Raw genomic sequence first — 41977 nt, forward strand, 5'->3', positions numbered from 1 at the left:
GCCAGCTGCCGGTTGGCCGCTCCCAGCTCCTCCTTGCGCTCCAGGACCTCGGCGGTGCGCCGGCTGATGATCTCCTCCAGCCGCCGGTTGCGGTCCTGGAGTCGCCGAAAGCGCAGCTGGTAAACGCCGGCGCCGAAGCCGAGCACGAGCATCGCCACCGCGCCGTAGAAGGGGACGGTGCGGTAGAACGGCGGCTCGATGCGGAAGCTGAAGACCGCCGGGCGCGGGTTCCAAAGGCCGTCGTTGTTGGCGGCGGTGATCTCCAGTCGGTACTGGCCCGGCGGCAGATTGGTGTAGCGGATCAACCGGCGGCTGTCGGGGACGCTCCATTCTTCCTCGAAGGGTGCCAGGCGATGGCGGAAGCGCACCTGCCGGGCGTCGACCAAGGAGAGGGCGGTATAGCGGAACTCGACGCTGCGGGTGGTCGGGGGCAGCACCGGGGAGGTCAGAGGATCGATGCTCTCGAAGTCCACCACCACCCGCTCGATGATCACCGGCGCCGGTAGCGGGTTGGTGACCAGGCTGTCGGGGCGCACCTCCAACAGCCCGTCGATGGTGGAGAACCACAGCTCGCCTCCGTCGCCCCGCCACCCCGACGGCTGGCTGAATCCGTTGCATTCGTGGGCCCGGCTGCCGGCCAGGGGCTCCGGCGTCAGCTCCTCGACACGGCCTGCCAGCAATTGGCTGACCTGACTCTTGCGCAAGCTGAAGACGCCGCGGTTGGAGCATGCCCAGAGGTTGCCCTGGCGATCCTCCAAGAGCTGGTAGAGCACGTCGTTGAACAGGTTCTCCATGCTCGTGACGCTGCGAAAGACTTCGCCCTCGAGGAGGCTCAAACCGCTGTCGGTACCCACCCACAGCTGGCCCTCGTCGTCCTCCAGCAGGGATAGGACGGTGTTGCTGGCCAGTCCATCGGCGGTGGAGAAGGTGCGGGGAAGGTACTCTCCGGCTACCCTCTGCAGTCGGGTCAGCCCGTCGTCGGTGCCCACCCACAGGCTGCCCTCGCGGTCCTCCAGAAGGGCTCGGACGATGCCGTTGTGGATCCCGTGATGGGGCGGAGCCAGGATCTCCACCACCACGCCGGAGCGCAGGTGGGCGACGCCGCCTCCGAGGGTGCCGATCCACAGGTCGCCGTCGTGATCGACGATCTGGGCGGTGATGATGTCGCTGGGCAGCCCCTCGGTGGTGGTGAGGACGGTGAGGTCGCCGCGCTCCAGACTGGGCTCCTCCGAGCTCGGCCCCTCCGGACTGGCCTCCTCCAGGTAGGCTGCATCCAGACGCGCCAGGCCGCCGCCGGCGGTACCGATCCATAGCTCGCCGCCGCGCCCTTGGGACAGGGAGAGAATGACGTTGTTGGGCAGGCTGTCGGGGCTGCCCACGCGGCTGATGCGGCCGTTCTCCAGCCGGTGCAGGCCGCCACCGTCGGTGCCGATCCAGAGGCTTCCGCGGCGGTCTTCGAAGACCGTGCGGACGGCACCGGAGGCCAGTCCCTCGCGTTGGGAGTAGAGGATGAACTTGCCGTTGCGCAGCCGGCTCAGGGAGCCGTCGGCAGTGCCCACCCAGAGATTGCCCTCGCGGTCCTCCAGCAGGCTGGTGACGTGGTCGTCGGGGAGGCCGGATCTCGAGTCCAGAGCGCTGCGCCCGGACTGGTTGATGCGCAACAGGCCTTGGGTGCGGGTGGCGACCCAGCGGTTGCCGTTGCCGTCCACCAGGGATGTAACGGCGTCCTCGACGCCTTCGATCTCTGGCGTCTCTGGGGCGTTCGGGGAGCCGGTGGGCGACGGGGCTTGATTCCGGCGGGATGGGTTCCGGCGGGATGGGACTCCCACCAGGTTGGTGAAGTGGACGCCGTCAAAGCGCAGGCTTCGGTGTTGGGTGGTCAGGCGCAGGTAACTGTCTGGGGTCTGGGAGAGCTCCAAGATGGCCTGCCCCGGCAGACCGTCCTCCACGCCCCAGGTGTCCAGCTGGTATTGGGTCACCTCCCGGTGGGGGTCGAGGGCCTGGGCGCCGGAAGCGGCGAGCAGCAGGATCGCTCCGCACAAAATACCCCTGCATAGTCGAGGGGGCGGGAAAGCGTTGGGAGGAGGCTGCAAACCAAGCTCCTGAATCTTCCCGGCGATGCGGGCACGCAGCGTTCGGCTGGAGGCCTGGGTTGGCTTGGGAATCCAACTGCACTCGGTGGAGAGCGAGGAATTGAGGACTGTCAGGGGCATTGCCAGGGTGCGCAGAGATTACTCGACTCCGCCGAGGGAGGCAAGGGATGGGGCAGCGGCTGCCAACCCCCTGAAGCGGCGGGATCGAGGCCCGCTGCTGGGTTCCTGGGGTGAAGGGAGAAGAAGGTGGGGGCTGAGGTGTCGGCCTGGGCTCGGATCCCAGCCGTGGAGCCCGGTCGGATGAGGGGACCCGGGCCGGCGCTGCGACCCGGGTCCTCGGAGGCGGGGGCTCAGTGAGGGATGGCGGGGGAGAGGGGGACGACATCTTCGGGACGGTCGTCACCGAAGAGCAGTCGGCCCTCGCGGAACGAGGCATCCCGCAGGGTCAGAGCCAGGACCTCGCCGAGTTCCTCCACCAGCTCCACCCGGATGCTGTTGCGCACGTCTTCGGGCAGATCCTCCAGATCCGCGGAGTTTTCCTTCGGCAGCACGAAGTGGCTGATGCCGGCTCGCACGCCGCCGAGGATCTTCTCCTTGACCCCGCCGATGGGCAGCACCCGGCCGGTGAGGGTGATCTCACCGGTCATGGCGATGTCGTGGCGGGCCGGTCGGGAGGAGAGGGCCGAGACCAACGCCGTGGCCAGGGTGACCCCCGCCGACGGTCCATCCTTGGGAATGGCACCGGCGGGAACGTGGACGTGGACATCGACGTCGAAGAGGTTCTCGCGGTCGATGCGCAGCCCCGCCGAGTGGGCGCGGGCGTAGGTCCAGGCCGCGCGGGCGCTCTCCTTCATCACGTCCCCCAGCTGGCCGGTGAGCACCAGCTCGCCCTTGCCGGGCATGGAGGAAGCTTCCACGAACATGATGTCGCCGCCGGTGGGGGTGTAGTACATCCCCGTGGCGACGCCCACCTGATCCTCGGCGGCGGCGCGCTCCGGATGAATCTTGGGCCGGCCGAGCCAAGTGGAGACCTTCTGCGGCTCCAGGGTCAGGCTCTGGACCTCCTCCTCCGCCACCTTGCGCGCCACCTTGCGGCAGAGCTTGCCCAGGGCGCGCTCCAGCTGGCGCACGCCGGCCTCTCGGGTGTAGCTGGTGATCACCTCGTTGAGGGCATCGTCGGGCACGGCGAGGCGCTGCTCGTCGAGGCCGTTCTCTTCCAGCTGCCGCGGCAGCAAGTACTGGCGGGCGATGCCCACCTTCTCGCGCACCGTGTAGCCGTCGAACTCCACCACCTCCATGCGGTCCAGCAGCGGGGCGGGGATGTTCTGGATGAAGTTGGCGGTGGCGATGAACATCACCTCGCTGAGGTCGAAGGGCACGCCCAGATAGTGGTCCGTGAAGGAGTCGTTCTGGGCCGGATCCAGCACCTCCAGTAGCGCCGCCGCCGGATCGCCCTGGAAGGAGGCGCCCAGCTTGTCCACCTCGTCGAGGAGGAAGACCGGGTTCTTGGTTCCGGCTTGCTTCATGCCCTGGAGGATGCGGCCGGGCATGGCGGCGACGTAGGTGCGGCGGTGGCCGCGGATATCCGCCTCATCCCGAGCGCCGCCCAGGGAGATGCGCACGTATTGGCGCCCCATGGCGCGGGCGATGGACTTGGCCACCGAGGTCTTGCCGACGCCGGGGGGCCCGACGAAGAGCAGGATGGGGCTGCGGGAGCTCTTCTTCTGCTCGCTTTTGTCCCCGTCGTTGGCAGCTCCTTCCCGAGGCTTCTCCCGGTCTTCGTCGCTGGCAGCCTCGGCCTTGGTGGCCTCGGCGCTGGTGGTCTCGGCAGCCTCCGCATCCTTCGCCGGGGCTTGCTCTTCGGCCTGATGCCGCAGCTGGCGGACCGCCAGGAATTCCAGCACCCGATCCTTGACGTCGTCCAGGCCGTAGTGATCCTCGGCCAGGATCTCGGCGGCCCGGTGCAGGCTCAGCTGATCCGCGTCGCGGTGGCTCCAGGGCAGCTCGGCGATGGTCTCCAGATAGGTTCGCACCACCTGGCTCTCCATGGACTCGCGGCCCAGGCGGCTCAGGCGGCTGAGCTCCCGATCCACCTCTTTGCGCACGTCCTCCGGCAGCTCCAGGCTATCCAGCCGCTGGCGCAGCTCGTCGTGGTCGCTGTCGTCGTCGGATTCGCCCAGCTCGCGCTGGATGGCCTTCATCTGCTCGCGCAGGAACATCTCCCGCTGGCGGTCGCCGAGCTCCTCGCGCACCTGGGATTTGATCGACTCCTGAGCGTCGAGGACGGTGACCTGGCGTTCCACGTGCACCAGCACCCGGCGCAGGCGCTCTTCCACCGGCAGGGTTTCCAGCAACTCCTGGCTCTCCTCGGCGGAGATCTGCAGATAGCCCGCCACCAAGTCCGCCAGCGGGCCCGGCTCCTGGACGCCGGAGAGCACTTGCTCCACCGCCTCCCGGGGCAGACCGCTCTTCTGGCCGAGCTCGCCGGAGCGGTCCCGGACTTCGCGGAAGAGAGCCACGAATCCCGGATCCTCGGCGGACGGCGGCATCATGTCCTCGACCTGACGCACCGAAGCCTGGAGGAAATCATCTTCCTCCTTGACCCGGACGGCGAGGCCGCGGTGCAGGCCGTGGAGCAAGAGCTGAACTCCGGAGACGCCGCGCTGCACCTTCTCGATGCGGGCGACGGTGCCCATGGTGTAGACGTCCTCGGCAGCGACCTCGTCGGTATTCCGCCGCTGACAGACGCCGAAGATCAACTTCTCGGGAGTGTTGAGGGCATGCTCGATGGCCCGCATGCTGGCTGGCCGTCCTACTTGGATCGGCGATGCCACGCCCGGAAAGAGCACGGCCTGGCGCAGGGGAAGGACCGGCAGGGTCGAGAGTTCAGACATTCAATTTCCTCGCTTTTCTTGGTTTCGGCTCGCTCATGCGAGCGAAGACGGGCACGAATCTGAGTCGTCACGTCTCAAATCTACCAACATGAGGGCGCGCCCACCTATTCCCGGATTCGGAAATCGCCGGTTAGCGAGCGAGCAAGTCAATATCCTACAATGACTTGTGGGGATATGAGTCTCCGGTTAGCAAGGTGGAGGAGGTGGCTGGGGGTTCTGATGGCAGCTCGGCTCTTCGAGGCGGGTCCCATCTCCAAGGTCCCGACTCGGGGGCGGATTTCGATCGCTGCTTTCCTTCCAGCGCGGATCGAGATAAGATTCCTCGTCCCGTTCCGGGGCCTTTCCGGCAGATATAAAGGGTGAAGCCGCCGTTGGCTACGGCGATGACCGTCAGCCACCGCGAAATATTCGCCAGCATGAAAGACTCCAAAGCCCAGAACGTCGAGATCCCCGGACCGATGGCGTCCATGCCCCACAGGGCTCGGACCGCTTTTGTGGATTCCTGCGGCTCTTCGGGAGGGCGGCGTCCTCGCTTCGATCTCCAAGCCCCCTCTCCCGGTTTGCCAGCTTTTGATGTGCCAATCCTTGGCATGCTTTTCATCCTCTGTTTTGTCATCGCTTGTTAGGTAGGGAGGTCTCGTTCGTGCACGACTCTGAGCTTGGGCAAAGGATCCAAGGGCTTTCGGACACCAAGAAGCAACTCTTGGTCCGGACTCTCGAAGAAAACGACCTGGACGCCTCGTGGCTTTTCCAGGAATTGCCGGTGCCGCCGCGCAATCCTCAGGAGGCCCTGCTGGCGGAAATCTGGGAAGAGGTGCTGAGTCAAGGCGACGTCGGTGTCGAGGACAACTTCTTCGACCTCGGCGGCGATTCCATCCTCAGCGTCCGCATCGTCGCCAAGGCGCGGGAGCGAGGCCTGGTGTTCAGCTCCCGCCAGCTCTTCGAATACCCCACCATCGCCAGCCTGGTGGAAGTTGCCGAAGTAGCCGACTCCCCGCACCAGTCCCCGAGCTCCACCCCATCCCAGCCGTCCCCAACCCAGCAGCTCCCAACCCAACAGCTAGAAGCCCGCCAAGATCCGCACCAGTCCGCGACGCCAGCGACGGTCTGCGAGGCATCCGAGGCCGCCGCTGCAGACTCCGACCTCAGCCCCGAGGCCTTCCCCGAGGCCGATCTGTCGGAGGAAGAGTTGGGACGGGTCCTGGATCTCCTCGCCCAGCGCCAAGCCGACTCCGATGGCCGGATGCGCTTTGCGGCCGACGATTCTTCGTCCGTGGAGCCGGCGGGGGAGCTGCCGCGGCTGCTGGCCTTGCGCTCGGCTCGTTTCTAGCCGCCGGGTCGGCGCGCACGAGTCTTCGGGGTTGCGCATCGTGATCGCGGAGCTCGGTCCCGACCCTCCAAGACGATGAATATCGTCGGCATTTCCGCCTTCTACCATCAAAGCGCCTGTTGCCTGTTGCAGGACGGCCGGCTCGTGGCCGCCGTGGAAGAGGAGCGCTTCAGCCGGGTCAAGCACGATCGCCGGTTGCCGGTGCACGCTTTTCGCTATTGCCTCGAGGCCGGCGGGTTGGACATCACCGATGTCGATGCCGTGGCCTACTACGAGCGGCCGGTGGCCAAGCTGGGACGGCAGCTGTGGTCCGGCACGCCTCTGGAGGCCGCCGGTCAGGGAGCCTGGCTCGATCCCCACGGCGCAGAGCGGTCCATTCGCCGACGGTTGGGGTTCGAAGGGCCGCTGCTGACCTTTCCCCATCACGCTTCCCACGCCGCCAGCGCCTACTATTTTTCCGGCTTCGAGGAGGCGGCGATCCTCACCGTCGACGGGGTGGGGGAGTGGGCTACCACCACCTACGGCCGCGGCCGGCAGGGGGAGCTGGAGGTCTTGGAGCAGGTGTGTTTCCCCCATTCCATGGGCCTGCTCTACTCCGCCGTCACGGCCTTTCTGGGCTTCCGGGTCAACGACGGCGAGCTCAAGGTCATGGGATTGGCACCCTACGGCACGGATCGCCTGGCGGAGCGGCTGGCCCAAGTGGTGCTCACCGCCGACGACCACCGCTTCGCCCTCGACCTGCAATATTTCGACTTTCTCGGCGGTGGCCCGATGTTCTCGCCGCGGCTGGCGGAGCTCCTGGGAGGGCCTCCGCGCCGCCCCGGGGAGCCCATGGAAGACTTCCATCGGGACGTGGCCCGAGCGGTGCAGATCGTCCTCCAGGAGCTGCTGCTGCAAAAGGTGGAAGTCCTCCATGATCGGGTCGGCGGGGAGAATCTTTGTCTCGCTGGCGGCGTCGCCTACAACTGTGTAGCCAACGGCGCGATCCGGCGCCAGGGTCCTTTCCGCCGACTCTTCGTGCCGCCGGCGGCGGGGGACTCGGGGGCGGCGCTGGGGGCTGCGATGCTCGCTCACCGCCACTTGGAGGGGCAGCTGGGGGGAGAGCCACCGCCGGTGCAACGCTTGCTCCACGCTCATTGGGGGCCTGCCTATTCCTCCGACTGCATCGGCGAGCTGTTGGCGGCCACCGGCCTGGAGTTCGAGGACTATCGCCAGAGTCCGGGTTCTCGAGGGCCGGGTCTTCAAGGAGAGAGCGAGCTGCTTCAGCGGGTGGCGGAGGCGCTGGAAGAATATCGGGTGGTGGGCTGGTTTCACGGTGCCTTGGAGTTCGGTCCCCGAGCCCTTGGGGGGCGGAGCATCCTCGCCAACCCTCTGGATCCCCAGGTGCGGGACCGCCTCAACCGGTCCATCAAGCGGCGGGAAGCCTTCCGGCCCTTCGCTCCCGCCGTCCTGGCGGAGAAGCTTGGAGAGCATTTCGAGCTGCCGGAACCGGCAGTGGAGGAGCTGGCTCCCTTCATGCTCGAGACCTGCTCGGTGACCTCGAAGCTCGATCTGCCGGGCATCACCCACGTTGACGGCTCCGCCCGGCCGCAGGCGGTCTTTCATCGGCAGACGCCGCGCTTCGCCGAGCTGCTGCGGGTCTTCGAGCGTCGCACTGGCTGCCCGCTGCTGGTCAACACCTCGTTCAACGTTCGCGGCGAGCCCATCGTCTGTTCGCCGGTGGACGCTCTCTTCTGTTTCGCCGACGCCGGCCTCGACCTGCTGGTGCTGGAGGATTTCGTCCTCGACGCCCGGCGCCTGCCGGCGGGCTGGCGGGAGCTGCTGGAACCCTGGCGCCAGCGCCGCCGCAGCGCCTTTGCCGGCGGTCGTGGGGATGGTGCCGGCCCTCTCTACACCTTTGTTTGATCGTCGTTGAACTGCCGAGCTCCGAGACCCCCATGCCCCGAGACTCCCATCCCCAGACTCCCGAGCCGATGCCGGAGCTGACTCCCCGCCAGGCCCTGGCCCAGGAGCTGGCGGAGCGGCTGGCGGAGCCCGCCGGTGTCCGCACCCTGCGCCTGGCCCAGCTGCACGGCCTCGTCGCCCCGTCCAAGCTCCGCCGCGGGCCGGGCTCCTCTTCCGATAATGACGGCTCTGCCGGTGGGGACGGGCCTGCTGGTGAGGACATCAAGGGACGCGAGGGACCGCGGCCAGTGAGCGTGTGGAGCCCCGTCGGGAAAGCCGCGAGGGGCAGTTCCACGGCTTCTGAGGAGCTGGTTTTCGAACGCCCCGAGCCCCATCCCCTGGGCGATCAATATGCCGTCCGCCGGCGGATCCCCGCCCGCGCCGCCGCCGGCACCCGGCGAGTCTGCTTCTTCGGCGAGTCGGTGGCTGCGGGCTATCTCTTTGCCCCTCACCTGACTCCCGCCGGCGTGCTGGAGGTCCATCTCAACGAGGTGGATGGCGAGAAGGCCTGGGAAGTGGTGGATCTGGCGCGCACCAACGAGACCTTGGCCTCCCTGACGGCGACGGTGGAGGCGTCGATGCAGCTGGCGCCGGATGTGTTGGTGATCTTCGCCGGCAACAATTGGAATCTGCTGGAGACGCCGGAGCTCTCCCTCCACGCTCCGGGGGTGGGGGACCGGCAGCGCTACGCCGCGGCTCTGCGGGAAGGTGGCCTGGGGGGACCGGTGAAGCTGGCCCGCCGCCGCCGCCGGGGGGCGCTGGAAGCGGCGGTGGGACGCATCGCAGCACTGGCGGAGGAGCGTCGCATCCCGGTGGTGTGGCTGGTGCCGGAGGTCAATCTGGGGGATTGGCAGAGCCGCCAGCCGGTTCCCTGGCTGCCCGGCGACGGCGTGGCCCGCTGGCATCGGACTCTCGATGCGGGCCTCGAGGCCGTGGGCGCTGGCCGCGCTGCCGAGGTTCGGCGTTTGGCGGAGGAGCTGCAGCGTCTCGACGGTGGTTGGAATCCCACCGGCCATCGCCTGGAGGCTCTGGGCTGGCAGCTCTCCCGCGGCGACGCTGGCGAGGCTGGAGACGCTGCCCAGGAGGCTCTTCGGGAGGCCGCACGGCGAGAGGTGGATGCCCAGCACTACCCGCTGCTGGCCCATCTGGGAGCCCCCCAGGCGGGCCGCGAAGAGCGGCGATGGATCCATGAGCTGGCGCCGGGACGCTTGCGGGTGGTGGATCTGCCCGAGATTCTGCGCCGTCACGGTGGAGCGGCACTCCCGGGACGGCGGTATTTCCTCGATTATTGCCACCTGACGGCGGAGGGCATGCACGTCGCCATGGCGGCTGTTGCCGCGGAGGTGTTGTCGGTGGCGGCAGAGGGGGCGGGAGATCGGCGCTGGGAGGAGCTGCTGCGCACCCTTCCCGCGCCTTCGCCGTCCTCCGAAGCAGTGGCCCTGGCGAGCTTCAGTGCGGCCATTCACAGCGCCCACCGCCTGCTGCCGGTGGTGGGCAAGGGTGAAGTACTGCGCTTTTGGTGCGCGGAAGCGCTGGCGGCTTCGGAGGGCATCGCCGAGGCCATGGTGGATTTCGTCAGCGCCCGCTGCGCGCCGCTGCCGGCGGTGCTGACGGCGGCCCAGCGGCGCAATCTCATCTCTCCGTACCGCCTCCAGCTGCAGCACGGCTGGCGCTGGGACGGCTCCGACCTGCAGCTACTACTGGCCCTGCGCGCGGTCTTGGGGGAGCGTTTTGGCGCCCAGGGCACCGCCCGTTGGGACGCGGCGGTAGGCTCTTCCGGGACCTCGCGGAGACCGGCCGTGGACTTGCTGGACCCCCGGGGGCAGTGGGAGCCGGTGGAGCGCTTTCTCCCCGATGCCATGGAGCTGGACGACCTGGACGCCCAGGGGCTTTACCGTGCTTCCTGGCCCCGGAGCCGCTTCGGCTGGGTCGGGGGCGGGGACGCCGGTGGAACGGGCGCCCGCCGATGCCAGATCACCGCCCGCCTGCCGGCGGTGTTGGGAGAACCTCGAGAAGGGGAGATCCAGGTGTTTCTGGGAGAGCAGCCCATCGCTCGTCTACAGGCCGGCCCCCGTTGGCGGAGCTGGGCAGTGGAGCTGCCAGCGGCTATGATTCGGTCTGGAATCAATCAGTTGACGGTGCGCTGGCCGGAGATGCCACCGCTTTCCGCGGGGAATCTCCACCAAGATCCGCTGGCCTGGGTGGCCCGAGAGCTGGAAGAAGGAAAGGAGGCCGATCTTCATCCCGTCTTCGGTGAGATTTACCGCCTGGTCCTGGTGGACTGACGGAATTCGATGATTTTTACGTCTTCGGGATGATCTTTGTCTTCGCGGGCATTGTGTTTGCCAAAGAGTTAGCTAAAATGATATCTCTGAAATCGCCGGGCCAAAATCCGGGTATCCGAAGACTTCTTCTTCGAGGGCTGCTCCTCCGAAGACCGGGTACGCTGACCGCTGACTTTCTCGGGCGGCAGAAACTGCGCTGAAATCAACGTGTTCTCTGATCTCTACTCCTTCATCCGTTTCGTCATCCGCTCCCATTGGCGTCGACCCGGGTTCGCCCTGGTCATCATCCTGACCCTGACCCTGGGGTTGGGGGCCACGGTCGCCAGCTCCAGCCTGGTGGTCAACACCCTGTTCAATCCGCTGCCGTTCAAGGACTCGGACGAGCTGGTGATGGTGGTCTCCGCCCAGCCCGCCCGCAACGCCTTCCGGCTCTCCGTCTCCTACCCCGACTTCAAGGATTGGCAGCGGCTCAACTCGGTGTTCAGCGAGATGGCCGCCGTCTCCGACGCTCGCCCGGTGACCTGGACCGGCGCCGATCGGGCGGAGCATCTGGAGGCGGAGTTCGTTTCGTGGAATTACTTCCCCATGCTCGGTGTGGGGACCGTCGCCGGCCGCTCCTTCGAAGCCGAGGAAGACCTCACCGAAAAGAGCCATCCGGTGGTGGTGATCAGCCACAGCCTGTGGCAAAGGCGCTTCGACGCTGACGAGGCGGTCATCGGCGAGACCCTCGATCTCAACGGCTTGCCCCACACCGTCATCGGAGTCCTGGATCCGGTGTACAAGGGCATCTGGTGGGATCACATCGACATCTGGCTGCCCATGGCCATGGCGCCGCATTTCGTCGGCGAGAACCATCTCCAGGATCGCAGCATCCACTGGCATCTGACCATGGGTCGGCTCAAGCCCGGGGTGACCCAGGCCCAGGCCGCCGAGGCGATGAACAGCGTCGCCGAGGAGCTGGAGAACCGCCATCCCGTCACCAACAAGGGCTATCGAGTCTCGGTCTTCGATCAGCGGGAGCTCTACTACGTTCACATCGAAGATCAGCTGTGGAAGACCCTGCTCTTCTCCGGCGTCTTCCTGGTGCTCTGCTACTTCAACATCATCAGCTTGATGATCACCCGCGGCACCGTTCGCCGCCAGGAGGTGGCGGTGCGCAGCGCCCTGGGAGCGGGCCGCCGGCGATTGCTCTTGGAGCAGGCTTTGGAGAGTCTGTTGCTGGCTTCCATCGGAGGGTTCCTGGGACTCTCCCTATCCCGCCTCACGGGGCCGTTGCTGCGTTCCGGGGAGGTGCCGCCGGCGAGCTTCGATTTCCAGCTCGTCGACTTCCGCGTCTATGCCGTCGCCACCGCCTTGGTGCTGGTGACCGCGGTGTTCATCGGCCTCGGCCCGGCGGTGCAGACCCTGTGGTCGGACCTCTGGCGCTTCCTCAAGCAGGGGGCGGTGGTCAGCGGTAGCAAGCGCTTCCGCACCTTCCTGGACATCCTGGTGGTGGTGGAGGTGGCGCTGGCTTCGGTGGTGATGATCAGCGCCGTTTCGACGGTGAAGAGCTCCCTGACGCTGATCGAGGGAGACCTGGGGATGGACCAGGAGCACCTGCTGACCATGAAGATCGATCTTCAGGACAGCCGGTACCAGGAGCTGTCAGCTCTGCACGCCGATCAGCTGGAGTTGGTGGACTTCGTGGAGCAGCAGCCGGGGGTCCGGTCGGTGGGTCTGGTGGGGCCCCACGCGCCGCCCCAGGTGAGGCTCTACACGGACATCACCTTCGAAGATCGCCTGGAGGAATCCACCGAAGGGGCGAGCATGCGGGTCTATCGCCAGAGCGTCAGCCCCGGATATTTGCAGGCCATCGGGATTCCGCTGCTGGAAGGACGGGAATTCTCCAACCGGGACGATCCCAACAGCCCACGGGTGGTCATCATCAGCAAGTTGTTGGCGGATCTGATCTGGCCCGGGGAGAGCCCCCTGGGCAAGCGCCTGCGGCGCGGATTGCCGGACAATACGGAGCATCCGTGGTTGACCGTGGTGGGGGTTGCCCAGACCACCGCCAATCGCAGTCTCAAGGACCTGCTGAAGGGCCCGGACTACGATGTCTACATGCCGCTGCTGCAGGATGAGGTGCGCTCTCCCACCCTCTTGGTGCGCTCCGAGGGAGATCCCGGAGAGCTGGCCGGGGTGGTGCGGGACGCGGTGGAGGAGTTCAATTCCAACATCCCAGTTTACAACGTCAAGACCATGCGCGAGCACCTCGCCTACATCGCCTCGGAGGAGCTCTTCCTGGCCAATCTCATGACCCTCTTCGGGATCATCGCCGCGGTGGTCATCGCCGTCGGCCTGTACGGCGTCCTCGCTTACTCCGTGCGCCAGCGGGTCCGGGAGTTCGGCACCCGCATCGCCCTCGGCGCTTCCACCGGGCGGATTCTTTGGATGGTGTTGCGCCGGGGCCTGCTGATCCTCGGTACCGGGGCGTTCCTGGGACTGACGGCGTCGTTGATCCTCGATTCCCGAGATTTGCTGCCGGGGGTCAAGACGGAGGGCGGAGCCGTGGGGGTGGAGGTTTTGGCCATCGCCCTGGCCTGTTTGGTGGCGGTGGGGATCGTCGGCATTCTAGGACCGGCCTGGCGGGCGACCCAGGTGGAACCCACCCAGGTGCTGAAACAAGAATGAGTACTTCCGGGGGCAGCGCCGGCGCCACGCCGCGCTTCGATGTGGCGGTGGTGGGCGGCGGCATTGTCGGGCTGGCCACCGCCATGGCCCTGGCTGGCGGAGGCGCTGGTGGCGGTGGTGCTGGGGGCGCTCGCTCTGTGGTGGTGTTGGAGAAGGAGTCGCGGCTGGCGGCTCACCAGACTGGTCACAACAGCGGCGTCATCCACTCCGGTCTGTACTACGCTCCCGGATCCCTCAAGGCCCGCACCTGCACCGCCGGGCGCGATGCCCTTTACGACTTCTGCGAGCGTCACGAGATTCCCCACGAGCGCTGCGGCAAGGTGGTGGTGGCGACCCACCAGGACGAGGTGCCGAGGCTCGACGAGCTGGAGCGCCGGGGGCGGGCCAACGGCCTCGACGGCATGCGCCGCCTGGGGCCTCGGGAAATCGAGGAGCTGGAGCCCGCCACCCGCGGCGTCGACGGCCTGTGGGTGCCCCAGACCGGCATCGTGGACTATCGCGCCGTCTGCCGGGCCTTCGCCCGCCAGGTACAGGCGGGAAATGGGGAGGTGCGCACCGGCACCGCCGTCACCGGGGTTGTTCGCCGGGGTGGCGAGCAGGTGGTGACGACTTCCTCCGGAGAGGTGGCGTGCCGGCTGCTAGTGGGTTGTGCGGGACTGTGGAGCGACCGCCTGGCGAGGCTTTGTGGGCTCGACCCGGGCCTGCGCATCGTGCCGTTCCGGGGTGAGTACCACGAGCTGGTGGAGAACCGCCGGCACCTGGTGCGCAACCTCATCTATCCGGTGCCGGACCCCCGCTTCCCGTTTCTCGGTGTGCACTTCACCCGCCGCATCGACGGGGCCATCGAGGCCGGTCCCAACGCCGTGCTGGCGCTGCGCCGGGCGGGCTACTCCTGGAGCCAGGTGCACCTCGGAGAGCTCGCCGGCACCCTGACCTATCCGGGGTTCCTACGCCTCGCCCGCCGCTATTGGCGCACCGGTGCCGGGGAGGTCTACCGCTCCCTGAGCCGACGCGCCTTCGCCCGTGCCCTGCGCCGCCTGGTGCCGGAGCTCGAGGCTGCGGACCTCCGACCGGGCGGGGCGGGAGTTCGAGCCCAGGCGCTGGATCGTCGGGGACGACTGCTGGATGATTTCCATCTGGTGGAGGGGGAAGGCCAGGTACACGTGCTCAACGCGCCGTCACCGGCGGCTACCGCCTCCATCGCCATCGGCCGGCAGATCGCCGACATGGCTCGGGCTCATCTCTAATAGCCCAGCTCTGAATGGCCCAGCTCTGATTCTTCGCGCCCTGCTGCTGGCCGCCGTCGGGCCTTTCGACCCTCCGGCTCCTCAGCTCATCTCCACGGCCTACCGCGACTCCGCGAACCGCCAGTTCCCGGAGTCTTCCTAGCGTCGGATCTGGCTCGCAGACTCTCGCAGGTGCAGCAGCCAACGGCGGAAGCCGCCGACGATGAGCTCGAAGGCCTCCATCTCGCCCGGGCTCATATCCCCCAAAGCCAGAGCTTCCAAGGCGCTGGAGGGTTGGGCCATGGGCTGGCGTTGAGGTTGCCGGCCGTTGACCAGCTCGAGGGCGTTGCAGAGGGCGAAAAGGTCGGCTCCGAGGGCACCGAGGATCTTGTCCAAGGTCGCGACGGTGGGCAGCGAGCGCCCGCTCTCGTAGGAGCTGATCATCGCCTTGGTGATCCCAGCCTTGCCGGCCACCTCGTTCTGACGCAGCTCGGCATCCTCCCGTAGCCACTTGATGGCTTTTCCCAACCGATTGAAGTGATCCATGGCGCGCAATCTACCCTCTCTATTCCCGCCAACGCAACCATGGCGGGCCACCGCCGAGCCGAGGCTCAGCGAAAGGCCGGGGTGAGGGGCATGGCCAGCTCGCTTCGCGGGGACTCCAACAAGCCCACCTGCTGGGCGGCCCGAGCCAGCGGCTGGAGGGTTTCCAAGGCCCGTACCGCGGTGGTCACGGCGGCCTTTTCCTCGCTGCTGCTAGGGGGATCGGCGAAGAGTTGCTCGAAGGGCGATCCGGGCTGGGGATAGCGCTTCAGGTGCACGGCCTGGTCGGCGGTGAGCCCCGCCGCCTCGCGGGCCAGGGCGAGGGCTTCGGGGAAGCCACCGAGGTCGTCCACGAGGCCGCGCTGGAGGGCGTCCTCACCGGTCCAGATGCGGCCCTTGGCGACCTCTTGAACGCTCTCCAGGGGCATGCCCCGGCCGTCCGCCACCTTGCCGGTGAAATCCTCGTAGACGCGGTCCAGCCAGGCCTGGAAGCGGGCGTACTCGCTCTCCGAATAATCCTGTTGGGAGCTGAACATGGAGGCGTTGGTGCTGGTCTGCACCGAATCGAAGGTCATGCCGATCTTATTCCACATATCGCGGGTGATGAGCTTGCCGCCGAGGACGCCGATGGAGCCGGTAATGGTTCCCGGCTGGGCGACGATCTTGTCCGCGTGCATGGCGACGAAATAGCCGCCGGAGCCCGCCAGATCGCCCATGGAGACGATTACCGGCTTGCCCGCCTGCTTGGCCCGCACGGTTTCCCGCCAGATGGTGTCGGAGGCGACATAGGAGCCGCCGGGGCTGTCCACCCGGAACAGGATGGCCTTGACGTCCTCGTCGTCGATGGCTTGCCGGAAGGCTCGGGAGACGGCGTCGGAGCCCATGGTCATGCCGCCGGTGATGGGGTCGAGCTGGCTCTCCCCTCGGGCCACTGCGCCGACGCCGTAGATCAATGCCACCACCTCGCCGTCGTCGTTGGGACGCCCGGCGCGCTTCAGGTAGGCGGTGAGGTAGAGGAGCTCGGCGTCGTCTCCGAGCTGCTGGCGCATGTTGGCGTAGACCTCGTCCCGGTAGGCCAGGCCGTCCACCAGCCCCGCGGTCATCGCCTCCTGCCCCAGGAAGGGACCGCGGTCCACCAGTTGCCGGACTTCCTCCGGGCTCATCTCTCGGGCTTCGGCGATGCCTTCCACCATCTGATCGAACCACGAGTCCAGCAGCGCCTGCATGGCTTCCCGATGCGGCTCGGTGAGCTGTTCCTCGGTAAAGGTGTTCATGGCGTTCTTGTACTCGTAGCGGTGGTCCATGCGCGGCTGTACGCCGAGCTTGTCCAGGGTGCCGCGGAGGAAGGGGCTTTCGGCGATCAAGCCGGTGAGGCCGATGTCGCCGGAGGGCTGGAGGTAGATCTGGTCGAAGCCGGTGGCCAGATAGTAGGCGTTGTTGGCGGCGGAGAATTCTCCGAAGGTCTCGGACCAGGCGATGGTGGGCTTGCCGGCGTCGCCGAAGGCGCGCACCGCCGAGCGCAGCTCCTGGACCCGGGCCATGCCCATGCCGGAGGCGCCGATATGAGCCACCAGGCCTACCACGCGGTCGTCCTCGGCGCCCCGCTGCAGGGCCTGGACCAGGTCCAGCACCACCGGCTCATTCTCGTGCAGGAGCTGAGCCAGAGGATCGGCGGGGATGAACTCCGCCACCCCCTGCTCGAAGTCCGCTTCGAGGATGGTCTTGGTGGGAACCTTGCCACCGCCCATGCCGCCGAGGCTGAAGCCCAGGATGACGAGGCCGATGCCGACGACGATGAGCAGGAGGAAGACGAAGAGTAGAACCTTGCCGCGTGTGGTCATGGGACGGTCTCCAACGGTGATGAACGGGCCAGTATCTCGGCACTGGAACTTGGCACTGGGTCTTTAGGTTTTAGCTATCGGGGCCGCGAGAAGCGGAAGACTGAACGCTCGACAGCCCGCCCCGGCGTACCGGCAGCGGGCTTCGAGTCTACGAGAGCGCTGAGATTGAATGGTAGCCGGCGAAGCCAGTGTCAGCCGAGGACTGATTCTACCACTTGGCGTACCAGCGGCAGGGGGACGGTGACGTGGATCTCAGCGTCGTCGGAGTCGACGTCGATGACCAGGTTGCGACCGCGCTTGGCGATCTGGACGTGGTCGGTGCCGTCCTCGACGGTGACCAAGGTCACGTCGCCGGCGTCCTCGAGGCCTGCCAAGGCCTCGTGCAGCGTGTCCCGGTAGGGCTCCAGCTGCCGCCGCGCCTGGTCCAGATCCTCGCCGACGGCCTCGTGGGCGAAGGAGGCTCCCAGACCCACCAGGGAGGCGGGGATGGGGGCGGTGAAGTGGACGCCGTCGGGGCCCTTCTCATGGACTCGGAGGACGACCAATCCGTCGGTGGCGACGCTGGTGGCCACGGTGGCGGCGACGGCCACTCCGGTGCTGGCGATGAGCAGCATGCCGGCGGCGAAGACGATGAGGAAGAGGCGCAGGGCTTTTTGCATGATGGACTCCTAAAGGCTCCCAGGGACTCTTCAGCGGCCCTCGGGACGTTGGTCGATCCACACCCGCACGCGGGTATCGTCCTCGGTGATGGTGGCCAGCTCGCCCTCGCCTTGGGCGGCCAGGGCGCGCAGGGCGGCGGCGATGTTCAGCTGGTTGTCCTCGACGCCGTCGAGCAGGGCGGCGACCACCGCCGAGGGCACCCGCACGTGGATGTCGGAGCCGTTGTCGGTCTTGGCCTCACCACGCACCACCAGGTAGCCGTCTTCCTTGAACACCCGCATGGACTCGTCGTCGGAGTCTATGGTGACGAAGTCGACGTTGGGGGAGGCTTCCAGCTCCTGCCACATCTGGCGCAGCTGCGCGGCGGAGATCTCGGTGTCTTCGAGCTGGATCTTGCCGTCCTGGTACTCGTCCACCTGGATCATCGTCAGGGCGGACTCCACCAGGCTCAGAGGGAGATTGACGGAGATGTTGGCGTTGTCCTCGCCCTCGTGGACGGTGACGTGGAACCACAGGTCGGAAGCTTGGGCGGCGGGGGCCAGGGCGATGGCGAAGGCGAAGAGCAGTGCGGCGATGCCGGCGGCGAACTTGGAACGGGTCATGGTCAGGGTCTCCTCATGGGGTCTCGGATTCATTCGGTCGAGTCTTGGTGTCTTTTTCCTTCGGTGTAGCGCTACCTGCCCTACAACACGCTCCTGGGGCTGGAAATGTTTCAAGGCGGAAGAAAGGGATGAGTACAATGGGACGTCGGAAACCACCTGGAGGAGCTCGATGCACCATCGCCCGCCGTCCCCCGATCCGCAGCAAATTCCCGAAGCGCCGTCCTCGGAGACGCTCCCAGAGATGAGCGGAGACCTTCGGTCCAAGGACCCCAGCCGCCGAACCTTCTTGGCCTTTCTGGCGGCCCTGGGTGCCGGAGCGCCGGTGCTCGCCCGAGCAGCGGAAGCGGCCGGCGGTGGGGAGGTGACGCTGGAGACGCTGGCGGCGGCGGAGCGCATAGCGGGGGTGGAATTCACCGACGAGGAACGGGAACTGATGCTCGAGGGAGTGCGGGACCTGAGCGAAGACTATCGGGCCCTGCGGCAAGTGGAGTTGCCCAACTCGGTGAGCCCGGCGCTGGTCTTCGATCCGCTCTTGCCGAGAATGGAAGTGGACGAGAGCCGGCCGCCGGTGGCGTCCGAGCCCTCCCGCCAGGATGGCTTCGAGGTCGACGCCGGCTCCGAGGAGGAGCTGGCTTTCCTGCCGGTGCATCGGCTGGCGGAGCTGGTGCGCGGCGGCGAGATCACCTCGGAGCGCCTCACCGGCCTCTATCTCGACCGGCTGAAGCGGCTCGGGCCGAAGCTCGAATGCGTCATCACCCTCACCGAGGAGCGTGCCCTGGAGCAAGCCCGCCGCGCCGACGCGGAGATTCGCGCCGGACGCTACCGGGGTCCCCTCCACGGTATTCCCTGGGGTGCCAAGGACCTGCTCTCCGTCTCCGGCTATCCCACCACCTGGGGCGCCACCCCCTTCCGTCAGCAGCGCCTGGAGCACGACGCGGCGGTGGTGCGGCGGCTGGATGCGGCGGGGGCGGTGCTGGTGGCCAAGCTCACCCTCGGCGCTCTCGCTTGGGGCGACGTTTGGTACGGCGGCAAGACCCGCAATCCGTGGAATCTGGAGGAGGGCTCCAGCGGTTCCTCCGCCGGCTCCGCCTCCGCCACCGCCGGCGGCCTGGTGGCTTTCAGCATCGGCAGCGAGACCTGGGGCTCCATCGTTTCCCCGTCCACCCGCTGTGGCGCCACCGGCCTGCGCCCGACCTTCGGCCGCATCAGCCGCGACGGCGCCATGGCCCTGTCCTGGAGCATGGACAAGCTGGGCCCCATCTGCCGCAGCGTCGAGGATTGCGCCCTGGTGCTGGAGGCCATCCACGGGACGCTGCCAGCGGAGCTCCCCGGCCCTGGGGAGAGCGATCCGTCGGTGGTGGACCGCTCTTTCGCCTGGGATTCCCGGCGCGAGTTCCGCAATCTGCGGGTGGGGTACCTGAAGAGCGAATTCGAAAGCGATCCCACCGAGGGAGCGGAGACGCCGGAGCAGGCGGCGGAGGCGGAGGAGGCGCGGCGCTTCGAGCTTCGCACCCTCGACACTCTGCGCGCCCTGGGTTTCGAGCTGGTGCCCCTGGAGCTACCCTCGCTACCCATCAACGCTCTTTCCCTGATCCTCAACGCCGAGGCGGCGGCGGCCTTCGACGCCCTCACCCGCAGCAATCGGGACGACGAGCTGGTGCGCCAGGTAGCGGTGGCCTGGCCCAACTTCTTCCGCATGGCCCGCACCATTCCGGCGGTGGAGTACGTTCAGGCCAACCGTGTGCGCACGCTGGCCATGGCCCAGCTGGATGCCGCTCTGCAGGGCGTGGACGTCTACGTGGCGCCCTCCTTCAGCGACAATCTCCTCCTCACCAACCTCACGGGCCATCCGGCGGTGACTTTGCCCAACGGCTTCCGCGGCGACGGCCGGCCCACCAGCATCACCTTCTGCGGCAAGCTCTTCGGCGAGGAAAAGCTCTTGCTGCTGGCCATGGCCTACCAACACGCCAGCGGCTTCCACCGGCGCCATCCCCAGCTCTGATCGCCTAGGGCCCGAGGTGCCGGGCCCGTTTTCGCTATCGCTATCAGCCCTCCCATCATGACTTCATGGATCCAGATCGATTGCCCGCGCTGCCGGCGCCGGCTGCGCTGTGCCGTCCCGCCTTCGGTGGGGGACCGGGTACCGGCGGGAGGCGGGCCACAGCGGCTGCGGCTGCGCTGCGGCCACTGCGCCAAGCTCTTCACCATTCGCCGCCGGGCTCCCGAGGCCCCGGCGCCGGTGGTTCCTCCGCGGGCCCCGGCCGTTCCCCAGGCCCCGAAGACTACAGAGCTTCCCCAGCCTCCTGAGCCTCCCGAGGCTCCAGAGCTCCCCGAGGCTTCAGAGTTTCCAGAGGCTCCAGAAACTGCGGTCGCTCCGCCATCCCCGTCAGCCGTGCAGGCCCCAGCAGCCTCGCAGCCCGCGGCCGCCCCACAGTCCACGGCAGCTGCCCCGCAGCCCGTGGCGGCTCCGGCCCGGGCGCCGGCTTACATCCGCCGTCGCCCCTTCCGCAGCCTGGATCCGGAGGTGCAATCCCGTCGCCGCTTCCTGCGGCGTCTGGCCCTGGGCTTGAGCCTGGTGGTAGTGCTGGCGGCGCTGGGCTGGTGGTGGTGGCAGCGGGAACCGGCTCCGACGGTGGCGCCGCCGCCCTCGGCGGAGGATCCGGCGGTGGTGGCGGTTCTGCCGTGGCAAGCCCTCGCCCCCGGTGCTCCCCGGGACTGGCTGTCCACGGCGTTGGCGCGCATGGCCGCGGCGGAGCTGGAGGCTTCCGGCGTTCCGCGGGTGGTCTCTGGCGCCGAGGTGGCGCGGGTCGCCGGCGAGCTCGGTCGGGACAGCTGGGGGCCGGGCCAGGACCTGGCCTCCACCGCTCGCAACTTGGGGGTCGGCCGCCTGCTGGTGGGAACCTACGGCAGGGCTACCGAAGACCCCTCGGCGAGGGTCCTCCGGCTCGAGCTGCTGGACGCCACCGGCCGGTCGCTGGCGGCGGCGGAGGAACGCTCGGATGTTGGGACTGGGACCGGCGCCCGGGGTGACGGCGGCGATCTGGCAGGGGTTGTGCGGCGGCTGACCGCGGCGGTGGCGGCGGAGTCCGGTACCATCCTGGAAGGCGCGCCACCCACCGACGGGGGTGCCGCTCTGACGCCCAGCTCCTTCACCGCCCTCGAGCCCTACACCAAGGGTCTGGACGATCTCGACCGTGGCGATCCGGGATCGGCCCGGGCCCATCTGCTGCTGGCGTCGGCGGCAGCCCCGGACTCGGCGGAGGTGCAGCGGGCCCTGGCCGAGGCCTGGGGGCAGCTGGGCTATCGGCGGCGCAGCGGCGAGCTGGCGGACAAGGCGCTGGCTCGCGGTCAGGACTTGCCCCGGCGCTGGCGCCTACGCACCACCGCCGAGAAGGCCCGTTGGTCCGGTCCGCCGGCGTCGGCGGCGAATCTCTATCGCCAGCTGCGGCAGGAGCGCCCACGGGACCTCCAGCTGGCCCTGGACGAGCTTCGGCTGCGCCTGCAGGCGGAGGATGCGGAGGGTGCGGCGTTGGTCGTCCAGGAGCTCCAGGCACTTCCGGTGCCGGACCGCAACGACCCCCGGGTGGACCTGGCGGCCTCCGCTCTGGCTCGGCTGCGGGAAGACGCCGAGGCCCAGGGCCGCCACGCGGCGGCGGCCCTCACCGAGGCGCGGGCTCGCGGTGCTCTCACCTGGCAGGGGGCGGCCTACCTGGCGCTGGCGGAAGCCGCTCTCCATCAAGGCCGCCTGGAGGAAGCGGACCAGAACATCACCCTGGTCCGGCGCCTCTACCGGGATTTGGACGACCCTCGGGGGCAGGGCCGCGCGGCTCTGGCGGGGGCTCTGGCGGCCACCTTCCGCCTCGACGCCCCCGGCGCGGAGGAGCTCTTCCAGACCGCCAAGAACACCCTGCGCCGGACCGGGGATCTTCCGGCGGTGGCGGAGGTGCTGTTGCAGCGGGGGCGAGCCTTGGAGCAGCTGGAGCAGCCGGAGCGGGCGGCGGAGAGCTACCAGGAGGCCTTGGAGCTGCGCGAGGAGTTGGGGGACGTTCTCGGCACGGTGGAGGTGCAGCGAGCCCGCGGCGGCCTGCTGCGTCGCGGTGGCGACCTGCGCGGTGCAGAAGGGGCCCTGCGGGAGGCTCTGGCGGTCCCGGAGCTGGCGCAGAATCCAGCCTTGGAAGCGGCGTTGCAGCTGGAGCTGGCGACGGTGCTCTCGGCCCGGGAGCGCTTCGTGCCGGCGCAGCGCGCCCTCGGCCGAGTCCTCGAGCTCGCTTCCGCAGGGGATCTGGCGGACCTGGCGGCGCGGGCCCACGGAGGTTTGGCAGAGCTCGAGCTCTTGGGCGGCAACACCGCGGCGGCCCGGGGGCATCACGAGGCAGCCCTGGCGATCTATCGGGATCTCGAGGACGAGGAGCACATAGCGGAAACCCGGCTAGCCCTGGCGGCGTTGGATCTCGCCGCCGGGCGGGCGGCGGCGGCACAGGCGGTGGCCGCCGGCCTGATCGAGCGTTTCCAGGAGCTGGCGGTGCCCGACGGCCTGTTGGCCGCCCGGGTGCTACGAGCCCGTTGCCTGATGGCCCTGGCGGACCTGGCGGAGGCGCGCACCGTGCTCAGCGCCGCCGCCGCCAGCCTGGGGCCGGACAGCCCCGCTCCTCTGCACCTGGAGGTGGCCCTCGCCGACGCTCGCTTGGTGGCGGCGGAGGGCGACCCCCGGCGGGCGGTGCGGATCCTCCAGCAGCTCCTGGCGGAGACCGTGACCACCGCGGCCACCGGGCCGTCGCTGGAAGTCCGCCTGGCGTTGGGGGAGATGGAGCTACAAGCCGATCTGGCGGCGGCGGGGCGTGCCCGCCTGCGCGCGGTGCGGGAAGATGCGGAAGCGCGGGGATATCCCTGGATCGCCCAGCGGGCGGGAGAGGCGCTGGAGTGAAGCAGGACGAATGGAGAGCGCGAAGATGAGTCGATGGGATGGCACAGGATGTCGGCAGGGGACTGAGATGAGGGTTGAGGATTGGCAGTCCCCAAGCGTCCGGGGAGACGAGGCGCCGCGGCGCTGCGGCTGGCGAACCCAATCCCGAGGGACGGGGCTTCGAGCGAGCCTATGGCTGACCTGTCTGCTGATGACGCTCCCTCTGGTGACGACAAGCTGCGGCAAGGGCTCCGCTCCCAATTTGCCGGATCCGACCGTAGGAGCTCCGGCCTCTGGCAGCTACCAAGAGACTCTTCGAACTGAGCTCGACGAGCGCCGCCGGACCTACCGCGTACACATCCCCTCGGGCTACACCGGCAGCGAGCGCTGGCCCCTGGTGGTGGTGGTCCACGGAGCCTTCAACACCGGTCGCGGCATGGAGGAAAAGACCGGCTTCTCCGAGCTGGCGGACCGTGAGGGCTTCCTCGTCGCCTACCCTGACGGCATTGGCCTTCGGGGGCTCTTCCAGCATTGGAACGCCGGCTTCTGCTGCGGCAAGGCGCTTCGCTTGGGTATCGACGACGTCGGCTTCCTCGACCAAATGATCCAGCGGCTCAGCGACCGCCTGGCGGTGGATCCGCAGCGGATCTACATGATCGGTGAGTCCAACGGTGCCATGCTCACCTACCTCTACGCCTCCCGACATCCCTCCCGCCTCGCCGCCGCCGGAGTCTCCGCCGGCGCCACCGGTGGTATCAGGGGTGGCGCCCGAGACCCCGACGGCGAGCTCTTCCGCATCGAGCCGCCGGAGCACCCAGTCCCCCTCATCGCCTTCCACGGCCTCGCCGACGACCGCGTCCCCTTCTCTGGCCGTGACGACGGCATCACCGTGCCGGTGGAGGAGGGCCTCGAACGCTGGGCTCAAGCCAACGGCTGCGAGCCCGACCCCGCTACCGAAGAACAACGCCAAGGCACCGTCCACCACCGTGTTTGGAACCAAGGCCCCGCCTGCGCCCCGGTAGAGCTCTACACCCTCGAAGGCTGGCCCCACCAATGGCCCGGTGAGCGTTTTACTCGCAAGTTGGAGGGCGAAGAGAACTCGGCTCTTGCCGGATTCGATGCGGCGGAGGTGGCTTGGGGGTTTTTCGAGGGGTATCCCAACTAGGGGAAGGGGCCTCAAGGGGTGTAGGCTCTCTGAGAGACCTACCCCTCCGGCAAGTCCGCCGGCCACTTTTTCCTTCCGAAGAAGAAACCTAGAAAGAACCCCGCGGTGGGTGTGACGAGGAGGAAGTCGGCGGCGGTGAGGGCGTTGGGGGATTCGAAGACGTAGGCCAGCCAGTAGCCGACGCCGAGGGGGGCGAGGAGGAGGACGGTGGCGGAGAAGCGCCGTTGGCTTTCCGCCTCGCGGTGAGCGTACTCGCGTTCGCCCTTGGTGATGTGGGGCTCGTGGGCGGCGGCCCAGCGTTGCTCTTCGATCTGGCGGTGGCGCAGGGCGGCGACGATGCCGGCGCCGGCGGCGAGGGCCAGGACCAGGGCGTGGGCGAGCCAGGCGCCGGCGGGGGGGCCTTGGGGCACCACGTGACAGCCACCGCTGGTCATCAGGCCGAGGAGGGCGCCGACGACGGCGGTGACGAGGGCGCCTCGTTCGAGGCTCAGGAGGCGGCTCAAGGTCTTCGCGGCTCCCCGGTCATTCCTGGCCCTCGAGACTCTCCAGCTCGTCCAGCAGCTCCCGAACGACTTCGAAGCCCTGTTGCCAGAAGGCGCGGTCGGTGAGGTCGAAGCCGGCCTCCTGCATGATCTCCTGGGGCCGCGCCGAGCCGCCGTGGGCGAGGAGCCGCAGGTAGGACGGCTTGAAGGCGTCGCCTTCCTGCTGGTAGCGGCGGTAGAGGGCCAGCACCAAGAGCTGTCCGAAGGAGTAGGCGTAGCAGTAGAAGGGGGTGTGGAAGATGTGGGGGATGCTGATCCACTCGTATTGGAACTCGTCGGAGAGCTCCACGCTGTCGCCGAACTGATCCTGCAGATTCTCCATGTACAGCCGGTTGAGCTCGGAGACCGGACGGCCTTCGAGGATGGCGCGGTGGGCCTCCAGCTCGAAGCGCACGAAGTAGGCCTGGCGCAGCACCGTGGCGTAGATGTCCGAGAGAGTCTTGGCGAGCATCTCCCGGCGCACCGCCGGGTTCTTCTCCCGCGCCAGCAGGCGGTCGGTGACCAGCATCTCGGCGAAGACGGAGGCGGTTTCCGCCAGCGGCAGGCTGGGGTTCTGGGTGAGCAGCGAGTGCTCCTCCGCCAGCATGCTGTGCACCGCGTGACCGAGCTCGTGGGCCAGCTCCGCCACGTCGCGGATGCGGCCGGTGTAGTTGACCAGCACCCAAGGAGTGAGCTCAGGAGTGACCGTGCTGCAGAAGGCACCGCCGCGCTTGCCCTTGCGGATCTCGCTGTCGATGTGCCGCTGTTCGAAGACCCGCCGCGCCTGGCGCTCGAGAACCGGATCGAAGCTCTTGAAGGTGTCGAGCACCAACGAGGTGGCTTCGGACCATGGGATTTCCCGGTCCGAGGGCTCCAGCGGCGCATAGATGTCGTAGCGCCGCAGGCGGTCCGAATTCCACTGCTCCGGCCCCAGCCAGCGGGCCTTGAGGTGGAAGAAGCGCTGGAAGAGCCCGCGGTTGTCCCGCACCACGTCGAGGAGCAGATCCACCGCCGAGTCCGGCACGTCGTTCTGGGTGTTGCGCACCGCGATGGGGGAGGAGAAGCCGCGCAGGCCGATCTGCTCGTTGTGCCAGTCCCGCACGCGGTAGGTGTAGATCTGGCTCAGCACCTGGACTTCGTCGGCGTAGACCCGATAGAGCTCCTGGTAGGCGGCGGCGCGCTGGTCGGGGTCGCTGGAGTAGGCGTAGGTCATCAGCCCGTCGCGGGTGAAGGTCCGGGACTCGCCGTCGATCTCCAGCTGGTACTCCAGGCGGTTGGTGAGCATGGAGTAGAGGGTCACCATGCCGGAGATGCCGTCGCTGTCTTTGAGGTTGATGAGCTGCTCCCGGGCCTCGTCGAGCATGAACGGCTTCCAGCGACGGCGGTCCTGGAGGTAGAAGCGGTAATCCGCCTGATCCTCCCCTGGCAGCAGTCGTTCCGCCTGCTCGTCCGAGAGTTCTTTCCACCATAGGATGAAGAAGAGGATGCGGTTGTTGAGGGCGGTGAGGAGCTGCTCGACTCGGTTACGGAAGGTCAGGGCATCGGGGCTTTGGGTGTCCGCCGAGAACCACAGCAGGCCGTAGGCTTCGACTCGCACCATGTGTTCGAGGAGCTGCTCGTACTGCTGCAGCAGGTCGAGGAAGACCGCCGGGTCCATCTCCGGCGAGAGCTCCTTCCGGCGGGCTTCGAAGGCTTCGGTTTCCGCCCGCAGAGCGTCGAGCTCGGCGCTGAGCACCTCCTCGGAGGGCTCCGGCAGCAGATCGCCGAGATCCCAGCCGGTTTGCTCTTGGGCGGCGATGGATTCACGGGGGAGGGTGCTTTGGGTCATGGTGTGGGATCCTGCTCGGTTTCGGTTGGGGGCTCCGGCGTCGAGTCGTCGACGACATCTTCGTTCTCTATCAGTGTATTGCTCTCGATGGGTTCTTCGTCGGCTTCGTCGATTTCCGGTGCCGCGGGAGGCCCGTCGGAGCTCGTTGGCTGCGCCGCCTCCGCTGGCTGTACCGTTGCCGCCGGCAGCAGCTGCGCCAATCCAAGCCCCTGACGCTCCTGGTTGAGGGCCGGCAGCTCCTCCTGTTGGGCGCGGCGCAGACCGCTCTCGGCGGCGTCGATTTCCGCCATCAGCTCGTCGAGCACCGCGGCCTGTTGATCGGTGGGCCGGTCGAGGCTCAGCTCCACCAGCGCCGCGAGGGTGGAGAGTTGCTCCAGGAGGCCGCCGGAACGCTGGGCCTCGGGACCCACCAGAGCCGCCGGCCCGAGGAGCAGATCGAGGCCTTCCAGACGCTGCCGCAGGTCGCGGGTGCGGGCCGCCAAGGAAGCCGCCTCGGCACCCAGGGCGGCGGTGTCCACCGGCGGGGCGGCGGCGAGGATGCGGGCCAGCTCGCGGATCTCGACCCGCAGGGTGGCGATGCGGGAGAGCTGGTCCCGCAGGCGCAGGAGGAGGTCTCGGCGCGCCGTCAGAGCTTCCGGCGAGGCGAGGCTGCGGGGGTCCTGGGCGACGCGGAATTGCGCCGTCGTGGAGTTCCCGCCCACCGCCAGCCGGACCAGATACGGGCCGGGAAGGACCCGCGGGCCGCCGCTCCACAGATTCATCCCCTGGACCGCCGCCAGGCCGTCCGCGGGGGGATAGCGCAGATCCCAATCGAAGCGGTTGAGGCCTGGCTCGGTGGGAGGGGCGGAAGCGTGGGGTGTGGCGGGCTCGCTGCCCGTGCTGAAGGTGCGGATGGTCTCGCCGCCGGGGCCCAGGATTTCCAGTCGGAGGGGTGTCCCCGGGGGAAGCTCCGCCAGGTGGTAAAAGAGGGCCAATCCCTCGGCGGGGCCGGGATCGGGTCCGGCGGCGGCGCGGTTGGGATCGTCGGCCCCCCGGAGGATCGCCCGGCGGGGGGTGAAGAGGTGGAAGGTATCGGTGACCACTTCCGGGTTCAGCTGCCGCAGTGGTCCCAACTCGTCCAGAATCCACAGCCCCTGGCCTTCCACCGCGGCGAGGAGGGCGTCGCCGTGGAGCTCGAGGTCGAGGATCGCCGGTGCTGTGCCGTCCTGGGGCTGGGGCCAGGGATGCCAGCGGCGGCCATCGTCGAGGGAGAAGAAGAGGCCGCCGTTGGTGGCGGCGAAGAGTAAGCCGGCGCGCTGGTCGTCCGCCGCCAGGGCGTGGACCATCGGGGCGCCTTCCATCCCGCGGATGATGCGGGTCCAGGAGCCGCCGTAATCCTGCGTCCGAAAGACCCACGGCTGGGCGTCGGCGCCCGGTGCCACCGCGGCCAGGTAGAGGTAGCCAGGGGCTCGGGGATGGGCTTCCAGGGCGGTGATGCGGGCATCGGCGGGGAGGGTCGGTGGCGTGACGTTCTGCCAGCTGGCGGCGAAGTTGCGGGAGACGTGCACCAGGCCATCGCTGGAGCCGGTCCAGAAGACCCCCGCTTCCACTCGGGATTCCATCGCCGTCACCAGAGTTCCGTCGCCGCCGCTGCGGGAAGCGCGGGTCAGGTCCGGGCTGACCGCCGCCCAGCTCTGGCCGCCGTCGGTGGAGGTGAAGAGGAGGTTGCCGGCGGCGAAGAGGGCGTCGGGGTCGTGGGCGGAGAAGAAGACCGGGAAGTGTCGGGCGAAGCGGTAGCGGGCCACCGGACCGGTGCCGAAGCCTTCGGGGCGGGGCCACACGCTGACCACCCGCAGCTGACCACTGCCCTCGTCGAAGCGCAGAAGGGTGCCCTGGCCGGCGGTGGCATAGATGACGTCCCGCCGGGGATCGGGGATGAGGCGATGGGCCGGAGGCACGGTGACGAAGCGCTCCGCGGACGCGCTGCCGAAGGGGGATTGGGCCCCGGGGGTCAGGCGGAGCGGGACGCCGTCGGGGCGGGCGGCGTAGAGGCGCCAAGGCGGCCGGGGGTCGACGGCCAGGTGGACGAAGTCGAGGCCTTCACCGTCGCTGGAGCCGTCGCTGGGGCCGAGGAAGCGCCAGGGCAGGTGGCGGGTGAAGTCGGCGTCCACCAGAGTGGCCAGGTCCGCCGGCGGGGTGGCCGGCCTCTGGGCAATGGCGGATTGGGCTGGGAGCGGTGGTGGGGCCGCGGCCTGCGGGGCGGTCTCTGGCGCCTCGGTCTCTGGTGGCTCGGTCTCTGGCGGCTCGGCCTCCTCGGGGCTGATTCCTTCGGACTCGCCCTCCTGCAAACCAGTCTGCTGCGATCCCGTCTCCTCCGGGGCTCCGTCGTCCTCGGGAGCGCCGGCTTCCGCTCCTTGCTGCGGGGGTTCTTGGGGAGGCTCCTGAGCGCTGACGCCGCCGAGGCTCCAGACCAGCAGCACCGCCGCCAGGAACCAGCCGAAGGCGTTTCGGCGGGTGGGATAGGCGTGGTCTTGGGGCCGCTCAGGAAGCCTCCTGGGCAGGGGGCGGCGGTTCAAATTCTCCAGGACGCATGGGGGGCTCTCACGACTCATGGGCTGGCTCGCGGAAGGTAAGACGCACCGGACGATGCGAGTAGAGGGTAGAGACCGGATGGCACCATCCGGTGGATCGAAAGCTTTCTACCATAGATCTGGGTTCGTCCCAATCATTGGACCCGACGCTCCAGGCCGCTCATCGGGCGGCCTCTCGGGCTTCGAAGGTCGGCTACTTGGGAGGGAATTTGCGCAGGATCTTCGCGACCGCCTTCTCGATGCGCTCCACCAACTTCTCCGGCTTGTCCGAGGCGTCGTGGGCGGCTCCGCTCCAGACCAGCTCGCCGCTGGCGGCGTCGAGAATGTCGATCACCAGCGTGCCTTCTTTGTAGGAGCGCTGAAACCGCAGCGATTCGTCGTCGGCCCAATGCACCCGGGGGCTCAGCTCGTAGTCCACGCCGCTGAGGTCCAAACGGTCTTCGATGGCCCCGAAGATCAGCACCAGGAAATCCGCCTCCTGGTCCTCGGTGGCCTTTTGGAAACCTCGATTCTGAAGGCCCTTTTCCACCGCCGCCTGGAGCCTGGCCTCGAGGATGGGAGCCCGGGAGGGAGCCGCGGCGGGAAGCTTCGGCAGCTCTTTCCAGCGGTAGAGGCCGTAATCGCCGTAGGGTGCTTCGGCGTCCTGGGTGACCTCGACGCGGATCTTGGCCGAGGCTGCGGGAGCAGCCACGGTCAGGGCGAGGGTGAGAAGGCAGAGCAGGGCAAGCCGGCTTTGGAACAAGGGCATCGACGATTTCCTCCGGGGAGGATTGTACCGCGGCTGCGGAGGTCGGCTCCGGGGCTGTCCTCTCGAGGGCAAAAAAAGAACCGTCCCGACGTAGTGACCATAGCGGGACGGTGATCTTGGATTCAGGCTTTGGGCCTTACCTCTTTAGGAGTCGTCAACCGGCGTCATTGCCCCCTTGGAGAGTATTTTCTTTTTCCGGTGCGGGAGTGGGGTTGTGAATATGCACATCCCGTTGGGGGAAGGGAATCTGCACACCGTGCTGCTGGAAGCCTTTGTACACCTCCAGGTTGAGCTCGTGGAGCATCCTGCCCCGGAGCACCGGTTCGTCGATCCAGCACAGCAGCTCGAGGTTGAGGGCGGAATCGCCGAAGGACCGAAAGCGCACCCGGGGCTCGGGGGTTGCGCAGACGTGGTCATGGTTCTGGGCGATTTCCTTGAGCAGGGCGCAGACTTGGTCGAGGTCCGAGCCGTAGGCGACGCCGACGGCGATGCGCAGGCGCTCCTTGAGCCATGGGCCGCCGCTCTCGTTGATGATCTTGGCGTTGGCGATGACCGCGTTGGGGATGATGATCTCGATGTCGTCGCGGGTCAGCAGCCGCGTGCTGCGCAGCCCCACCTGGGTCACCCGGCCCCGCTCGCCGCTGTCCAGGATTACGAAGTCGCCGAGTTTGTAGGGGGCATCGGCGACGATGAAGACGCCGGAGAAGAGGTTGGCCAGGGTGTCCTTGGCGGCGAAGCCGACGGCGATGCCGACGATGCCCGCGGAGGTCAGCCAGGGACGGGCGTCGATGCGCCAGATCATCAGGATGGCCCACACCGCGCCGCCTACCAAGAAGACTTTGGCGAGGGTGTTGAAGAGGGGGATGGTGCGCTCTTCCACCGCCGGGAAGCGACGGCGGTTGCGGCTCAGGGCGTCGAGGAGGAGCCCCGCCAGGCGAAAGCCGGTGACCAGCCAGACCAGGACCAGCAAGCTCGCCAGGATGCCGAGGGTGAAGTGCTCGGCGGCCTCCTTCAGTTGCAGCCGGTAGGTCGCCAGAATCAACCCTACAAGAGTGGCGGTGGCGAAGACCGGGCGCTCGAGGGTCGAGACGATGTGATCGTCGAGGAGGGTGGTGGTGTGGCGGGTCAGGGATTTCAGCCAGCGGGTGAAGATCCACTGCAGGATTTTGCCCACCACCACCGCCGCCACGACGATGAGCAGCGCCTGGACCAGCGGCGGCAGGTTCAGGGCCACCAGCCACTCCTTGGGTTCTCGTATCCACTCTAGATTCAAGTTGTCTCTCCTTCTCGAACGCTGGGCACGATGAGACGTTCATCTCCCGAGCTCCTCGGTCTCCTGAACCATCATCTGCCTCGGGCCAAGCCTGCTACTACAATACAGCCAAGCGCTACTGGGTAGTGTCCTAGTTGGAATTCGCTCAGGCCTCGGCGCTGCTGGCCACCGCAGGCGGTCGAGTCGAAGCGGCGCGCGGAAAACTCGCTTCGCTCAGACAGTTCCGCGCGTTCTCCCACTCCGTCTCTTGCCTGCGGCGGGCGCCTCGGAGTCCTCGCTCCATTCCAACTAGGACACTACCCGCCGTCGAGGAGCCCGGCCCGGGACCGGGAGCCTTGTTTCCGTCTTTCAACTCCCATCCTGCCAGTGTCTAGGAGCTCATGAGCGCCACCGAATCTTCTCCCTCGTCCTCCGTTTCCACCCCGGATCCCCACAAGCCCCTGCGGGACGACGTCCGATTGTTGGGCCGCCTGCTGGGGGAGACCCTCAAATCCCAGGAGGGCGAGGAGCTCTTCGAGGTGGTGGAGAAAATCCGCGCTCTATCGAAGGCGGCGCGGGCGGGGGAGGCGGAGCGCTTCGACGAGCTGACGGAGGTGCTCGCCGCCCTCGACCTCGACATTGCAGCACCGGTGGCCCGGGCCTTCGCCCAATTCCTGACCTTGGCGAATATCGCCGAGCAACACCATCGGGTGCGGCGGCGCCGGTTCTATCAGCGCCAGCCCGACGCCAGTCCCCAGCGGGGTTCCTGCGACGAGGCCTTCGGCCGCCTCATCGCCGCCGGGGTCGACCCCCAGGAGCTGCACCGGCAGGTGTGCGACATGGAGGTGGAGCTGGTGCTCACCGCCCACCCTACCGAGGTGGTGCGGCGCACGCTGCTGGCCAAATTCCAGCACATCGCCGAGCTGCTGGCCTACGGGGACCGGCCGGATCTGGCGCCGCGGGAGCGTCAGGAGATCGCCGAAGGCCTGCATCGGGAGATCCTGGCCATCTGGCAGACCGACGAGGTGCGCCACCGCCGGCCGACTCCGGAGGACGAGGTGCGGGGCGGTTTGGTGACCTTCGAACAGGTCCTGTGGGACGCGGTGCCGGACTATCTGCGAGAGCTCGATCGGGCGCTGGTGCAGCACACCGGCCAGTCGTTGCCGCGGGACGCCGCGCCGGTGCGCTTCGGCTCCTGGATGGGCGGCGACCGGGACGGCAACCCCAACGTCACCGTCGAGGTCACCCGCCGAGCGGTGTGGTTGGCCCGCTGGCAGGCGGCGGATCTCTTCGCCCAGGAGGTGGAGGATTTGCGGGTGGAGCTCTCCATGCGCTCCGGCTCGACGGAGCTGGAGACGAAGGCGAAGGATCTTTGGAACAAGGACGAGGAGCTGCGGGAGCCCTATCGGGTGGTGTTGCGCCAGGTGGTGGACCGGCTGCGGGCGACTCGGGAGACCATGGGCCGGCGTCTGGCGGGGCTCGATGCTCGGGACCAAGAGCCCGGCGAACCAGCGATCTACCACACCAGCGACGAGCTGGCGGAGCCGCTGGAGCTGTGCCGGCGCTCGTTGATCGAAACCGGTTTGGAGGAGATCGCCGACGGCCGGCTGCTGGACATTCAGCGGCGCCTGGCGGTCTTCGGCCTCAGCCTGGTGCGCCTGGACATTCGCCAGCACGCCAGCGCCCACACCGACCTGCTGGACCGGGTGACGGAGCATCTGGGGCTGGGGTCCTACCGCTCCTGGGACGAAGAACGGCGGCTGGCCTTCCTGGTGGAGCAGCTGGAAGGGCGGCGGCCGCTGATCCCGCGCAAGCTCTTTCCAGAGGGGCCGTTGGATGACCCGGAGGACGAGCTCTCTCGGGAGGTGTGGAGGACTTATCAGGCCCTCCCCGGTATCGATCGCGAGGTCCTCGGCGCTTACGTCATCTCCATGGCCCGTAGCGCCTCCGACGTGTTGGCGGTGCAGCTGCTGCAGCGGGAGGCGGGGATGGGCGAGCCGCTGCGGGTGGTGCCCCTCTTCGAGACCCTGGACGATCTGGAGGCCGCCGGCGGCGTGATGCGGCAGCTATTCGAGCTGCCGGTGTACCGCCGCCAGGCCGGAGACCGGCAGGAGGTGATGATCGGCTACTCCGATTCCGCCAAGGACGCCGGCCGGCTGGCGGCGGCCTGGGCGCTCTACCGGGGCCAGGAGTCGCTGGTGCAGGCGGCGGAGGAGTCGGGAGTGGAGCTGACCCTCTTCCACGGCCGCGGCGGCACCGTCGGTCGCGGCGGCGGTCCTACCTACCTGGCGATCCAGAGCCAGCCGCCGGGCTCGGTGGCGGGGCGCCTGCGGGTCACCGAGCAGGGGGAGATGATTCAGGCCAAGTTCGGCCTCCCGGGCATCGCCCTGCGCACCCTGGAGGTCTACACCTCCGCCACCCTGGAGGCCACCCTACGGCCGCCGCGGCCGCCGGAGGAGCGCTGGTGCCAGGCCATGGACCGGCTGGCGGACAAGGCCTGTCAGGGCTACCGCGGCATCGTGCGGGAACATCCGGGCTTCGTGCGCTACTTCCGCACCGCCACTCCGGAGGTGGAGCTGGGAGAGCTCAACATCGGCAGCCGCCCGGCCCGGCGCCGGGGCGGCCAGGGCGGGGTGGAGAGCCTGCGGGCCATTCCCTGGGTCTTCGCCTGGACCCAGACTCGTCTGCTGCTGCCTTCGTGGCTGGGCACCGGCGACGGGTTGGCGGCGCTGGAGGGGGAGGACGGTCTGGCCCTGCTGCGGGAGATGTACCGCCAGTGGACCTTCTTCCGCTCGACCCTCGACTTGATTCAGATGGTGCTGGCCAAGGCCGAGCCGGGGATTGCGGCCTACTACGACCAGCTCTTGGTGCCGGAGGACCTGCGGCCCCTGGGCGAGGAGCTGCGGGAGCGCCTGAGCAAGACCACCGAGCGGTTGTTGGCGGTCACCGGGCCGGAGGGTGGCGGTGGCCAGCTGCTCGCCGACAACGCCGTGCTGCGGCGCTCCATCGCGGTGCGCAATCCCTACGTCGACCCCATCAACGTGGTGCAGGCGGAGCTGCTGCGGCGGCTGCGGGGCCCGCAGCCGGAGCCGGCGGCCCACGAGGCCTTCCTCACCACCGTCAACGGCATCGCCGCCGGCATGCGCAACACCGGTTGAGGGATCCGGTCCCTCAATCCGGGTAGATCACCACCCGCCGGTAGGGCTCCCGGCCCTTGCTGTCGGAGGCCAGGCCGGCGTCGTGGACCATCTCGTGCTGGAGGCGGCGGAGGTTGGGGTCCTGGGGCTGTAGCTCCACCGGGTGGCCGCTGCCCATGACCTCGGCGATGCCCCGCTCCGCCTGCTGCAGCGCCACCTCGTGCTCGACGGCGAAGTCCTGGACGTCGAATTCGTCGCGCAGGAAGTTCTCCATCTGCTTCACCGTGTTGCTCTTGATCACCGCCAGCCGCACGCCGCGCATCTGGGCGTCCCGGAGGCGGTTGGGCTGGCGCCGTTCCTGGGACTTGAGGGTGAGAATCAAATCCGCCTCCCGCAGCAGGTCCACCAGCCGCACCGGCACCTTGAGGTCCCGCACCGCCCGCTGCAATTTGCCGCGGCTCACGGCGTAGGGGAAGATGCGCAGCCGCTTGGGCTTGCGCACGGCGCCGTTCTCGTGGATCTGCAGCAGGGGAGCTTCGTCGGCCATGGTCTCCTGGATCTCCACGTCGCCGGACTCGCCGCGGGTGCGCACCTGGGGGCGTAGGATGTTGCCCCGCAGCATGCGGTCTACCACCTCCGCCACGTCTTTGTGCACCGCCAGCTGATCCTGGTCCTGGATCTCCACGACGATGTCGAAGGTGGGCGGCGCCTTGCGCTCCAATACCGTCTTCTGGGTGCTGCGGCGGCGCGCCTCTTCGTCCGACAGGGTGACGGCGTGGATGCCTCCCACCAGATCCGAGAGGGTGGGGTTCTGCAGCAGGTTCTCCAGGCTGTTGCCGTGGGCGGTGGCGATGAGCTGGACGCCGCGCTCGGCGATGGTGCGGGCCGCCAGGGCCTCCGCTTCGGCGCCGATCTCGTCGATGACGATGACCTCCGGCATGTGGTTTTCCACCGCCTCGATCATCACCGCGTGCTGGCGATCCGGGGACGGCACCTGCATTCTCCGGGCGCGGCCGATGCCCGGGTGGGGCACGTCGCCGTCGCCGGCGATCTCGTTGGAGGTGTCTACCACCACCACCCGTTTGTTGAGGTCGTCCGCCAGCACCCGCGCCGCCTCCCGCAGCAGGGTGGTCTTGCCCACCCCGGGACGGCCCAGGAGCAGGATCGAGCGGCCGGCCTCGATGACGTCGCGAACGATGTCCACCGTCCCCACCACCGCCCGGCCCACCCGGCAGGTGAGCCCTACGACATCCCCCACCCGGTTGCGGATGGCGGAGATGCGGTGCAGCGTGCGCTCGATACCGGCGCGGTTGTCTTTGCCGAAGGAGCCCACCCGCTCCACCACGTAGCCGAGGTCCTGGCGGGTCACCGCCTCGCCGCTGAGGTCCACCACCCGCTCTGGAAAACGGGCCTCGGGAATGCGCCCTAGGTCGAGGATCACCTCGATGAGCAGATCCTGTCCGGCCTCCGTTTCGAGGGTCGCGCGCATCCCCGGCGGCATCACCTTCAACAGCAGATCCAGGTCGTCGGCGAGGGCTGGGTTGGGCTGGGTCAAGCGGTACCTCCCATGGGTCGAGAATGTTTTCCCGTTGAATCGAGTTTAGCCGGCTTTGACTTCCGAGCAATGCTCCCCGCAAGGCGAGGGGTGGGATTTCCGGCCAGGGGCGGCGCGCACCCCTGGCGGCGGCGGCGACGCCGGGGTAGGATCCAGGGCCAGAGATGGAAATCGCATTCCTGTTCGCGCTGCTGGCGGGGATGGTCTACCTCTTCTTGACCGAGAAGATCCCGGTGGACCTGACCGCCTTTTTGGGCCTGGTGGTGCTGATCTTCGGCGGCTACCTGGAGGCCGGTGACGCCTTTACCGGCTTTGCCTCGCCGGCGGTGATCACCATGCTCTCGGTGTTCATCATCAGCGCCGCGCTGCTCAAGACGGGGATCGCCGACTTCATGGGCGGGCGCATCCACGCTTTGGTGGGGAGCCGGGAAGTGCCCCTCATCGTCACCCTGATGATCGCCGCCGGCGTGTTGTCGGCGTTCATGAACAATATCGCCGCTACGGCGGTGCTGATGCCGGCGGTGGCGGCGGTGGCCCAGAAGGCCAATCTGCCGCCGTCTCGACTGTTTATGCCCCTGGCCTTCGGTGCCATTCTCGGCGGTACCACCACCCTGGTGGGCACGCCTCCCAACATCCTCGCCGGCGAGCTGCTGCGGGAGCGGGAGATGGAGCCCTTCCAACTCTTCGACTTCACCCCGGTGGGGTTGGTGCTGCTGGGGGTCGGGACCCTGTTCATGGCCACCATCGGCCGCCGCATGCTGCCCAGCCACGCGCCCCACGCCGGCCGCGGCGGCGGCATCGACGACCTGCGCCGCCTCTACCAGCTGGACAACCGGCTCTTTTCCCTGCGCATCCCCCAATCCTCCCACCTCGACGGCACCACCTTGGAGGAGTCGCGGCTGGGACTGACGTTGGGGATCAAAGTGCTGTCCATCGTCCGCGGCCACCATCGGGAGCTGGCGCCGCCGGCCACCACCCGGCTCAAAGGCGGTGATCTGCTGCTGGTGCAGGGCAGCCGGGACGATGTGGAGGAGCTGCTGCGGGTCCAGGGGGTGGAGGTGGAGCGCGCCGAGGCAGCGGATCTGCCGCCGGTCTCCGGAGGCTTCGGCGGCATCCGGGCGCGGCTGGAGGAGGGCTCGGAGCTGGTGGGCCGGAGCCTGCGGGATCTGGACTTCCGCGAGCGCTTCGGGCTGGTGGTGGTGGGGGTGCGTCGGGGCGGCGAAATCCGACGGGAGAATCTCGCCGGCGAGGTGCTCCAGGCCGGCGACGTGATCTTCGCCCTGGGCTCCCGAGAGCATCTCGAGACGCTCCGCCGGCTGCCGGATTTCGATGTTCGGGAAACCGGTTTCTCGGCGGTGCAGCAGCTGCAGGACAAGCTTTTCGCCATCCGCGTGCCGGCGGCCTCCCAGCTCGCCGGCCAGCGGCTGGAAGACACCGGTCTCAGCGAGCTGGCGGGGGTCACCATCGGCGGCATCATCCGCGGTGGCGAGACTCTGCCCGCCCCCGGCGCCGAGGACCGCATTCTGGCCGGTGACCAGCTGCTGGTGGCGGGCGAGCCGCTGCGCATCGTCGACCTGCTGGAGATGGGCCGGTTGGAGCTCGAGGCGCCGGAGCCCGGCACCGAGATCGAGTCGGAGGCGGTGGGAGTGGTGGAGGCCGCCCTGGCGCCGCGCTCCTCGGCGGTGGGCAAGACTCTGCGGGAGCTGGATTTCCGGCGCAAACAAGGGCTGCTGGCGCTGGTGCTGTGGAGGGGCGGCCAGCTGAACTACTCGGATCTGGCGGATATTCCCTTGCACCTGGGAGATGCCCTATTGCTCCAAGGTCCGCGGGAGCGCATCGCCAAGCTGGCGGCGGATCCGGACTTCGTGGTCTTGACCCAGCAGCCGGTGCCCCGCCGTTCGAGCAAAGCTCCCTTCGCCCTCGGCGGCCTGCTGCTGATGGTGGCGCTGGTGGTGGCGGGGATTCAGCCGATTCATGTCGCCGCCTTCACCGCCGCATCCCTGGTGGTGCTCTCCGGAGCCTTGACTATGGAGGAAGCCTATCGCGCCATCGAATGGCGGGCCATCTTCCTGGTGGCGGCGGTATTGCCCGTGGGCATCGCCATGGAGCGCACCGGCGCCGCTCTGTTGATGGCGGATTCGGTGACCTCCGTCGCAGGCTCCCTGGGGCCCTATGCGGTGCTGGCTTCGCTGGTGGTGCTGGCCAGCGTGCTCAGCCAGGGGCTGGACGGCGCGCCGGCGGTGGTGCTGCTGACACCGGTGGTGCTGCAGGCGGCGGAGACCTTGGGCCTGAGCCCCTATCCGCTGATGATGGGCATCAGCCTGGCCGCTTCGGCGGCCTTCATGACGCCCTTCAGTCACAAGGCCAACCTCTTGGTGATGGGTGCCGGCGGCTACCATTCGAAGGACTATCTGCGGGTGGGAAGCCCGTTGACCATCGTTCTGCTGGCGTTGATGGTGTTGATGATTCCCATCTTCTTCCCGTTCCATCCTTGATCGCCTTTTCGGCAGGTCCCGCGGCAGGTCCCGCGGCAGGTCCCGTAGCAGCTTCTGAGGCGGCGTCGTGACGCTTCGGATCCTTCTCTCGAGGTTGGCTCACCGCTCTCAGGAGGCGGTGGCGGAGGTCTCCACCGCTTCCCCGAATCCGGCCTCTTGGTGCTTGCTCATGTAGGCCTTGAGCCCGCGGGCGGCCTGACGCCGGATGGCGTTCTGCACCAGCGGCGTCCAGCCCAACAGCCGGCCCTTGAGGCCTAGGGCCTGACTCGCCCAGCGCCATAGATCGAAGCTGTCTCGATGGGCCACGATGCGGCCGTCCTCGAACGTGAAGCAGGCGTAGATGGAGTTGTGCACGGGGCGGCCGGTGGGGGAGAAGGTGTAGCGTGCCTGCCAGTGGGCGCGGCCGGAAGTCTCGTTGGCTTCGATCCCTTCGAATTCGATCTCCAGGTCCTTGCCGCGCTCGCACAGCATGTACCACATGGCCCGTGCTTCGGGGCCCTGGAGATGGGGAAAGACATTGTCCGAGAATTCCACTTGGGGGTGGTAGCAGGCCACCATGCCACTGGCGTTCCGCTGTTGGAAGCTACGGTAGAAGGACTCGATCAGACGGGCGTTGGCATGCATGGACGACTCCGTGTCGGAATGACTTTTGATCTGAGGATCATATCGATTCTATGGGATCATCGGTCGACGGGGCCCGCCAGGGCGTCCTGAGGGCCGGGGGGATCCGTAGATACCGCCGCCTGCAACCCGCGAAACGTTTTCTCGTACCTCATAGGTTCCTGGAGCTTGCGGAGGGATTCTTGCGGATTGATGCTCCTACTCTTGTCGTTGGGTGCCTCATCAGAAGGGGCGGTATCGGATCGGGCGCTGCCGGGGATACCGATCTTGAGAGTGTACTCCCGGCGGCGGCGAAGCTGGCGCGCGTGGAGTGAGCTCTTGGTGGCATTTCTGTCACGGTTCGGACACCGCGATAGGATTTGCGGCTCTGCCCTTGGAAGAACGATGGGGCTGATTCGATGGCGAGAGGTTGGAACGACGATGAGATTCAGACGATGAGATTCAACAGAGACCACGGGGCCGGAAGCGGAATCTGGCGATCGAGCCGGATGGTGTGGATGCTGGCGGCGCTGATGAGCCTGGCCGCTGCGCTGCCGGTGGTGGCGGACGAGATGAAGAACGCGGCTCGTTCGCCTGTTCAGCAAGACCCGCAGAAAGGCCCGCAGATGAGCTCGCCGGCGGAGTTGCCGCCTTTGCTGCCCTGGGACGGTGCCAGCCGCTCCCTGATGGCGGAGAAGGACGATCCCTGGATCACTCCCGCGGAGGTCACCGATCTGGTGGCCACGCCGGACTACGCCACCACCCTCGCCTGGCTTCAGCGCTTGGTGGCCGCTTCCCCCAAGTTGCAGTGGGTGAATCTGGGAGCGAGCCCGGAGGGGCGGTCGTTGATCATGGTGGTGGCTTCCGCCGGGGGCGCCGCCAGCGCCGCGGAGCTCCACGCTTCCGGCAAGCCGGTTCTGCTGGCCCACGGCGGCATCCACTCCGGGGAGATCGACGGCAAGGACGCGGGATTGATGTTGCTGCGGGACCTCACCGTCGGTGGTTCCCAGTCGTCGCTGCTGGAGCACGCCAGCCTGCTCTTCATCCCGGTGCTCAACCCCGACGGCCACGAACGCTCGAGCCCCTACGGCCGGGTCAATCAGCGGGGCCCGGAGCAGATGGGTTGGCGCACCAACGCGCGCAATCTGAACCTCAACCGGGACTTCGCCAAGCTCGATACCGAGGAGGTGCGGACGTTGGTGGGGGTGCTGGAAGAGTGGCGGCCGGATCTCTACCTGGACCTTCACGTCACCGACGGGGCCGACTATCAATACGACATCACCTTCGGGCACAACGGTGCCCACGGTCACTCGCCGGCTATCGCCCGCTGGCTCGACCACCGGCTGACCCCGATGCTGAACCAGGAGTTGCAGGCCGCCGGCCACATTCCCGGGCCGCTGGTCTTCCTCGCGGACAGCAGCGATCCGAGCCGCGGCAACCTGGGCTGGACCGCCGGGCCGCGGTTCTCCAACGGCTACGGCGACGCCCGCCATCTGGCCACGGTGTTGGTGGAGAACCACTCCCTCAAGCCCTACCACCAGCGGGTCCTCGGCACCTATGTGCTGATGGCGGCGGCGCTGGAGGCCCTCGGCGAGCACGGCGAGGAGCTGCGCACCGCCACCGCGGAGGATCGCCGCTCCCGCCGGGATCCGGTGCCCCTGGGCTGGACCGTCGATCCGCAGAAGGAACATCCGACAGTCCGCTTCCTGGGGGTTGAATCCCGCACCTCCCTGTCTCCCATCTCCGGCACTCTGCGGCTGGACTACACCGGCGAGCCGGTGACCTTGGAGATCCCCTATCTGCTGGCGGACAAGCCGGTGGCGGAGGTCCAGCGGCCGAAGGCCTATTGGATTCCCGCGGCGTGGTCGGAGGTGATCCGCCGGCTGGAGCTCCACGGCATCGAGATGGAACGCCTCGACGAGCCTCGGGAGGTCGCGGTGAAGATGTACCGTCTGCTCGATCCCCAGCTCGACGACATGCCCTTCGAGGGGCATGTGAGGGTGAGCGCCGCGACTCGCTTGGAGGATCGGACGGAGGTCTTTGCGCCGGGCTCGGTGAGGATTCCGACGGATCAACCCCTGGGAGATCTGGCGATTTTGCTCCTCGAGCCCGCCTCGTCGGATTCGTTCTTCCAATGGGGCTTTTTCCACTCCATCTTGCAGCGCACGGAGTACATGGAAGGCTATGTCGTAGAGCCGCTGGCGGAACGCATGTTGGCGGAGAATCCGCAGCTCGAAGAGGAATTCCGCCAGGCTCTGCTCAGCGATCCGGAGCTCGCCGGAGATCCACGGGCGCGGCTGCGCTGGTTTTACGCTCGGACCCCCTATTTCGACGCCCGCTGGCGACTGTATCCGGTGGCGCGGGAGTAGCTCATCGCCGATTGATCGAGCAGCTTCCGAGGAGCAGTCCCCGAGCCCTCGGACACTCGGCCGGCCCAACTCTCGAGAGCTCTTGGATCTTCGAATCCCGTTTCGATAGAGCTCTCAATAGCAGGAGACTCGCAATGCGATCATTGAAATGGATCTTCGCCCTGACGGCGATCTTGATGTTGGCGGCGGCCCCGCCCTTAGAGGGAGCCGAGCTCGCCCAGGGTGAGGAGGAGACCATGGCCCGATCTGAGACCGCGATTTCGCAGTGGCTCCAGCTGGGACCGGTGACGGTTCCCCTGCCGGCCTTTCACCAGGACGAGACTCGGAGCTTCGGGGCCGGCGAGCTGCTGGAGACGACTCTCCTGGAGGTGGACAAGCTGTGGCCCCAGGCCGGCGACACGGTGCGCTGGAGCGACGGTGAGACCCTCGAGTGGCGCGACAGCGGCGATGAGCCGCAGCTGGCTGCGCCGGCTTCCGGCCTTGGAGTGACCTACCTGGCGGCCTACCTGGAGGCGGATCGCTTCGCCGAGGCGAAGGTTCGGCTGGTCGGGGCTTCTCGGGTCCGGCTCTTCCTCGATGGAGAGCAAGTCGCGCAGCGCTCCCGGTCCACCGGAGGCGACGACATCTGGCGCCCAGCGGGTGTTGGATGCCGCGGCGGAATTGTTCGCCAACGAGGACTACGCCAGCGTGTCCATCAGTGCGATCGCGGAGCAGGCCGGGGTCAGCAAGGCCAACATTTACCACCA

General features: G+C 68.0%; 25 protein-coding genes. 12 read left to right on the forward strand and 13 right to left on the reverse strand.

All coding sequences use genetic code 11. The features are described 5' to 3' along the window. Positions 1 to 2042, reverse strand: a 2042-nt coding sequence (locus SX243_08675) for a two-component regulator propeller domain-containing protein (protein ID MDY7093030.1), incomplete at its 3' end; no start/stop codon positions are given. A gap of 401 nt (positions 2043 to 2443) precedes the next feature. Continuing rightward, complete coding sequence (gene lon / locus SX243_08680) at positions 2444 to 4987, reverse strand: endopeptidase La (protein MDY7093031.1); 2544 nt, start codon at positions 4985 to 4987, stop codon at positions 2444 to 2446. A 703-nt stretch (positions 4988 to 5690) separates the two neighbouring features. Between lon and SX243_08685 the strand changes: the two genes are divergently transcribed. The 5 genes from SX243_08685 (at position 5691) to lhgO (ending at position 14463) form a co-directional block, all read left to right on the forward strand. Continuing rightward, on the forward strand, positions 5691 to 6317 hold the full coding sequence (locus SX243_08685) for a phosphopantetheine-binding protein (GenBank protein MDY7093032.1): 627 nt from the start codon (positions 5691 to 5693) through the stop codon (positions 6315 to 6317). Positions 6318 to 6392: 75 nt separating this feature from the next. Next, positions 6393 to 8222 carry a carbamoyltransferase N-terminal domain-containing protein gene (locus SX243_08690; protein ID MDY7093033.1) on the forward strand — a complete coding sequence of 610 codons (1830 nt, stop codon included), beginning with the start codon at positions 6393 to 6395 and terminating at the stop codon, positions 8220 to 8222. Positions 8223 to 8254: 32 nt separating this feature from the next. Next, entirely contained in the window at positions 8255 to 10546 is a 2292-nt protein-coding gene (locus tag SX243_08695) for a hypothetical protein (protein ID MDY7093034.1), read from the forward strand. 207 nt (positions 10547 to 10753) lie between these two features. Then, a complete protein-coding gene (locus SX243_08700; GenBank protein ID MDY7093035.1) occupies positions 10754 to 13216 on the forward strand; it encodes an ABC transporter permease in 2463 nt (820 codons plus the stop codon). After that, positions 13213 to 14463, forward strand: coding sequence for an L-2-hydroxyglutarate oxidase (lhgO, locus tag SX243_08705; GenBank protein MDY7093036.1), 1251 nt, complete (start codon positions 13213 to 13215; stop codon positions 14461 to 14463). The genes SX243_08700 and lhgO overlap by 4 nt, the downstream gene beginning before the upstream one ends. Positions 14464 to 14601: 138 nt before the next feature. On the opposite strand, the gene SX243_08710 is transcribed toward lhgO, so the two are convergent. The 4 genes from SX243_08710 to SX243_08725 all read right to left on the reverse strand — a co-directional run bounded on the left by SX243_08710 (position 14602) and on the right by SX243_08725 (position 18088). Next, complete coding sequence (locus SX243_08710; protein ID MDY7093037.1) at positions 14602 to 14988, reverse strand: helix-turn-helix transcriptional regulator; 387 nt, start codon at positions 14986 to 14988, stop codon at positions 14602 to 14604. Between the two features lie 65 nt (positions 14989 to 15053). Then, entirely contained in the window at positions 15054 to 16826 is a 1773-nt protein-coding gene (gene sppA / locus SX243_08715; protein ID MDY7093038.1) for a signal peptide peptidase SppA, read from the reverse strand. Positions 16827 to 17017: 191 nt separating this feature from the next. Beyond that, positions 17018 to 17485 (reverse strand): hypothetical protein, encoded by a 468-nt coding sequence (locus tag SX243_08720; GenBank protein MDY7093039.1) that lies wholly within the window; start codon positions 17483 to 17485, stop codon positions 17018 to 17020. A 30-nt stretch (positions 17486 to 17515) separates the two neighbouring features. Further along, positions 17516 to 18088 (reverse strand): hypothetical protein, encoded by a 573-nt coding sequence (locus SX243_08725; protein ID MDY7093040.1) that lies wholly within the window; start codon positions 18086 to 18088, stop codon positions 17516 to 17518. Between the two features lie 241 nt (positions 18089 to 18329). On the opposite strand from SX243_08725, the gene SX243_08730 reads away from it, so the two are divergent. From SX243_08730 to SX243_08740, 3 genes are all read left to right on the forward strand, one after another. Next, positions 18330 to 20090, forward strand: coding sequence for an amidase (locus SX243_08730; protein ID MDY7093041.1), 1761 nt, complete (start codon positions 18330 to 18332; stop codon positions 20088 to 20090). Positions 20091 to 20147: 57 nt separating this feature from the next. Continuing rightward, positions 20148 to 23012 (forward strand): hypothetical protein, encoded by a 2865-nt coding sequence (locus tag SX243_08735; GenBank protein ID MDY7093042.1) that lies wholly within the window; start codon positions 20148 to 20150, stop codon positions 23010 to 23012. A 67-nt stretch (positions 23013 to 23079) separates the two neighbouring features. Continuing rightward, positions 23080 to 24156, forward strand: a complete 1077-nt coding sequence (locus tag SX243_08740) for a PHB depolymerase family esterase (protein MDY7093043.1) — start codon at positions 23080 to 23082, stop codon at positions 24154 to 24156. Positions 24157 to 24194: 38 nt separating this feature from the next. On the opposite strand, the gene SX243_08745 is transcribed toward SX243_08740, so the two are convergent. The 5 genes from SX243_08745 to SX243_08765 all read right to left on the reverse strand — a co-directional run bounded on the left by SX243_08745 (position 24195) and on the right by SX243_08765 (position 31057). Further along, positions 24195 to 24659, reverse strand: a complete 465-nt coding sequence (locus tag SX243_08745; GenBank protein ID MDY7093044.1) for a hypothetical protein — start codon at positions 24657 to 24659, stop codon at positions 24195 to 24197. Positions 24660 to 24678: 19 nt separating this feature from the next. Next, positions 24679 to 26505: a M3 family oligoendopeptidase gene (locus SX243_08750; GenBank protein ID MDY7093045.1), complete on the reverse strand. Its 1827-nt coding sequence runs from the start codon at positions 26503 to 26505 to the stop codon at positions 24679 to 24681. Beyond that, complete coding sequence (locus SX243_08755; GenBank protein MDY7093046.1) at positions 26502 to 29096, reverse strand: hypothetical protein; 2595 nt, start codon at positions 29094 to 29096, stop codon at positions 26502 to 26504. Before SX243_08755 ends, SX243_08750 begins: the two co-directional genes overlap by 4 nt. Positions 29097 to 29268: 172 nt before the next feature. Then, a complete protein-coding gene (locus SX243_08760; GenBank protein ID MDY7093047.1) occupies positions 29269 to 29823 on the reverse strand; it encodes a DUF4136 domain-containing protein in 555 nt (184 codons plus the stop codon). A 154-nt stretch (positions 29824 to 29977) separates the two neighbouring features. Next, complete coding sequence (locus tag SX243_08765) at positions 29978 to 31057, reverse strand: mechanosensitive ion channel family protein (GenBank protein ID MDY7093048.1); 1080 nt, start codon at positions 31055 to 31057, stop codon at positions 29978 to 29980. A 419-nt stretch (positions 31058 to 31476) separates the two neighbouring features. Here SX243_08765 and ppc point away from each other — a divergent pair, with 419 nt between their 5' ends. After that, a complete protein-coding gene (ppc, locus tag SX243_08770) occupies positions 31477 to 34233 on the forward strand; it encodes a phosphoenolpyruvate carboxylase (protein ID MDY7093049.1) in 2757 nt (918 codons plus the stop codon). Positions 34234 to 34246: 13 nt separating this feature from the next. Here the strand turns inward: ppc and SX243_08775 are convergent, their stop codons facing one another. Then, complete coding sequence (locus tag SX243_08775; protein MDY7093050.1) at positions 34247 to 35767, reverse strand: R3H domain-containing nucleic acid-binding protein; 1521 nt, start codon at positions 35765 to 35767, stop codon at positions 34247 to 34249. 164 nt (positions 35768 to 35931) lie between these two features. On the opposite strand from SX243_08775, the gene SX243_08780 reads away from it, so the two are divergent. Next, entirely contained in the window at positions 35932 to 38262 is a 2331-nt protein-coding gene (locus SX243_08780; GenBank protein MDY7093051.1) for an SLC13 family permease, read from the forward strand. Between the two features lie 108 nt (positions 38263 to 38370). Here SX243_08780 and SX243_08785 read toward each other — a convergent pair whose 3' ends face one another. Then, entirely contained in the window at positions 38371 to 38886 is a 516-nt protein-coding gene (locus SX243_08785; GenBank protein ID MDY7093052.1) for a nuclear transport factor 2 family protein, read from the reverse strand. Between the two features lie 431 nt (positions 38887 to 39317). Here SX243_08785 and SX243_08790 point away from each other — a divergent pair, with 431 nt between their 5' ends. Together SX243_08790 and SX243_08795 are read left to right on the forward strand one after the other, a co-directional pair. Continuing rightward, positions 39318 to 41231, forward strand: coding sequence for a M14 family metallopeptidase (locus SX243_08790; GenBank protein ID MDY7093053.1), 1914 nt, complete (start codon positions 39318 to 39320; stop codon positions 41229 to 41231). A gap of 576 nt (positions 41232 to 41807) precedes the next feature. Beyond that, positions 41808 to 41977, forward strand: a 170-nt coding sequence (locus tag SX243_08795; protein MDY7093054.1) for a helix-turn-helix domain-containing protein, incomplete at its 3' end; no start/stop codon positions are given.

The sequence above is a fragment of the Acidobacteriota bacterium genome (assembly GCA_034211275.1).
Lineage (GTDB): Bacteria > Acidobacteriota > Thermoanaerobaculia > Multivoradales > JAHZIX01 > JAGQSE01.

Excerpts from the sequence above, each read along its gene's own strand:
- lon (MDY7093031.1), bottom strand. The coding sequence starts at position 4,987 with ATGTCTGAACTCTCGACCCTGCCGGTCCTTCCCCTGCGCCAGGCCGTG.
- SX243_08690 (MDY7093033.1), top strand. The coding sequence starts at position 6,393 with ATGAATATCGTCGGCATTTCCGCCTTCTACCATCAAAGCGCCTGTTGC.
- SX243_08695 (MDY7093034.1), top strand. The coding sequence starts at position 8,255 with ATGCCCCGAGACTCCCATCCCCAGACTCCCGAGCCGATGCCGGAGCTG.
- lhgO (MDY7093036.1), top strand. The coding sequence starts at position 13,213 with ATGAGTACTTCCGGGGGCAGCGCCGGCGCCACGCCGCGCTTCGATGTG.
- SX243_08710 (MDY7093037.1), bottom strand. The coding sequence starts at position 14,988 with ATGGATCACTTCAATCGGTTGGGAAAAGCCATCAAGTGGCTACGGGAG.
- sppA (MDY7093038.1), bottom strand. The coding sequence starts at position 16,826 with ATGACCACACGCGGCAAGGTTCTACTCTTCGTCTTCCTCCTGCTCATC.
- SX243_08720 (MDY7093039.1), bottom strand. The coding sequence starts at position 17,485 with ATGCAAAAAGCCCTGCGCCTCTTCCTCATCGTCTTCGCCGCCGGCATG.
- SX243_08725 (MDY7093040.1), bottom strand. The coding sequence starts at position 18,088 with ATGACCCGTTCCAAGTTCGCCGCCGGCATCGCCGCACTGCTCTTCGCC.
- SX243_08730 (MDY7093041.1), top strand. The coding sequence starts at position 18,330 with ATGAGCGGAGACCTTCGGTCCAAGGACCCCAGCCGCCGAACCTTCTTG.
- SX243_08735 (MDY7093042.1), top strand. The coding sequence starts at position 20,148 with ATGACTTCATGGATCCAGATCGATTGCCCGCGCTGCCGGCGCCGGCTG.
- SX243_08740 (MDY7093043.1), top strand. The coding sequence starts at position 23,080 with ATGAGGGTTGAGGATTGGCAGTCCCCAAGCGTCCGGGGAGACGAGGCG.
- SX243_08750 (MDY7093045.1), bottom strand. The coding sequence starts at position 26,505 with ATGACCCAAAGCACCCTCCCCCGTGAATCCATCGCCGCCCAAGAGCAA.
- SX243_08755 (MDY7093046.1), bottom strand. The coding sequence starts at position 29,096 with ATGAGTCGTGAGAGCCCCCCATGCGTCCTGGAGAATTTGAACCGCCGC.
- SX243_08760 (MDY7093047.1), bottom strand. The coding sequence starts at position 29,823 with ATGCCCTTGTTCCAAAGCCGGCTTGCCCTGCTCTGCCTTCTCACCCTC.
- ppc (MDY7093049.1), top strand. The coding sequence starts at position 31,477 with ATGAGCGCCACCGAATCTTCTCCCTCGTCCTCCGTTTCCACCCCGGAT.
- SX243_08780 (MDY7093051.1), top strand. The coding sequence starts at position 35,932 with ATGGAAATCGCATTCCTGTTCGCGCTGCTGGCGGGGATGGTCTACCTC.
- SX243_08785 (MDY7093052.1), bottom strand. The coding sequence starts at position 38,886 with ATGCATGCCAACGCCCGTCTGATCGAGTCCTTCTACCGTAGCTTCCAA.
- SX243_08790 (MDY7093053.1), top strand. The coding sequence starts at position 39,318 with ATGAGATTCAACAGAGACCACGGGGCCGGAAGCGGAATCTGGCGATCG.